Origin of the sequence: Microbacterium sp. LMC-P-041 (assembly GCF_030209555.1) — a bacterium.
Taxonomy (GTDB): Bacteria; Actinomycetota; Actinomycetes; order Actinomycetales; family Microbacteriaceae; genus Microbacterium.
On sequence record NZ_JARVRV010000001.1, the window covers coordinates 506,549 to 564,219 of the forward strand.

Genomic DNA, 57,671 nt, shown 5'->3' on the forward strand with positions numbered 1-57,671 from the left:
GATGGGCCAGTAGATCTGGCTTCCGGGGGGACGCACGACCTGCAGGAGGACCACGCCGACGGCGGCGTAGGCGACGAGCAGGCCGATCGCGATCACCCGCGGGCGTCCGGGAGCCCTCATCTGATGCAGAAGCCTGGCGAGGACGAAGGGCACCGTGAGAGCGACGACCGCCATGAGAGCCCCGGGGTGCGCGACACCCAGGCCCGGCACGACGAGCACCAACAGCAGGGCCCAGTCCTGGCGACGTGACACTTGCCCGGGCCTGAGAAGCCACCAGGCGACGACGATCGCGGCCGGAGCCACGGCCAGGCCGAGGAACAGCGGATAGAGCACCCCGTAGTGCAGGAGCAGGAAGGGGAACGCCGGGAAGGCGGCAGCCAGAGCGCCCGCGATCACCGTCATGATCTGGTTTCGTCCCAGAAGCTCGCGCACGAGGAACACCGCGCCGATCGGCCAGACGACCGCCGCGACGACGATGATCATCGCATTGGTGGCGAGGGGCACGGATGCCCCGCTCAGGGCGACGACGATGGAGACGAGCGCGTGCCATCCGGACGGGTAGAAGGGGACGCCGGCCGGCGACGTCATGCTTCCCAGCCACAGCGGCGATGCGTTCCCGGTGTCCAGGACGTACTGCACAGCGTTCAGATGGAAGAAGTTGTCGTAACGCTGTGAGAAGAACTCTGGGTCGTGCATGCTCCGCACGAGCACGAACGCGATCAGCGCAGCGGGCACTGCGATGGAGACGATGATCGCGACCAGCTGCCTCGCGCTCACGTGCGTGCGTGGTCGCGCCGGGACTCCGACGTGCTTCGACCAGAAGAAGGCGGCGAGCGACGCCACCGCGGTGAGTACGAGGACGGGCAGGATGCTCCATCGGATTCCCACGAAAGGCGCTGCGATGGCGGCGACCGCGACGAGGGAGACGCTCAGCGCCGGTGCCAGCGCGAGGAGTCTCATTCCGCGCAGGCGGAGGAGGAAGCCGAGCAGGAGTCCCGGGAGGAAGAGAAGAGCTCCGGTGACGATCAGTGCGGGCAGGATCGAGACCCAGCTCACGCCGCCTCAGCCTCCGGGTAGCGGACCTTCGGATTGAAGGTGATGCCCTTCAGCCACTTGCCGAGCAGCTTCGCGCGCAGATCCAGCGGGACGCGACCGCGGTGCAGGCTCACGAAGAGCCGTGCGCCGAACTCGATGAAGTACAGGAATCCGCGATGGTGCAGCTGCCAGGAGGCCTCGTTGCGCACGCCGTACGAGAACTTCCAGAGGCTCTTGCGGTCGACCATCGCGAAGTTCACTCCGCGGTTGTCGCCCATGTCGTGGACCACGACGCTGTCGAGCACCTGCACGCCGGGGCAACGAGCGGTGAGGCGAAGGGTGTACTCGCGGTCGTCGAACCAGATGAAGTACTCGGAGTAGGGAAGCCCGTACTCCGCGATCGCCCAGCGTGGAATGAGCACGGAGACGAACGAGCACGCTGTGACCATGACATTGTTCTGGCCCTTGACGAGCAGACGACCCCAGTCCCACGTCGTCACGGGGTTGTTCATCTCGCAGATGCTGCCGTCGGTGAACTCGACGACGGAACATGCGAAGGGGACGTCGCCGCCGAGTTCCTGGACGGCCCCGTCGAATCCGGCGATGAGGCTCTCGAGCGCTTCCGGCTTCGGATAGCAGTCATCGTCCATGATCCACACGTGGTCCGCGCCGGAGGCGTATCCGCGCAGCATCCCCTCGGAGAAGCCACCCGCTCCCCCGGAGTTGGTCGACATGGTCACGACTTCAAGGGGGACGGACGTCTCGAGGGATGCCAGGTACTCCGCCGTGCCGTCGGTCGAGGCGTTGTCGATGACGAACAGCGTCTCGACGGCGTGCGTCTGCGCCTCGATCGATGCGATCACCGTCTTCAGCTTCTCGAGCCGATTGAACGTGACGACCACTCCAGCGACACTCACCATGAGCCCACCTCTTCCTTGAACCATGAACTCGCGGACTGCTGGGACAGCAACTTCTTCTCCGCCTTGCGCTCCTTCCGCCACAGCGCTTCCCTCGACTCCTCGTCGTCGACGAGCGGGGCCACCGCCTCGGCGAGTCGACGGGCGGCGACACGTGCGTGACGCGGAACCAGAGCGGATTCGGGGATGATGTCGCTCTGTGCCCCGACATCCGTCGAGATCACGGGCACACCGTGTGCGATCGCCTCGAGCGTCGTGAGCGTGAGTCCCTCATTGTGCGACGCGACGACGAGCACATGCGCTTCATCGAGCGTCTCGGAGACAGGGGTGTCCGAGCTGCGTCGGACGATGTCCTCCCCCAGCCCCTCGGCACGGATGATGTCATCGACCCAGCTCGACAGCTCGCCGCCGCCGTGAAGGATGAAACGCAGCGAGTATCCCTGGCGCTTCAACCGCCTCGCCATGGTGATGTACACCTCGGGCGCCTTCTGCCGGGCCATCCGGCCGATGAACGCGACGGTGAACGGCTCACCCGCGGTCCGCGGACGGAACACGGCATCCTTCGGCTTCACGGTGAGTCCGCCGAGCGGTGCCATGACCACACGGTCAGCAGGGATGCGCTGCACATCGGTCATCCAGCGGGCGAGGCTCGGCGAGATGACGTGATGCGTCGTGATCGATCGGGACGCGATCGCACTGCTCAGCGGATACCCGCCGCCGGTGTACTCGACGATGTGAGTGCTGTCGATGATGGGGATGCCGGGACGCGATGCGGCGATCCAGGCGACCCGGTCGTACAGCCACTGGTTGTGGTGGATGACGACACCGCGCACGTCGAAGGTGCGGAGCAGCGAGCGGAGCAGCGGTTCGACGCCGGCGGTCTGCGAGGTGACGGTGGGCTCGGAGAACGGGATGAGCAGCGCTCCGTCGAGCTCGGGCCGCGTGACCCATGGCTGGTGAGAGTCCCGATTGGTCAGCACGATGGGAAGGAAGCCGGCCTCGCGCACCAGACGCACCGTCTCGAACGCCCAGAGTTCGGCGCCACCGAGCTCGAACCAGTGGAGTCCGATGATCACGGCCTTCGGCGCCCCGTCGAGAACCGGGCCGGCCGGCACGATCACGTCGTCTTCGTGTGCGCCCCCCGGACGGAACTCCGCCTCGTAATCGCGAGGCTCGATGGCCGTCGTGAGCTTGCGGCGGAATCTGAGCAGCGAGAGGTCCCGGGCGTCGTCGTAGAGCAGCGGCGCGCGCGACTTGACGCTCCGTGCGATCCGGCCGACCAGACCGGGACGCTGCGGGCGGTAAGGGTCCGAGTCGAGCACATCGTCGGATGACACGTGCAGATGCCTGGCGGGCGACGCCACGAGACGGGCCGAGGCCGCTTCCGCACGCTCGGGCTCACGCTCTTCGACGGAGACGGAGCTGACGATGTCGAAGCTCCCGATGCGGTGTCGGTTGTTCCTCGAGAGTCCGTCGAACGTGCTGTCGTCGGTCAGTCGAGGCGTCGTCTCCACCGAGCCGTCGTAGAGATGGATCCGCAGCTTTCGCTGAGGTGCCATGAGCGCGTGGAAGTTCAACGCGCCGACGAGAAGGCGGCGTTCGCGCTCCGAGAGATCGGCGCCCGTCTGCGGGTCCTCGAAGCGGAAGAGTGCAGGCTGATCGAGAGCTTGAAGAGGTGTCACGGATACAGTTTGCTTTCGGATCGACGGACGCACGAGACCTCCGCGATCCTACCAGCGGCCCAGCCTCTGACCCTGGGTTGCGCCTGTGCCGCGCGTTCGGACGCATCCCCATCGATCTGCCAGGGACACCGCGCGGAGGATCGTATGATTGCTCTCGGTGCGCCCGAGACCGTCGGCGCCTCGGAAGGTGGAATCGCGGTGCAACAGGCTCGCACAGCCGACGACCAGAGAATGACGACTCCTGGCGCGAATCGAGGGCTCCTCGAGGTCTTCCGGCAACGGCATCTCCTCTCGCTCATCGTGCGCAAGGAAGTCCAGATCCGGTATCGGGGTTCCATCTTCGGCTGGCTGTGGTCGTACGTGAAGCCACTCGTGCAGTTCGTGGTGTTCTTCGTCGCGATCGGCGTGTTCCTCGGCCTGAACGACCGCGTCGACTACTTCCCGATCTATCTGCTCTCGGGCATCACCGTCGTCACCTTCTTCAACGAGGCGTTCTCCAACGGCACCCGGTCCCTGGTCGACAACGCGGCGCTCATCAAGAAGATCTACCTGCCTCGCGAGATGTTCCCGATCGCCAGCATGATGATCGCCGCCGTGAACACGGTGCCGCAGATCATCGTCGTGATCGCCATCTCGCTGTTCTTCGGGTGGGCGCCCACCTTCGCCTCGCTCGGCGCCATCCTTCTCGCACTCGTCATCATCGCCGTGCTCGCCAGTGGCCTCGGGCTCTTCTTCGGGTCGATCAACGTGACGTTCCGCGATGCGCAGAGCTTCGTCGAGATCATCGTGATGGTCGCGATCTGGGCCTCCCCCGTGATGTACGAGTGGACGCAGGTCGCCAATGTCGTACCCGACTGGCTCTTCGTCCTCTATCGACTGAACCCCATCACCGCCGCCGTGGAGCTCTTCCACTACGGCGTCTGGTTCCCGCTCGGGCCTGACGCGTCCCCGCTCCCCGACCTGTGGATGTACGGGCTCATCGCCCTCGTGACGTCTCTCATCGCGCTGGTCATCGGCCAGCTCGTCTTCCGCCGACTGGAGGGCCGCTTTGCCCAAGATCTCTGATGCGCAGCCACTTCCGCGGATCATCATCGACGACGTCCACAAGACCTTCAAGCTCCGGCACACGCATTCGATCAAGGAGACGGCTCTCGCCGCGATCCGTCGCAAGCCGCTGACGACCGACTTCCACGCCCTGGACGGCGTGTCGTTCGACATCCAGCAGGGCGAGTCCGTCGCCCTCCTCGGTTTCAACGGATCGGGCAAGTCGACGATGCTCAAGCTGATCTCGGGTGTTCTCGAGCCCGATGCCGGCACCGTGCTCACTCGCGGCCGCATCGCCGGCCTGATCGAGGTCGGCGCGGGGTTCCACCCCGATCTGTCCGGACGCGAGAACATCTTCCTCAACGCCGCGATCCTCGGCATGAGCAAGAAGGAGACCGAGGCTCGGTACGACGAGATCGTCGCGTTCAGCGAGATCGAGCAGTTCATCGACACCGAGGTGAAGCACTATTCGTCCGGCATGTTCCTCAGACTCGCGTTCTCCGTGGCGATCCACACCGAGATGGACGTCCTGCTGATCGACGAGATCCTCTCGGTCGGCGACGAGCCGTTCCAGAAGAAGTGCCTCGCTCGTGTGCGCGAACTGCACGCTGAGGGGAAGACGCTCGTCGTGGTCAGCCACGACCTCAACATGGTCTCGAACCTGTGCGACCGCGGCATCCTGCTCCAGAAGGGCAAAGTGCGCTTCGATGGACCGAGCGCGGAAGCCGTCGAGGTCATGCGCTCCTGAGAGCCCGCTGACGCTGTCGGCGAGCTCGACGACAGCGGTGCCGGTCGTCTCAGAGATCCGCGTGGAGTCCCCACACACGCTCGGCCGCGCCGAGCCAGGAGAACGACCTCGATCGATCCGCGCCGAGCACGCTCAGACGCCGTGCGCCGTCTCCGACCGCATCGACGACGGCCTCGGCCATCTCGGTCGACGGCACGATCGCGCCCCCGTCAGCGATCACATCCCGATGGACTCCGCTGTCGACGGCGACCACCGGCACACCGAGGGTCATGGCCTCGACCGCACGCCATGGCCACGCAGCGCGTGGGCTGGTCGCGACCAGCGCCGACGCCCCGGCGAAGACGGCCGCCCGATCCTCCGTCGACAGTGCGCCGCGGATGTGGGCCCGCGCTTCAGGCAGCCCTGCGGCCACTGCGACCTCGACGAGTCGCGGTTCTGCCCCTTCCGGAGCGTCGAGCACGACGGCATCCCTGCCGGATGCGACAGCTGCCCGGAAGCCGTGCTCGAGCGACTGCGCCGATCCGGTGAGCAGCACATACCCTTCCGTCAGGGACAGAGCGGCTCGTCGTTCTCGCGCGTCGAGGGGCATCACCAGAGCAGTTGGGGCGGCCCCAGGGATGACGCGGATCCGTCCGCTCAGCTTCGCGATCTCCGCCAGTCGCTCACCGACCGAGTGGGAGGGCACCACGACGGCATCCGCGTGCTTGACGGCTCGCTTCAGCATCGCCCGCTGCCAGGCGACCACGGACTTGGTGAGCGAATCCGGCTCGTCCCACGCCTGCAGATCCCACAGCGTGACTGTCGTCTGATCGAGGTCGTGCAGGCGGTCGTGACGCACCAGCGGAGCCATCAGGGTCGGCGAGTGGATGAGCCCCCCGCCCACCCCGGGGACGATGCCCAACTGCCAGGACGCCGCGAGCTCGCGCCGCGCGAGTGACAGTCTGCGCACGTCGACCAGACCCGGGATCTGCACGTCGACGCCCGACGGGACGATGGCCTCGACCTCGCACCCGGAGGGGGCGGTCGAGATGAGCGCAGCGGTGAGGTCCGACGCCGCTGAGGCGTGGTCCGCGTGCACGACATGCGTCAGCTGATCCAGAACAACACGCAGCCGAGCACCCATGCGACAACAGTAATCGCCCACCCGCCCCGAACCTGGGAGCAGCACCGGGTGCGCGGAGGATTGCGGGGCCGTCCGCCGCCGATATCTCGCTTCGTGCTTGAATGCAGGGGTGAGTGACGGACGTCTGCCTGTGCGTCGTCGATGGTTGCGGTGGACCATCGGCGTGATCGTGACCCTCATCGTGCTCGCGATCGGCTGGGTCGGCATCCGTGGGATCGGTGCTGTGAACGATCTGCAGCAGGTCTCCGCGGCGTCGTCGAAGCTCAAGCAGGCGATCGGGCAGGGCGACCTCGACACGGCCGCGGCGCTCTCTGCGCGCATCGCTCACCACGCGGGGTCCGCGCACGACCTGACATCAGATCCGATCTGGTCAGGCTTCGGTCTGCTGCCCTGGCTCGGACCGAACTTCTCAGCGGTGAGCGACGTCGCCGAGATCGCCGACGACGTCGCGTCGGACGCGCTCGTTCCGGTGCTGGCCGCCGCTGAGGAACTCGATCTGGCGAGTCTGGGCCTCTCGGGCGGCGTCGTGGACCTCACGCCTTTCGCGCAGATCGAGCCCCCGTTGGCTGAGGCGAGTGCCACGCTGACCTCTGCGGAGACGCGAGCGCTCGACATCGACGCGGGCGCGACGATTCCTCCGCTCGCTGATGCCGTGCGAGAGATGCGATCGGCCGTCACGCAGGCTGCCACCGTCGTGGGAGCGCTGCATGGAGCGTCCGCGCTGCTGCCGAGCATGCTCGGCGGAGAGGGTCCCCGCAATTATGTGCTCGCGATGCAGAACAATGCCGAGCTGCGATCGTCCGGCGGAATCATCGGGGCGATCGCCCTGCTGCACGCCGAGAACGGCCGGATCACGCTCGTCCAGCAGGCCTCCACGCAGGACTTCCCGGCCCTCGACACGCCGATCCCGCTCAGCGAATCGACCGTGGCCCTCTTCGAGGACCGCCCCGGTCGATACCTGCAGAACCTGACGAGCATCCCCGACTTCACCGAGGCCGGGCCGGCGATCGCGACGCGCTGGCAGAACCGCTTCGGGCAATCTGTCGACGGCGTCATCGCGGTCGACGCGGTGATGACGGAAGACCTGATCGCAGCCACGGGTCCGCTCGCGTTCGGGCCGTTCAACGCCACGGAGGACACCGTCGTGAACCTGCTGCTCTCAGAGATCTACGCGAGCGTGCCCGACCCGTCCGCGCAGGACGAGGTCTTCTCGCAGGCCGCGGGAGCGCTTCTGTCCGCCGCGCTCACGGAAGCCGCCCCGAAGGATCTCGTCGCCGCCCTCGCGGAGTCTGCCGATGAGCGACGCATCCGCATCTGGAGCGCGCATGAGGATGAGGAGGCGATCCTGTCGGCGTCGACGCTCGGCGGGGCGCTGCCCGAGGACGGCCCCCAGACCCACGTCGGCGTGCTCTTCAACGACACGACCGGCGGGAAGATGGACTTCTACGCGGACGCGGCCATCACGACGTCGATCGGCACGTGCGACGGCGAACCGACCACGCAGGTGACGGTGACCTGGAAGAACGACGCGCCCGCGGACGCCGGGACGGCGCTGCCGCCATACGTGACCGCTAACGGGTTCTACGGAGTACCCGCCGGGTCGACCAGGACCCTGGTCACGGTGTACGGGCCCGAGGGTGCCACCCCCTCCCACATCGACGGCGACGGGGAAGAGATCAGCGTGCAGACGGCTCTGCTCGGCTCCCGCTCCGCCGTTCAGCACGAGGTGCTGCTGGCTCCGGGCGAATCGTCGACGATCACCCTCGAATATCAGGGAACCGGCGCCGGAGAACGACTGACGGTGGTCGATCACACGCCCATGGTCACCACGCCTGACGTGTCCCGCGAACAACTGCGTTGCGCGTCGTGACTTTCCTGTTTCGATGATGTAGGGTCATTCTCACTGGGGAATATCTGAGTTCTGCAATTCTGTCGTGGGGACAGGAAGAGCTCACGCAGTCGGATGCAGGGGTGTATCCGAAGGCGATTCCGCGTGTATTTCTGGGGAGAATCATGCTGAAAAAACTGGCTGCCATCAGCCTTACCGCTGGCGTACTCGTGCTCATGGCACCTGCTGTCGCCTCCGCCTCGCCGGTCGTTCCGACCGAGTCCGACTCGTATGCCGGCACGCCGCGGGTGAGCGTCGATGATCCGATCATCGACATCTGCGAAGTGTCCACCGTCGTCTTCGGCGCAGGCTATTTCCTGCCGTCTGAGAACGTCGGAGTGTCGGTCTCGGGCCTCAACGCGGGCGACTCCGCTGTCTCGGGCAACACGGCCGCGGCGGACGGCAGTCTCGTCGTCACCTTCCGCCCGCCGTCCGACGGCGAGGGTTCCTACGCGCTCGCCTTCGACGGGTCGCGGTCGTACACGGCGACGATCACCGTCTCGCACGGCCACGATTCAGCGGTGAGCTGCGACCACGATCCCGGTGTCGCGGCCGCGGGCACGGAGCTTCCGCTCACCGGCGGCGGGCTCGAGCTCGCCCTCACGGGCGGCAGCGTCTCGCCGTGGGTTCTCGGAGGTGGGGCAGCTGCTCTGGTGGCTGGTGGAGTTCTCGTCGCCACAGGCGTCACGCGCCGTAAGCGCGCCTAGGTCAGGTCCCCGCTTTCAGCGGGAACCGACTGGACGACGGTGATCCCTCCCCCTCCGATCACCGTCGTCTGGTGAATCCGGTCCTGAACCGGAGGCCCACGGCCGCCACCTTCACTCTCAGGTGGCGGCCGTGGGCTCACTCATGTGCACCGGCCGTTCGAGGGAGAACATCCCGATCGACGTCGCCGATCACGGAGTCGGCGTCGGCGTCTCCGTCGGCGGGTGCAGCGTCTGCCGGACCAGCTCGTGGATGTACCCGTAGTCAGGGGTGTGCTCGTCCACCCCGTTGTCAGGAGTGAGCTCGATCGTGGCGACGGTCTGCTCCCGGGCCTTCGTCATCAGGTCGAAGAACTCGGGCAGCTTGTCCTGAGGCAGATCGGTGCTGATCAGCGCGGTACCTGCGGCGGCCACCTCGTTGAAGCGCGTGAGCACCGTCTGCGGGGTGAACTGCGCGAGGATCGCCTCCTGCAGTTCGCGCTGGCGCTTCATCCGATCCCAGTCGCTCGTCGTGTACCGCGATCGCGCATACCACTGCGCCGTGTCACCGTCCATGTGCTGCTCGCCGACCTCGATCCACCCGATCGCCCATGCGTCGACGTCATACGGGTCGGTGCCCTCGGGTGGGCCCCCCTTGGGCAGCCGCTCCGTCACAGTGATGTCCACACCGCCGAGCGCGTCGACGAGCGCAGCGAAGCCGTGCATGTCGACGAAGACGTAGTACGGGATCTCGATGCCGAGAACGCCCTCCGCCGCATCCTTGGTCGCCTCGATGCCGGGATCGGAACCGTGCGATGCGGCGTCCGGGTACAGGCCGGTGCCGTTGTCGTCACGGCAGATCTCTGCGGCATTGCGCACGTGGTTCATCCAGCCGTTCCAGCCGCACGCGCTGGAGCTGTGACCCTCGAAGCCGTTCGGATACAGAGCCTGCATCGGGCTTCCCTCGCTGAAGGGTGCATTGGGCAGCTCGCGCGGGATCCCGGTGATCGTCACGGCGCCGGTGGTCGCGTTCACCGAGACCACCGAGATGCTGTCGAACCTCATCGAGTCTCGGCCCTCGCCGCTGTCCGCTCCGAGCAGCAGGATGTTGTAATACCCCTCGCTCGGCGGCAGGCTGGGCCCGCTCTGTCCGAAGATCGTGCTGATCGTTCCCCGGGCTGTGCCGACGTACGACGCCGCGTATGCCGTTCCGGTTCCGACGAGACCGAGCAGAAGCAGGGCGACGAGTGGGATCGCGAACTTGGACGGGCCCGGGACCCTGACCAGTCGGACGAGCCGCAGCACATCGAAGGTGAGCACCACCCACAGCACGAGGTAGGCGATCAGCAGCACCTGGACGAGAGTCAGGATGACCGCGGAGAACCAGCCTCCGCCGACCGTGAGCCACAGCAGCACAGGACGAGCGAACAGCGCCAGCCCTGCGCCCACGATCACGAGCAGCCATGCAGTCAGCGTCGCCCCGAGACCGAAGCGTCCGAGCCTGCGATTGCCGGCGAGAACCTGGGCAGAACCGGGCACCAGCAGGTTGAGCAGCACCAGCCACCACCCGCGTTTGGTCATCATCCCCGCATCGGCGGTGTTCGGATGCCGGATCGGGCGGCTCTCGATCAGTGGTCGCGCCGTACCTCGCGGCGGCGCAAGGGTCACAGGGACCCCTTCAGCCGATCGTTCTTCTCCTCGACCTGCGCTTCGAGGTCGAGCGCGTAGGCCTCGACACGATCCGCGAGGTCATCGTCGGAGGTGCCGAGGATCCGCGCCGCGAGGATGCCCGCGTTGCGCGCTCCCGCTATCGACACCGTCGCGACCGGGATTCCGGCGGGCATCTGCACGATGGAGAGAAGCGAGTCCATCCCGTCGAGGTACGCGAGCGGAACGGGGACTCCGATGACCGGCAACGCGGTCATCGAGGCCAGCATCCCGGGAAGATGAGCGGCCCCGCCGGCACCTGCGATGATCACACGGATGCCGCGACCGCGCGCTTCCCGCGCGTACTGCATGAGCTTGTCGGGGGTGCGGTGCGCCGAGACGACCTCCACCTCGTGCGGGATAGCGAAGTCGCTCAGCGACTGAGAGGCGTCGCTCATCACGCGCCAGTCGGAGTCGGAACCCATGACGACGCCGACGAGGGGCGCGGTGGAGGAGTGCAGTGGCTCAGTCACCCACTCAGGCTACGGTCTGGTGCTGGGAGAAACCCCGAACGGCACACCCCTGACCGCACGCTCAGTCGAAGTGCGCCGCCGCGGCGCGCGCGACGTACACCGCGTCGTCGAGGTCGTCGCCCGTCACATTGACGTGCCCGACCTTGCGACCCGGTCGCGGGCTCTTTCCGTAGGTGTGGATCTTCGCCGACGGATGCTCGGACATGGCTCCGGCGAAACGGTCGCCGAGCGTGCCGGTCTGCGGCCCTCCGAGGATGTTCACCATCACGGACCACGCCGCCTGAGGCGCGGTGTCGCCGAGGGGCAGGTCCGCGACAGCGCGCAGGTGCTGTTCGAACTGCCCGGTCACTGCGCCGTCCTGGCTCCAGTGGCCGCTGTTGTGCGGACGCATGGCGAGTTCGTTCACGAGGATGCGCTCATCGTCGGTCTCGAAGAGCTCGACCGCGAGCATCCCGGTGACCCCGAGTCCTTCCGCGATCGATCGACCGATCTCCTCGGCGACCCGGACGAGGCGCTCGGCCGCATGAGGCGCCGGCGCGATCACCTCTGCGCACACACCCCCGCGCTGCACCGTCTCGACCACCGGGTAGGCGACGATCTGGCCGCCCGGACGACGAGCCACCTGCTGCGCGAGCTCGCGCACGAATCCGACCAGCTCCTCGACCAGCAGCGCCTCGCCGTCGGCGAGCCCGTCGAACCAGTCCTGAGCCTCGCCGGCCTCTCGGACCACGCGGACTCCCTTGCCGTCGTATCCGCCGCGGGGGGTCTTCACGACACCCTGCCCGTCGTGCTCGTCGAGGAATGCCTGCAGCTCGGAGGAGTCGCGCACCGGCGCCCAGTCCGGCTGAGGAACCCCGAGCTCTTCGAGCCTCGCCCTCATCAGGAGCTTGTCCTGGGCGAACTGCAGGGCGTCCGGCCCCGGGTGCACGGCGACCCCGTCGGCGACCAGTGCCCGCAGCACCTCCTGCGGCACGTGCTCGTGGTCGAAGGTGACGACGTCCACGTCGCGGACGAACGCGCGGACGACCTCGAGGTCGTGGTAGTCGCCGACCGCCGTCGCGGCGAGCTGCGCGGACATCCCCTCGTCCTCAGCGAGCACCCTCAGCTCGAGTCCGAGTTCGACCGCCGGAGCGATCATCATCCGAGCCAGCTGGCCTCCACCGATCACACCAACGCGCAGCGCCATGGGCCGCCTCCATTTCGTCCTGACCATTCTCGCGCATCAGCGCGAGCGCTGTTCACGCGTCCCGCCCGACCCGCCGACGCGGTACCGCGCTCAGAATCCGGCAGTGCCGTCGTGACCTGACTGCGCATCGCGGTGCGCCAGGATCTGGCTCACCTCGATCTGATCGGCCAGTGTCTCGTGCACGAGCGTCACGTTCGGAACATTGGGCAGACGCAACGGCGCATCGACCCCGTTCGAGAGCGTGATCGTTCCGACGCCCCACATCCGCTGGATCATGCCGCGGCGGACGCCGATCGTGTATCCCCGAGCGTGCGACATCTCCCGCCGGTTGCGGGCGCCGACGCCGTGATTGACGATGACCCTCCGCGTGGTGAGAGTCACGGAGCGCGAGTACCAGATGACCCAGGGCACGACGACCAACAGGAGGACGATCGCTCCGGCTGCACTCAGCAGCATCCAGTTCTCGAACGGCGCCGGGAGGTTGTCGTAGAAGAAGGACGTCGCACCGAAGACGGCGATGAGCACGAGCGCCGACCAGAAGAGCCTCCGGGCGTGAGTGCGGAACCGGGCGATGAGCAGCTCTTCCGCGGGCGCACCCGGCGGTGGCATCGTCGGCCTTCCGCCGAGAGTCACGGGCTGAGTCACCCCTCCATTGTGCCCGCAACCGCCGACATCGCGGCTCGCGCGCCGGGCGTGTCAGACTCACGCCGGACGGACGTGCACCACATCTCCGGCAGAGATCGACGTGTCGCCGCCCTCCGCCTGCACGACGAGCCGACCGTCCACGTCGAGTCCGGTGGCTCTTCCGACGAGGACGGAGTCGCCGGGAAGGGAGACCCTGACGTCGAGACCGATCGTGGCGCACCGCTCGGTCGCGGCGTCGTGGAGACCGCTCGAGACGGCGTCGCCCGCTCCCGCGAGCTCGGAGACCAGCTGCTCGAGTGCGCGGAGGTAGGTGGCGAGAAGCCTGTCGGCGTCGGCCTCGACGCCGAGGATCGCGAAGGACGTCGCGGTCGGCACGGGAAGCTCCGACTCTGTCATCGCCGTGTTCACACCGGTTCCGACGACGACGGCATCCTGAGTCGCCTGCGCCAGGATTCCGCAGATCTTGCGACCGTCGACCAAGATGTCGTTCGGCCATTTGACCGCCACGTCGTGGTCGGGAAGCTGTTCGGCGATCGCATCCGCCATCGCCACTCCGGCCGCGAGCGGGATCCAGCCTCGCGAATCCGCCGCCGAGGGCAGCCTCCGCAGCAGCACGGAGACGGCGAGCGATGCGCCAGGTGCGGATGTCCAGGAGCGGCCGAGTCTGCCGCGCCCCGCTGTCTGGTTGTCGGTGAGGACAACGGACAGGTGCGGCGTCGACGGCGAATCGCGCGCTCGCTCGCTCAAGATGTCGTTCGTCGAGCCCGCTTCGGTCAGCACCTCGAGACATGAGGCGACCGCGGCAGTGAGTGGAAGGTCCACGTCAGACCTCCTCTTCGTCGGCCTCTTCGTCGTCATCGTCCTCATCGGTGCGCACTGCCCCGATCTCGTTCGCCTGCCAACGATCCCACTTCTGCATGAGCTGCGCGATCGCGGCGTGGAACTTCTCTGTGGCCACTCCGGGGGTCGTGTCTCCGAAGTAGTGCTGCACCCACATGCGCAGCCTCGCGATGGCGACCTCGTCGGCACGCACGCGTTCCACCTCGGCGACGATGTCACCCGCAGCGCCTGCGTCGAGCCATTCACAGTCCGACAGGTAGCCGTTGGTGTCGATCGATGCCCTCTCGTCGGCCGGCCGTGTGATCATCAGCGGCTTGCCTACTGCGAGGCGGTCGTAGACCATCGCCGAGATGTCGACGATCGCGACATCGGCGGCGGCCAGCTGCCATCCGAGCTCCGCGCCGTCGTCGTAGACGTGCTGTGCGGACGGATCCGCGGCGTTGGCGGCCGCGATGGCGGCGATGATGCGTCGGTGCGCGGCACCGTACGCGTCGTCGATCACGCCGCTTCGCGGGTGCGGGCGGTAGATCACGCGGTGCCTCTCCGCGGCGAGCAGCGTCGTGACGAGGGTCTCGCCGTGGGTGGCGATCGACCCGTAGTGCGCGCTCGGGCGGTCGCCCTCCCACGTCGGGGCGTAGAGCACCACGGTGCGCTCGTCCGGAACGTACGGCAGCGTGCCCGAGTAGTGGTCGGCCTGCGGCCGGCCGATCTCGATCGTCCGTCGATCGATGTCCCAGTCCCAGAGAGTCCGTGACAGGCGGTCACGGGCAGCCTGTCCTGCGACCAGGGCGTAGTCGTACGCCTTGTACTGATTGGTCGTCATGTACATCTTGTCCGACTCGCCGTGATTGATGAACACGTGCCAGCGCCTGCCGTAGCGGAACATCTGGAAGTTGCGGGTGTTCTGATTCACGTAGAGGACGACACGGATGTCCTGCGTGCTGAGGAAGCGTTCGAGATCACGGATCGTCGGGACGAAGGCGACGGGAGGACCGTCCTCGTCGAGCAGCTTGTCGGCGCCCGTCGCCGACCGGGACAGCACGACGACGGGCCAGTGCTTCGACAGCTCCACGAGAGGGCGATACCACTGCCGCATCTGGTACATGTTCACGTCGCCGTCGGCGAAGTACACCGCCACCTGGTAGTGCTCCGGCGGGTGCGGTTCGCGCTCGGCGAGGCGCCGCCGCACTCGCTGCACAGCCTTGCGCGAGGCGAGCGCCCGCTTCAGCAGACGGTAGGCCTTCTTCGCATCGGACACAGCACCCATCCCTCCAGGATACCGAGTGCGGCGGCTCGCCCCGCCTGACGCCTTCCGAGATCACCGGTGCCGGGAATCAGCGAACGCGCGAGAAGCGCATGCCATGATCGTCATGTGCCTGACAACGACATCGCCGCCCCGGAGAACGGAGTGTCTTTCGTCATGCCCGTGCTCAACGAGCGCGCCTATCTGGAGCACGCAGTCGCCTCCGTGCTCCAGCAGGAGCTCACTGTCCCGGCCGAGCTGGTGCTCGCGCTCGGGCCTTCCACCGACGGCACGACGGAGCTCGCCCAACGCCTGGCCGCCGGGGACGCGCGGATCCGGCTCGTCGACAACCCCGCAGCTCACATCCCGGTCGGATTGAACGCCGCGATCCGGGCAAGCCGCTTCGCGACGATCGTCCGCGTCGACGCCCATTCCGAACTCGCTCCGGGCTATGCGGCCCTCGCCCTCGCGACTCTCGAACGCACGGGTGCCGCGAACGTCGGCGGTGTGATGCGCGCTGACGGGCGCACGCCGTTCCAGACCTCCGTCGCGCGCCTCTACAACTCCCCCGTCGGCCTCGGCGGGGGGGCTTACCACGGCGGCACCCACGAGGGCGAGGCCGAATCCGCCTACCTCGGCGTCATGCGTCGGTCGGTGCTCGACGAGGTCGGGCTCTTCGACGAGTCGATCCGCCGCGGAGAGGACTGGGAGCTCAACCTCCGCATCCGCCAGGCAGGACATCTCGTCTGGTTCGATCCCGATCTCTCGGTGACCTACTGGCCTCGCGAGAGCTGGCTGCGGCTCGCCCGTCAGTTCCGGGCCACGGGCGCGTGGCGCGGCGAACTCGTGCGACGATACGGACGCCGCAACGGCATCCGGTACTTCGCTCCCCCGGCGCTCGTCGTCCTCGTCTCGGCCGCTCTCCTCACCGGCGTCCTGCAACTGACCGGCATCCTCTCCGGCGCTCTCTCGCTCGCCGTCGGGGCCGTGGTCTATCTGCCGCTGGTGGCGTATCTGCTGCTCGTGGTGGGCGTCGCCTGCCTCCCCGGCGGTGGCGGGCTGCGCCAGAGACTGTGGACACTGCTGGTTCTGCCCACCATGCACCTCTCCTGGGGCCTCGGCTTCATCGAGGGCGTGCTGCGCGGCGCTCGCGACACGGTCGACGCGTCCCGACTCGGCACCCGCAACACGCCACTCCCCTGACGCGCCGCACCGCCGACCGGCTCACCGTGTGACGTACCCCTGGTCCAGGATCCGCGCGACGACCCGCTCGGCGGAGCGACCGTCATCCCGCGGGTTGAACTGCGCCCGCCAGGCACGATATCGCTCGGCATAGACGTTCCCGTGCTCGCCGTCGGCGAGTGCCGCGACCAGTTCATCCTGCGTGCGGACCAGAGGGCCGGGGGCGCGGGTCTCGAGATCGAAGTAGAACCCACGGAGCTCTCCGCGATAGTGGTCGAGGTCGGGCACGAGGAAGAACATCGGCTTGCCCGTGACACTGAAATCGAACATCACCGAGGAATAGTCGGTGATCAACACGTCGGCGGCGAGCAGAAGCTGCGAGGTCTCGGGGTATCCGGTGACGTCGATCACGCGAGCGCCCGCTCGGTCCCGTCCCGTGTCGATCGTGCGCGAGTGGCCGCGCACGAGCACGACGGAGTCCGTCTGCCTCGCGAGCTCCTCCGCGTCGATGAAGTCGACCATCTCGGGTCGGTCGTCGCGCCAGGTGGGCGCATACAGCAGCACTCGCTCGCCGTCGGCGATGCCCAGGTCCGCGCGGATCGCTGCGGCATCCCCGGTGACCAGAGCGTCGTTCCGCGGATACCCCTCGACCCAGATGGGCCGTCCGAAGAATGCGTACGCCTTGCGGAGAATGCGCTCGGAGTAGGTGTTCTGTGCCAGGAGCACGTCCCAGCGTCGAGACTCCTTGATGACCGCCGCCATCCGTCGAGGAGCGAACCCCGGACGGTGCAGCGCCAGCCGCTTCAGGGGTGTGCCGTGCCAGGTCTGCAGCACCTTCTGGCCGGGCTTGCGGGCGAAGCGACGGCGCAGCCAGTCGTTGACCACGAGCAGGCGGGATGCCGCGCGGGCACGCCACCACTCCGGGCTGCCTTCGACCACCGCGATCGCCCCGTCGGGAACCGCCACCGACAGGTCGACCACACTCCAGTAGCGCGTGACGTCCGGCGCCTGCGCGAACAAGGCGCGGTCGATCGCCTGCGGGTTGCAGCCGACGGCACGTCCGTAGAAGCTCTCGAAGAAGACGGCGTTCTCGGTCGCCCCGGGATGCGCGAGGTAGCGGCCCTCGAGCGTCGCCTGCCCCTCGCTCGTCTCATAGGCGGGATCGATCGGGGCCGCGATGCGCACGGTCGTCCCGTCGACGGCGACGCGCACGCCGGTCAGCACCTCCGCTGCGACGAGGAGATCACCGAGCTCCACGTCGGCAATGTGCAGCTCGTAGTCGCCAGTCGGCAGGGGAAGCTCAGGGCCGCCCCACCGTGCTGCGCGCAGCGGGAACGTCGCCTTCCAGGTCTTGCCTCCGCCGGTGATGCGCGCGGCGACCCGGGCGCGCGGCCCGATCAGCTCGGCGGTGGTGGGGCGCTGGCCGGCGCCTGCGATGACCAGCGTCTCTGCCGCCTCATCGATCCGGGCCGTGGTCATGCTGCTCCCTTCGGCGCGGGGATCCCCCGCGCACGGATTGTCTCGTAGACGCGCCGGGTGTTGCCGCCGTCGCGGAAGGCGTGCATCTCCGCGCTGAGCGTATCCGAACGCTCGGCGCGTGCAGAGAAGAGGTCCTCGTCGTCCAGAAGTGCAGACAGCTGCGGCAAGAGCGAGTCCCAGCCGGTCGCGGCGTCGTCGCCGGCGACGTCCTGGAACCGACCGTAGAAGCCTCTCGTCCGCGCGTAGTCCTCGGCGTCGGGAGCGAGGAACAGCACCGGCATTCTCAAGAGTCCCACGTCGTACGCCATCGAGGAGTAGTCCGTGATGAGCACATCGATCGCCGGCAGCACCGGCGTGACGTCGGTCAGCAGGCCGGAGCCGAGCATCCGCACCCTTCTGCTGGGCAGCGGAGGCGCATACCCGCCCTCTCCGAGCGGGTGGGAGCGAACGAGCAGCACGGCATCCCGCTGCTCGAGCATCTGGATGATCCGCACCCACTGAGTCGCCGACGGGACTGCCGGATCATCGGCTCCGTCGCGCCAGGTCGGGGCGTAGAGGATCGTCCGAGATGCGGTCGGCAATTCGCCGACGACGCGCGCCAGCGCATCGGACGCGGCGGCCCGACGCTCGGTCGGGTCGCCTGCGGACAGCACGTCGACGCGCGGCTCGCCCGTGACGACGACGCGGCCGTCGCCGAGCGCGAAGGCCGACTCGAGCCGACCCCTCGACCGGTGGGATGCGGCCGGGAAGACTCGGATCCGCTGAGCGGCTCGGCGGTACAGGAAGCCGACGAGACGACGCAGCAGCGCCGCACCGGGGACGTCCGGGACCTGCGTGGTCGCGGGTGAGTCCAATCCGATCCGCTTGAGGGGGATGCCGTGCCAGAGCTGCACGACGAAGGCACCGGACACCGCATAGCGGTTGACGTCGCCGAGGCCGTGCGTGACGACGACGACGCGGGCACGCGCCGTCGCCCACCACCCTCGTAGGCTGCCCTTGCGCATCGTGCGGAGGCCGAGCGCCGCGGCATCGCGGTCTTCCCGATCGGAGGACGTGAGCCACACGGTGTCGTGCCCCTCAGCTGCGGCGACACGGTGCAGGGCGAGAGCCCCATCCCCGACGCCTGCACCGCACCCGAACACCCATCGGGCGCCTCGCGGAATCACGAGGGTGCCGGCGCGTCCGGCGAGATAGAGCGGTATCCGAAGCAGCTTGGCCGCATTGCCGGAGCCGAAAGAGAAGGACGCCACCCCGCGAGCCTATCGCGGGGTGGCGTCCTTCTCGGTGAGCACGGTTGCCGGAGTCAGCCGGCGAGGTCGCCCAGGGTCACATCGGCCTCGTATTCCTTGCCGCCACGGATGTACGTGACCTTCGCGTCGCTGCCCCCGGCTGCCGCCCGCACCTGCGCCGTGAGGTCGCTGGCGCTCGTGATGGGCACGCCGTTGAACGCGGTCACGATGTCATCGGCCTTCAGCCCGCCGGCCGCGGCGGCGCCGCCACCGGTGACATCCGCGATGTAGGCACCCGACACGTCGGCATCCTTGACGCTGGCCGCATCCTGCACCGACGCCCCGAGCAGGCCATGGGTGGCTGCGCCGTCGGCGATGATCTCCTCCGACACCCGCTGAGCGATGTTCGCGGGGATGGCGAAGCCGATCCCGATGGATCCCGACTCCTCCGAGCTCCCGGAGCTCGCGATCGCGACGTTGATGCCGATGAGCTCGCCCTTGCTGTTCACGAGCGCGCCGCCGGAGTTGCCGTGGTTGATGGCGGCATCCGTCTGGATCACGGCGATCGAGATCGACTCCGACGTCTGCTGCGAGGTGTTGCCGGGCAGATCGAACTGGAACGGGCCCTCGCCCTCCTCAGGGTCCTGCTGCTCGTTCTGCGGAGCATCTTCCGAGGACGAGTCCGGAAGCGCCGACGACGCGATCTGGATGCTGCGGTTCAGAGCACTGACGATTCCGGTCGTGACCGAGTTCGACAGGCCGAGCGGCGCGCCCAGAGCCACCGCGGTGTCCCCCACGTTGAGCTTGGAGGAGTCTGCGAAGTCGATCGGGGTGAGATCTGTCGCGTCCTCGAGCTTGATGACGGCGAGGTCGTAGATCGGGTCGGTCCCGACGACGGTCGCCGAGAAGATGCGGCCGTCCGACGTGGTGACGCGGATCGTGGGATCGGCGACTGCGCCGCCGAGCGTCACCACGTGAGTGTTCGTGAGCACGTAGCCGTCGTCGCTGATGATGACGCCCGATCCGCTGCCGCCCTGATCGGAGCCGGCCACCTCGATGGTGACGACCGACGGGAGCGCCGCGGTCGCGACGGCCGTCGTCTCGTTGACGGAGCCGGGGTTGTTGACGGTGATGGTCTCGGGACCCTGGGCGACGCCCGTCGAACTCTGGTCGGAGATCCCGTTGAGGATCGCTCCGCCGCCGAAGCCCGCGACACCGCCGACGAGCGCAGCCGCCACGACGATCGCGGCGAACTTCACTCCGGCGCGCGGCTTCTGCTCTTTGACCTTGACGGAGCCGTCGACCGGCTGCCCGGGCTGCGCTCCGGTGTGCAGACCGAACGCCGCACCGGGAGAGGCCGCGGCCGGTCCGCCGACCGGTCCCGATGCGTGGCCAGGGTGGTGTCCCGGCGCTCCGAGGTACTGCTGCGGGACGGTCTGGGCGTCCGGCGCCACCGGGGCGGCCGGCGCCTCGAATGCCGGCGCGGGTGACGATGTGAACGTCGCGGGAACGTGGTGTCCCTGATATGGCCCCGGGGCGGCGACGATGCCGGGGGTCTGAGCGGCGGCATCCGTCGTCGAACGGTCGACGACCTCTGCTGCCTCGGTGGACGGCGCTGCGTCATTCGACGCAGGTGCCGTGTGGTCCTGGGTGCTGTCTTCGTTCATGGTGTGTGCTCCTTCAACAACGCCCTCTCAGAGTGACGCCTGTATCTGTGCGTTTCGTATGGCGAAGATGAGTTTCACCTATGGCCTTAGCCTGTTCTTCATGAGTGTCATCCCCGGCGCATGGCGGCGCACGGCAGCGGGAGCCGGTCTGCTCGCACCAGACGGAACCGTCGCGCCCACCATCTTCGCAGAGATGTCCGCTGCTGCGGCCCGTACCGGTGCGATCAATCTCGGCCAGGGCTTCCCCGACGAGGACGGTCCTGCAGAGGTGCTCGACGCTGCCAGGGACGCGATCTCCCGCGGGGTGAACCAGTACCCGCCCGGAAGAGGGAACCCCGACCTGCTCGCCGCGATCAGCGAACACCAGCGGCGCTTCTACGGGCTCGAGGTCGACCCCTCCACAGAGGTGATCGTGACGGCCGGTGCCACCGAGGCGCTGACCGCGACGCTGCTCGCCCTCATCGAGGGTCCTGACGACGAGGTCGTCGTCTTCGAGCCGTACTACGACTCCTACGCGGCGGCGGTCGCTCTCGCCGGCGCGCGACTGCGCACGGTGCCGTTGCGCGCTCCGGACTTCCAGCCCGATCTCGAGCAGCTGGCGGACGTGGTGTCCGACCGCACGCGCATCATCCTGGTCAATGACCCCCACAACCCCACCGGAGCCGTCTTCGGTCGCGAGGTGCTCTCGGAGGTCGTCCGTCTCGCCGACCTGCACGATGCGATCATCGTCACCGACGAGGTCTACGAGCATCTCGCGTTCGAGATCCCGCACACCCCCGTCGCCACCCTGCCGGGTGCCGCCGAGCGCACGCTCACGATCTCGTCGGCGGGCAAGACGTTCTCCGCGACCGGCTGGAAGATCGGCTGGGTGCACGGCCCCGCCGATCTCATCACCGCTGTGCTGACCGTGAAGCAGTATCTGACATACGTGAACGGCTCGCCGTTCCAGCCGGCGATCGCCGTGGGTCTGCGCCTCGGAGATGCGTTCTTCGCGGGTGCCGCGTCGACGCTGGCGCGCAAGCACGAGATACTCGGCGCCGGCCTGCGCGCCGCCGGGTTCACCGTGCATCCGCCCCAGGGCGGCTATTTCACGGTGGCCGACGCGTCAGCGCTCGGCGGAGCGGATGCCGCGGAGTTCTGCCGCGCACTTCCCGAACGCGCAGGAGTGGTCGCGATCCCGCTGACCGCCTTCGTGTCGCAGTCACGCCGACGCGAGTACGCCGGGCTCGTCCGCTTCGCGGCGTGCAAACGCGTCGAGATCCTGGAGGACGCGGCGACGAGGCTCGCGACGAGCTTCTGAACGCTCTCGTTCAGCGCGGACCGACGGCGTATCGGCGCCCGCGCAGGGACGGGTTCACTGCCCGCACGCGATCGATCGTGCTCCGCTCGACTGTCGCGACCGCGATGCCCTCGTTCGTTCCCACCCCGGCGAGCACGACGCCCTGCGGATCGACGATCTGCGAGTGCCCGACGCCGATCGGGGTCGGGTGGTCGGCGGCGATCACGTACGCGGTGTTCTCGATGGCGCGTGCCGCCAGCAGCGTGGTCCAGTGGTGCTCCTTGAGCGGACCGCGGACCCACTCGGCCGGCACCACCAGGGCGTCGGCGCCGGCATCCATCAGAGTGCGCGACACCTCGGGGAATCGCAGGTCGTAACAGGTCATCAGTCCGAATCGGATGCCCGCGAGCTCGAACGTCGCCGCTCCCCCGACCTCCCCCGCCTCGACCCAGTCGGACTCGGTCTGGCCGAAGGCGTCATACAGGTGCTGCTTGCGATAGGTCGCGAGGATGCCGTCGCCGCGCACCGCGACCACCGTGTTCCTCACATGAGCGGCGTCCGAGGCCTGCTCGGCCAGCCCCGCCACGATCACCACCGCGTAGTCGGAGGCCAGCGCAGTCAGTGTCGACACGAACTCACCATCGAGTGGCTCCGCGTTCTCGGCGAGAGTGGCGTCCATCGGATCCACGAAGTAGCTCGAGTACTCGGGGAACACGACCAGCCTGGCACCGCGTGCGGCGGCCTCCGCCGTCAGCTCCGCGATCCGATCCCGGTTGGCCGCACGGGAGGCGGTGGGGGCGAACTGACAGACGGCGACGGGCACAGCGACGGGCACGGCGGGGGTCTCTGGCATGCTCCCATCCTCTCGCACACGCGTCCTCGCGGCTCGATTCGCGCACTCCTGATTCGCGTGTTAGGCTATTGATCGTGCCGCGGGGTGGAGCAGTTCGGTAGCTCGCCGGGCTCATAACCCGGAGGTCGCAGGTTCAAATCCTGTCCCCGCAACGAGAATGCGACACACGAAAGGCCCCTGATCGGGAGATATTCCGATCAGGGGCCTTTCGCATGTGTACCTCACGCCGGCCTCGCAGCCGAGCGACATCGAGATCGCTCGGCTGCGAAGGATCAGCGGTAGCTGAGTGTGAGCTCAGGACCGGTCGGCTCGACGAACTTGACTCGGACGCTGCCCAGCGCCGCCGCGCCGGCCGCGACGTAGCTCATCACGACGCGGTCCCTGTTCGCGGTTCCGCCGTCCGGCAGGATGAGAACGCGCGCGACCGAGAGCGCGTCCACGAAGTCACCCGCCGAGGCGCCCCCGACCCGGCCCTGTTCCCAGGTGCGGAAGACACTCGCCGCGGGTGAGCTGTCGCGCTGCACTCCCTCGGAGATGGTGGTGCGCGCCATCTCGTCGAGGAAGGCGAGATTGTCGAGAACCATATCGACGTCGTTGAGGACGGACTCGTCGAAGCGGTCCGGATAGTCGATCTCGATGCGCACCTGCACATCGTCTCCGTCGAACGGCACCGAGCCGTTCATCGCGCCTCCTCCGGTTCCGCCGTCGAGGGTGATCTGTCCGAGATGACGGCTTTCCATCAGCTCACACCCCCAGATTCGCGCTGAGGATCTCTTCGGCAAGGAGGCGCGAGACCTCCTGCGAAGCCGCGGAATCCGACGAGAAGAAGTCCTCGACAGTCGCGTCGAACAGCTGATGCCCTCGGGCATACTCGGCCACGGTGAGGGCCAGGCAGCGCGCCGTCAGCGCGTAGAGGTCGCTCGCCGCGTAATGCGTGCCGTTCGACGAGCGCCCGACACCGGCGCCGCGGGGAGTCGGGTTCGACGCCGGCGCGCTCCCGAGCGCCGCTGCGGCACTGGCGAGCTCCGTATCGATCCGGCCCATGCTGTTCGACACCACGGTCGCATTGCTCCTGTCCATGCTCATCGTGCCGTCACCGACCGGGTACGGGCCGAGAGCGAACGCGTCCAGATTGTAGGTGGCGTTGTCGGAGCGGATGATGCTCGCGGCTTCGGTCATCGCGTCGTTGAGCTCGTTCTCCTGCTTCTCGAGCGCCTTATCGAGATTGCCGAGCGCCTCGTCGAGAGACGACAGGATGTCGGAATAGGTGTTGCCCTCGATGACGACGTTGCGGGCGATCCCCTGCACGGCGCTGCTGGCCGCGCCGGCGATTCCCGAGAGCACGGCTGCTGCGGCCACCGTGCCCGTGCCGGCCGTCACGATCGCGGATACGACGCCCGCCACCGCTCCGACGACGGTCAGCACGAGCGTCCCGTTGGCCGCAGCGGCGTTCCCCGCCTTCTGGTCCCAGGCGGCGCGAGCGCTGTCGCAGATCGACACGACGTCCTGTCGCGCGGCGGGCCACATGGCGGCCTGAGCGCTGTAGTTGAGCTGGAGGATCACGCATGCGTCCCCCAGGCCGTGGGTGACGGACTGGAACTGGATGTAGTACTTGTCGATGAACGCGGGCTTGAAGCTGCCCTCGATCTTGTTCGCCATCATCTCGTGCACCGAGTCATTGGCTGTGCCGATCGCACCGGTGTTCTGCACCGACGCACCCGCGCCCGAGGTGCCGAGGATCGCGGCTGCCGCCGAGGTCGCACTCGCCGGCGCCTCGCAGGCGTCCCCGCCGTCCGGCAGATCAAGCCACTTCGACACGCGGGCATCGATCGCGGCCCGGATGTCGTCGAAAGCCGGTGCGACCGAGTGGTTCACGCCGTTGCCGTCGCCCCCACCCTCGCCTGCGGCATTCGGCCGGTTGTAGAAGTTGAGCATGAAGCCCCACTTCGCGTAGATCTGGTCATTTCCCCAGTTCGGGTGAAAGCCCTGGTCCGCCATGAAACAGTCGATCGCGGCGCGCTTCATCTTGCCGATGATGTCCGGCAACTCCGAATAGTCAGGCATATCTCGATCCCCTCCAGTCTCGATTTCCGTCAAGTGCCGCCCGGACATCTCTCGACGCGTCGGGACGGCTCCACCGAGAGACTAATCGATTCCCGGACTCCTTCGCTCGCGACAGGACGACACCCGCATCGCCCGCGGATCCACTCGTTAGACTGTCCCACCGAACGGCGCGACCGTCGACGGCGGCGCGGTCGGTGGAAACAATGACCCGGAGGTCCATCATGACGCAGACTCCCGACAGCGCCGCGCGGAAACGTCCCGCGCTCGCATCAGGCTCATCGCGGCGCGCGATCGTCAGCCTCTGGATCGGCGCCGTGGCTCTGCTGATCTCCGTCGCATTGATCGTGCTCCTCGTGCCCGTACCGGCCCTGCTCCCGGTCGCAGCAGCCGCCGCGCTGCTGGCGATCGTCGCTCTCCTGCTGGGCGGTCGAGCGAGACGCTCCGCGGTCGCTCGCACGGGAACGGCGGCCGTCGTCGTCGCAGCGGTCGCCCTCATGGTCGATCTCATTCTCGTCGTCGTGATGGCAGTCGGCGTCCTCGCCGGCAACGGCCTCAACCACGTCGAGGTGCGCGCCACGGGCGGACCCACATTCACGGTCTCCTTCGCCGATGACACACAGGCGTACGACGAGGAGTGGGCTTCCAGCGGCTGGAAGCAGTACACGACGACCGGCGATTCGGCGGAGATCGTCGTCACCGCCCCGGACGACGACACGGACTCGACCGTGAGCTGTCAGATTCTGTGGAACGACGAGCTGGTCGTCGAGCAGAGCGGCACGGGCTCCGTGACCTGCCGCTACGACGCGGACTGACCGACCGGACTGATCGGCGCGGACGGATCGCGGCGGCGTCAGCGGACTGCTCGTCGCGCCCGGCACCTGCCTCCGCGGGCGTCGGCAGAAACGGACGATGCCGCCCCTCGCGAACGAGGGACGGCATCGTGTGCAGACGGGGCCGGGGCTGTCACTCCCCCGAGGCGGCTTCCAGTCCGAGCAGCGTGTTCACGGCATCCGTGAGGCGCTTGTCGGCCTCGGCGAACTTGGTCAGGTCGCCTGCCTTCAATGCGGCCTCTCGGTCGGTCAGCGCCTGCTGCGCGGCTGCAAGAGCCTCGGCCTCGGCGTCGGTCGGCACCGTCGGCTCGGTCGGGACCTCACCGGTGTCCGGGTCGGGCTCGGTCGGCTCGACCTCATCGTCTCCACCGGTCGCACCGGCATCACCGCCGAAGAGGGTGTCGAGCGCGGCGGTCAGCGTGTCTTCGAACGCGACCTTGTCGCCGAAGGCCACGAGGACCTTCTGCAGACGCGGCAGCTTGGTGCCCTCCGAGGACTGCACGTACACCGGCTGCACGTAGAGCAGACCGCCACCCACGGGCAGAGTGAGGAGGTTTCCGTACAGCACCTCGGACTCGCCCTGCTGCAGCAGGTTGAGCTGCGGCACCACGGCCGTGTCCGAGTTGTAGGTGTTCTGCACCTGGCCGGGGCCTGGGACGGTCGTATCGGTGTCGATCTCGAGCATCCGAAGCTGGCCGTAGCCCTCCGCCTTCACGCCGGCCTCCGATCCGGCATCCGAGTCGACCGCGAGATAGCCCATCAGCACGTCACGGTTGCTGCCGCCCTGCGCCGAAGGAATGAAGGTCGAGAACATCGAGAAGCGCGGGGAATCCTGACCCGGCATCTGCATCGTCAGGTAGTACGGCGGCTGCAGGACCTGCTCGCTGCGCGGGTCGTTCGGTGTCTGCCAGCGGTTGTCCTGCTGCGCGAAGGAGCCGGCGGTGTCGATGTGGTAGGTGCCGAGGATGTCGCGCTGCACCTTGAACAGGTCTGTCGGGTAGCGGACGTGGCTCATCAGATCGGCCGACATGTCGCTCACCGGCTTGAGCGTCGACGGGTAGATGTTCTGCCAGGTCTGCAGCACGGGATCCTGGTCGTCCCATGCGTACAGGGTGACCGAACCGTCGTAGGCGTCGACCGTGGCCTTGACCGAGTTGCGGATGTAGTTGATCTCGTCGATCGCGAGCGTCGGCGACGGGAGGTTCGAGTCGGCGATCGCATCCGACAGGCTCACGTTCGTCGAGTAGGGGTAGGTCGAGCTCGTGGTGTATCCGTCGACGATCCAGACGATCCTGCCGTCCACGACGCTCGGGTACGGGTCGCTGTCGAGCTCGAGGTACGGGGCGACCTTCTGCACGCGCGTCTTGGGATCGCGGTCGTACAGGATCTGCGAGTCGTCGTTCACGAGGTTCGAGAACAGGATCTGCTCCGACTGGAACTTCAGCGCGTACAGCAGCTTCGTGAAGCTGCTCCCGATCTTCGGTCCGCCGTCGCCCTCGAACGTCGTCTTGGTCTCGCTGGCGCCGTCCTTGCCTCGCGGATAGTCGATCTCGACAGGATCGGTTCCGTCGGGAGAGCCGACGATCGAGTACTCCGGCGAGTTCTCGCCGAAGTACACGCGCGGCTCGAACTCCTCCTGCTGGGTGAGGAAGCCGTCGGACGGGATGCCACGCTCGAGGAAGACCGGCTCGCCGTCGGGCGTGCGCTGGTTGCCCGCTGCGACGACCAAGCCGTAGCCGTGCGTGTAGACAGCGGCGCGGTTGTTCCAGTTCGTGACGTCGACGCCGTTCATGTCGAGGTCGCGGACGGAGACGACCGTGTCCTGCATCTCCCCGCCGATCTCGTAGCGGTCGACGTCGAGCTTCTCCTGGAACTGGTAGTAGCCGCGGTACTGCTCGAGCTGTCGCACGGCGGGGCTGATCACGTTGGGGTCGACGATGCGGATCGATGCGGTGGTCTCGGCGTCTTCACGCAGCTGGCCGGCCTCGGCGTCGGTCTCGGCTTCGAACGGGGTGGTCTCGAGGTCGGCGACCCCGTACGCCTCCTTGGTGCCGTCGATGTTCCGCTGGTAGAACTCCGCCTGGTAGGCGTTCTGGTTCGGGCGGACCTGGAACGTGGTGACGGCCCACGGGAATCCGACGCCGACGACGAGCGAGGCGACGATGAGCAGCGCGGTCGCGGCGAGAGGGAACCGCCAGCGGCCGATGACGGCCGTGACGAAGAAGAGGATGGCGACGAGCGCGGCGATGATCGCGAGGATCGCGAGGCCGGGGATCGTGGCGTTGACGCCCGTGTAGGCCGGGCCGACGATGCGGTCGTCCTGTGCGACGAGGGTCTTGTAGCGGTCGAGCCACAGGCTCGCCGCCTGAACCAGAAGGTACAGACCCGCGATCACAGCGAGCTGGATGCGTGCGGGCTTCGAGATGCGCAGCTCGCCCTGACCGATGCGGACCGACCCGTAGAGGTACGACACCAGCGCGGTGACGATGAGGGTGAGCAGCAGGACCGCAGACACGAAAGCAAGCAGGATCGAGTAGAACGGCATCGCGAACATGTAGAAGCCGGTGTCGACGCCGAACTGCGGGTCGGTGGCGTCGGTCGCGACGCCGTTGGCCCAGAGCCAGACGGTCTTCCACTGGCTGGCCGCCGAGAAGCCGGCGAAGAGGCCGAAGAAGATCGGCATGCCCCACATCGCGAGGCGGCGGAGCGGCTCGATGACCTCCTGGTACCTGTCGAGCTGCGAGCTGAGCCGCACGTAGACGGGGCGCAGTCGGTACGCGAGCTGGATGGCGACGAACAGCGGCACGGCCATGCCGAGGAATCCGACGACGAACATCACCGCCGTGGCGAACCATTGGGTGGTGAGCACTCCCGCGAAGCCCACCTGGTCGAACCAGAGGAATTCGGTGTAGAGCGACGCGAAGACGAAGAAGGCGGCGATCAGCGCGGCGATGATCGCCAGCGAGATACCGAAGATTCTTCGCGAGGTTCGGGGAGTGGCCGGGTTCGGTGCAGAAGTCGAGGTCACCCTCCCATCCTAGGCACGCCTTACTGTGCTGCGGCTGTCATACCTGTCACGGGGAGGTCACGACGTCGCAGGTCGGGAGCGATCCCACGTCGCCGCCGTTCGCGATCACCTCGAGCGCGTCGAGCGATTCCTCCAGCGTCGAGGTGCTGATCACGGACAGTCCGTCCGGCACGTGGCCGGTGACCTCGTCGCAGTTCGTCGAAGGAGCGAGGAAGTACTCCGCCCCCGCATCACGGGCACCGTAGAGCTTCTGACGGATGCCGCCGATCGGCCCGACCGTCCCATCGGCCTCGATCGTGCCGGTGCCGGCGACGTTCTCGCCGCCGTTCAACTCCCCTTCGGTGAGGGTGTCGATGATGCCGAGCGCGAACATCATCCCGGCGCTGGGTCCACCGACATTGTCGAGCTGGAGCGTCACATCGATCTCGAAATCGTAGTCCGTGCGCAACGTGACACCGATCAGCCACGTCGTCACGTCACCGTCGGTCTGCTCGACGGGCGTCACCTTGACCACCTGTTCCTCGCCGGAGCGCTGCACGGTGAGCGCGACCGGCGCGCCCTCCCCATCCTGGATCGCCTGACGCAGCTGCTTCGCGGAGGTCACCGCGGCGCCGTCCACGGCGGTGATGACGTCCTCCGCCTCGAGCGCTCCCTCGGCCGGTGCATCCTCGACGACCTCCTGGACGACGACCTCGGCTCCGGTGTCGTAGCCCAGCTCGTTGAGCGCTGCCGCGGTCGCCTCGTGCTGCGAGTCCACCATGAGTGTCGCGTTGCGTTCGTCACGCTGCTCCGTCGTGACCCCCTCGGGGAACACGGAGTCGAGAGGCACCACCGCTCGTGAGGAGTCCATCCACGCGAGAGCGAGCTCGAACCAGCTCGGGGTGCGCTCACGGTTTCCGACGACCTGCACGGTCGTGAGGTCGAGAGTGCCTCCGGTCTCGAACGTCTCGGCGCCGTCGACCTGGATGAGCGGAACCTGCTCGCCGTCGGCTCCTGCCGCGGTGCCGAGGGTGTCGTAGACCGGGCCCGGGCGCTGGATCACGTAAGGCGTCGGGAGGAAGGTCAGCACGACGAGCGCGATCAACGCGACGACCAGCGCCCAGACTCCCAGTCCGAGCTTGACAGACCGGGTTCGATCCACAGGGTTCCTCCGTCGTTCGCGGGCGGCGTACAGCGATCTGCCCGCTTCGGGGTCTCGCGGCCGATCCTGTGACTAGCGTAGATGCCACGGCTTTAGGCGTGCTGAGAGGCGAGCGACATGTCAGACAACGACCCCACCCCCGAGGACTTCCAAGAGTTCCTCCGACGCATGATGTCCGGCCAGGGTGCCGGAGACATCGACCCCGAGGCGCTGCAGAACGCCTTCGCGGGCATGGATGGGATCCAGATCGACCCGGCGATGATGCAGACGATCATGTCGCAGCTGCAGGGTGCGTTCGGCGGCGATCCCTGGGAGAACGCGCTGCGGCAGGCGCTGCACATCGCCAACCGCGATGGTCTCGGCATCACCGACGGCTCGCGGACCTCGCTCGTCGACTCCTTCGCCCTCGCGGACCTCTGGCTCGGCGAGGCGACCACGATCTCCGAACTCGGCGAGTCGCCGAAGGCCATGACGCGCGGCGAATGGGTCGAAGCGACCCTGCCCGTGTGGAAGGAGATCGCCGGCCCCGTGTCGACGAGCATCGCCGATGCGCTCACCAGCGCGCTCGACACGCAGGTGCCCGAAGAGATGCGCGACGTCGTGCAGGGCGCGGGCAAGCTCATGCGCGGTCTCGGCGGCTCGGTCTTCGCGGCGCAGTTCGGCCAGGTCCTCGGCAACCTCGCACTCGAAGTGGTGTCGGGCGGAGACGTCGGCATCCCGGTGCTTCCGGCCGGCACTGCCGCTGTCATCCCCCAGAACCTGACAGCGTTCGGCGAGGGTCTCGAGATCCCCGAAGACCAGATCACCCTCTATCTCGCGACCCGCGAACTCGCATACGCCCGGCTGTATCGCCACTCGAAGTGGCTGCACCTGCACGTCATGGCGCAGATCACCGATTTCGCCCGCGGGGTCACGGTCGACGTGGATGCACTCGAGGACGTCGCAAGCCGCCTCGACCCGTCCAACCCCGAAGAGCTCCGCGCGGCCATCGAAGGCGGAGCGCTGCTTCCCACGCAGACCGACGCGCAGCGCGAGGCGCTGGCCCGACTCGAGAACCTCGTCGCGACGATCGACGGCTGGGTCGACGTCGTGACCGCGCAGGCCACCTCGCGTCTTCCCGACGGTGCCCGCATCGCCGAAGCCGCTCGCCGCCGCCGCGCGGTGGGCGGTCCCGCCGAGGACGCACTCGGCGCTCTCGTCGGACTCAAGCTGCGGCCCCGTCGTCTGCGCGAGGCATCGGCCATGTGGCAGGCGGTGACAGACGCCGTGGGCATCGCCGGGCGCGACTCCCTGTGGGACTACCCCGACCTCATGCCGACGTCGGACGACATCGACGACCCGTCGGCGCTCGTGGCGCGACTGCAGGCGAGCGCGCGGGGAGAGCAGCCGGTCGCCGATGAGTTCGACGAGGCGCTGGCGCGTCTGCTGGATGGCGACGACTTCTCGCGAGAGCAGCCGGAGACGCCCGAAGGCCAGCAGGACACCGACGGTGACGACGGCCCAGGAGGAGACCGACCCGTGTGACCGACGGGGTGGCAGAGTCTCGAGGACTTTTCCACGGATGCCCGCGACTCCCCCACCGGGAGCTCGGCTTTGCGCAGAATCGAGGGATGTCTCCTCTGACACCCAAGACCATCACTCGCCTGGACCCCGCGGTTCCGCTGCTCTGGCGGGACGGTGAGACACTGCAGATCGGCATCGAGGGGACGCTGCGCATCGCCGCCTCGGAACCGTGGGTCGAGCGTCTGATCGCGCGGATGGCCGCCGGATTCCGGCGCGGGGGCTTCGATGTCGTGGCACATGCCGCCGGCGCCCCGCGCGCAGAGGCGCGGATGCTCCTGGCGCGGCTCGAGCCGCTGCTCGTCGACGATTCTCCCGCTCCCCCGGCTGCGTGGGTGGAGAGCATCGACGTCGCCGACGCGCGATGCGAGTTCCGCATGCGCGAGGCGCTCCTCGACGAGGGCATCGCCGTCGGCGAGCGGGAGAATCCCCGCGACATCGGCATCGTGCTGGTCGAAGGTGCGGCGGCCGCGCTGCACTTCGCACGCTACCTTCGCGACGACACCTCGCACCTGCCGGTCGCGCTCGAGCGAGGACGGATCACGGTCGGACCCCTGGTGGTGCCCGGCGAATCGGCCTGCCTGACCTGCCGCGACGAGCATGAACGCGAGCGCGACGATGCCTGGCCCCGCATGCACGCCCAACTCATCGGGCGCGGCGCGGGTCCGATCAGTGCCGCGCGGATCACGGAGGCGGCGATGCTCGTCGCGCGGCTGCTCGCAGAGAGCGCGGCCCCGGGCTCGTTCGTGGAGGTCAGCGGCGAGGGGCGCCGCGACTGGCGCTCGGTGACGTTTCACGAAGAATGCCGGTGCCGCGAGCAGTCGTTCCCATCTCTGCCAGGAACCGCGACGGGGCGCGTTCCCCGCGTCCCGCTGAGCGCGACCACGACAGCGAGAGAGTACGCGCGGCCCGCGTGACGCCGACGTAAGCGAGGCGGCGCTCTTCGTCGATCGCCTCGAAGCCGGTGGCGTAGGAGATCGGAAGTGCGCCCTCCGCCCACCCCGCGAGGTAGACATGCGGCCATTCGAGACCCTTGGCGGCGTGCAACGTCGACAGAGTCACGGTGCGCATGGTGGGCTCGTGCTGGTCCTTCGCGCGCGCCATGAGCGCGTCGCTGAAGGTGCGCAGGGTCTCATCGGGTCCGGCGTCTTCGGCGAGACGCAGAATCGCCCGCCGAGCCTCCCAGCCGTCGCGCTGAGCTCCCCCGGCCGCAGGTGGCTCGTCGGAGAGACCGAGCTCGCGGAGGACCCTCTGGACCCCGGGCAGGAAACCGTGCTCGGTCGGCGCGACCGCGGCGGCCCGCAGGGCCAGGATCGCCTGTCGCACCTCGGGCATCGCGAAGAACCGGGTTCCACCCAGCACCGATGTCGCGATGCCCTCGGCGGCGAGCGCCTGCTGCAGCACCGCGGACTGCGCATGAGCCCGGTAGAGCACGGCGATCTCTGAGGGCGACGCCCCTGACTCGATCCGCGCCGCCACGGCGGCGGCGATCCCCTCTGCCTCGTCGCGCTCGGAGTCGTACGCCGTGACCGTGGGCGAATCCGCGTTGAACGTCTCTCTCGCCGGGACGAGTTCGAGGGCGCCCGGCCGCCCCTTCATCAGGGCGTTCGCCGCTTCGAGGATCGGGGCCTGCGAACGGTAGTTGGTCTCGAGACGCACGACCGTGGCATCGGGATGCCGCCGCTCGAACTCGAGGAGGAATCGCTGTTCGGCGCCGGCGAACGAGTAGATGGTCTGACTCGCGTCACCGACGACGCAGATGTCCTTGCGATCGCCCAACCAGAGTTCGAGCAGGCGGTTCTGGAGCGGAGAGACGTCCTGGTACTCGTCGACCGTGAAATGCCGATACTGCTCGTGCACGGACGCTGCGACGCGAGGTTCGGCCTCGAGCATCCCGGCGCAGGCCAGCAGCACGTCCTCGAAATCGAGTTGGCGCCGCTCGTCCTTCAGCGCCTCATAGCGCTGCTGCAGTTCGACGAACTGAGCGGAGTCGACGCCGCTCAACGTGCGGCCGAGCGACGCGTGCTGTTCGATCGACAACATCGACACCTTGCGCCATTCGATCTCCGAGGCGAGGTCGCGAAGCGTCGCGGTGCTCGGCCGCAGTCGCATCGCGTCGGCAGCCTGGCCGAGCAGCCTCACCTTGTTGTCGATGATCGACGGAGCGGGTGATCCGGCCAGTGTGGGCCAGAAGAAGTTCAGCTGGGCGAGGGCGGCGGCGTGGAATGTCCGCGCGGCCACGCCCTCGACGCCGAGCGCGCGCAGACGACCCCTGAGCTCGCCCGCCGCCTTGGCCGTGAAGGTCACCGCCATGACGCGCGACGGCGAGTATGCACCGGTGTCGACGCCATGGGCGATCCGGTGGGTGATCACTCGGGTCTTCCCGGTTCCCGCACCTGCGAGCACGGCGACAGGACCGCGCAGCACGGATGCCGCCTCCCGCTGTCGATCGTCGAGGGCTTCGAGCGCGCTCACGCGCGCTCCTCGAACCAGTCGAGAATCAGTGCGCGGGCGATGGACGCGGGTCCCGGGAGGCCGACGGGTCCGTCACCGGTGAGAGCGGACCCGATCTCGTCACGGGTGAACCAGCGGACGTCGATGATCTCCTCCCCGTCGGGCCGCAGCTCGTGCTCATCCAGAGCGACGGCACGGAAGCCGAGCATGAGCGAGCGAGGGAAGGGCCACGGCTGAGACGAGACGTAACGCAGCGAGGCCAGCCGAACGCCGGATTCCTCCTCGAGCTCACGATGCACGGTCGACTCCAACGACTCGCCCGCCTCGGTGAATCCGGCGAAGCAGGAGTACATCCGGCCGCCCCAGTTGGCGTTCGCCCCGAGCAGGAGCCGTTCGCCGTCAGAGCTCTCCACCGCGACGATGACGGCAGGGTCCGTCCGAGGGAAGTGCTCACGACCGCAGACGAGGCAGCGGCGCGACCATCCGGCCTGGCGCAGCTCCGTCCCTCCGCCGCATCGGGGGCAGAACGGTGCGTCCCGCAGCCAGCCTCCCAGCGCGAGCGCCTCGATGAGCAGCTCCGTGTCACCCGAGCCGAGACGCGCGCCGAGGTCGCGGAGTCCCAGCCACACCTCGTCGGGTGCGGTGTCGACGGTGTCGCCCTCGGGCTGCAGAACGGCGAGAAGCACGGCGGTACCGTCACCTTCGCGCCCGAGGAGCGCCCAGGTCGCATCGACGATCTCGGTGGCGGGAACCCGCAGCAGCGTGGCCGATTCGAGGTCGGCGCCCGAGATGCGCACGCGGCCGTCTCGTACGGCGATGACCCGCGTCGCCTCGTCGGCGCGCAGACGATCGAGGACTCCGGGTTCGACCCGCAGATCCGCTGCGCGATCGAGGGATGTGCTGCTGCCGGCGATCATCGTCTCCCTCTCTCACGGGCGTGGCGGAAGCTGGACCACCCCCACGTCCGCCTACCCTGGAGGCATGGGACGCTCTCCATTCACTCTAGCCGCGGCGGTGACTGCCGCACTGCCCGGCGCCGAGGTGATCGGGGCGCGCACGCTCAGCGCCGACGGTGACGGACGCTTCGACTCCGCGGTCGCCACTCTCGCAGACGGGCGCGAGCTCGCGATCCGTGTCGCCGATGACGATGAGACCTCACGCGAGCTGGCCGCCGAGGCCCTCGCGCTGCGCGCTCTGACAGCCGGCGCGCGGGCGATGCTCCCCTTCCGAGCCCCCGAATACATCGGCGAGACCCGACTCGCAGACGCACACGCGCTCGTGACGGAGCTGCTGCCCGGATTCCAGATCGAGGCGGCGATGGTGCCGGCCGGCCGTGGCGCCGCCGAATCGATGGGTGCGGCGATCGCGGCAGTGCACTCCCTGCCCACCTCGGTCGTGAGAGGCGCCGGGTTGACGACGCGGTCTGCGCAGGAGAGCCGCGACGAACTCGCTCGACTGATCGACTCCGCGGCATCGACCGGGCGCGTACCCGCGCGGCTCACCGTGCGATGGCGCGACGCCGTCGCCGATGACGATCTCTGGCGGTTCGAATCGACGGTCGTGCTGGGCGGCGTGCAGTCGACCTCCTTCATCTTCCGGGACGACCCGGATCTCGGTCCCGAGGTCACCGGACTCATCGGGTGGCATTCGCTCTCCGTCGGAGATCCGGCGATCGATCTGTCGTGGCTGTCCACCGCCCCTGATGCGGCGCACGACGTCCATGCCGCGTACGCTCGGGCCGCCGACCGCGGGCCGGACGGCGCTCTCGAGGTGCGCGCACGCCTGCTCGCCGAGCTCGAATTCGCCCGATGGCTCGTCCACGGCGACTCCTTGCACCGACCCGACATCGTCGACGACGCCGCCGCCCTTCTCGAGGCACTCGCCGAAGGATTGCACAGCGACGATCTCGGCGTGATCGCGTCGCGCAACGAGGGCGTCGAGTCCGCCCTGGACGCGCTCGACAGAGTGCCGGCACGCGCCTCGGCGGGGGCCGACACGTCGATGCAGACCGACGCGTACAACCCGAACGAGCTGTGGCGCGACGACGACGCCGACGGTCCTGATGGCGATGCCGACGATCAGGCGACGAGCGATCTCAGCGACGCCGCCGCGGACGCCGCTCGTCGTCTCGAGGTCGGTGGTCTCGAGACGGAAGATCTTTCAGGCGTGCGCAGGCACACCGCGCAGGAGCCCACCGCGGAGCGACGCCCGGTCGATGACCCGGCGCGGACTGAGCGAGCGGACGGCTCAGACGAGGGATCGCCGGAGGACGAGGCTCAGCGGGCTGCCCGAGCAGCGCTCCAGCGCTGGAAGAGCTCCGACTCGGAGTAGACGCGGTCACCGCGGATGACGAGGTCGTCCGCGACGTAGTACAGCGCCACGTCGATCTCCTCCAGGGGCACTCCGAAACGACGGTGGTAGGCGAGACGGTAGAGCGCGAGCTGCAGCATCCGCTCCTCCCGTTCCCGAGGTGTGCGTGGGGCCTTGCCCGTCTTCCAGTCGACGATCTCGATGCGCCCGCCGCGATCCTCGCGTCGATAGACCGCGTCGAGTTTGCAGATGACGATATGGCGTTCGTCACCCGGCACAGCGCCACCCAGCGCGAAGTCGATCTCGATCTCGACCGCGATGGGCTTGAGCGCTCCCCACTCGCTGGCCTCGAAGATCGACTGCAGGGTCTCGAGGTCGGCGGCGTCGGCGGACGAGACCTCCGCTCCGCCGACGGTCTCGACGAACGAGAGATCATCCTCGTCGACCTCCCACAGCGCCTCGTCGACGCGCTGACCGACGCCGACGAGTTCGCTCCGCCGCTCGACCCATGCGTGGAACAGCGTGCCCAGCCGGGTCTGCCGATACGGCCGCTCAGGCATCGGACGGACGATGGAAGACACGGTGCCGGTGAAATCGGTGACGTAGTCCTTGAAGCGGGAGGCCGGCACCCGGGTGGGCGGTGATGCGTCGGTGCCACGCAATCGGGCGGCGCGCTCGGCGAGCAGACGCGCCAGTTCGGGAGCGGCCTCCGGCTCCCCGTCGGCTGCCGCGCGCACGGCGGCGGCGGCTGCCTCGACGACCCCACGCCGAGCGCCGAGCGGGTCGAGAGGCCAGGTGAGCGTTGCGCCGGGGCCGTCGTAGGGGTTCTCGTCCGGATCCACGGGCTCGATCGGAGCGATTCCGAGAATCTCCATCGCCTCGGTCAGATAGGGGCTCGGGTTCTTCGGCTGCTTCTGCCCCGCCCAGTGGGCCCCGGTCAGAAGCAGATGACTGCGCGCCCTGGTGACGGCGACGTAGGCGAGTCGACGCTCCTCCTCCTGCTGATACTCGCGGTAGGCGTCCTTGAAGACCGTGATCGCGCCCGGCGCTGTCTTGCTCCTGCTGGTCAGCGATGCGATACCTGCCTTCAGCCGCTTCGCCGCATCGAGCTCTTCGTCCGAGGGCGCTATCCAACTGAAGGTCGGCAGGGCCGCGCTGTCGCCTCGCAGAGCGAACGGCAGCACTCCGAAGCCGAACCATCCTGAGGTGTCCGTCGGGCGCGACGGCAGTTCGCCCTCGACCATACGGACGACGGCGACCGCATCCCACTCCAGCCCCTTGGATCCGTGGATCGTCAGAAGCTGGACGACCCCGGGTTCGGGCGGCTCGGGCCGCGGCACCAGCTCGTCCGTGCTCTCGGCCTTCTCCAACCAGGCGAGGAGACTCGAGATGGTCCCCCGTTCGTCTGCGGCGAGGAACGACCGGACCTCGTCGGTGAACGCGCGCAGCTGCGTCGCCGCGATACGCGCCGGCCCTCTGGTCTCGTTCGCGGCGAGCTCGATGTCCAGACGCAGCTCGAGCTCGATCAGCCTCAGCAGATCGGGAAGCGGAAGCGACGACGCCCGTCGGAGGCGTTCGAGCATCTCGCCCGCGGCACGGATGCGAGAACGCCCGTCCGGCGTGATCCCGGCGAGAAGGCGGTAGTCGTCGCTGAGACCGCGGAGCACGTCGACGGCGTCGATGATCGACAGCGCCTCGTCGGCCCCCCGTGACGCGCGGATGCGTTTGCGGAGCTCGTCGTCCAGCGGCAGCAGCCCGCTGTCCCGACGGGAGAGCTCCGCCGCGAGCTGCTGCAACGCCGCCATGTCGGCGACACCGACGGAGAATCGAGGACCGACGAGGAGCCTGATCAACGCAGAGCCCGCCGTCGGATCGTGCAGCACGCGCAGCGTCGACACGACATCGACGACCTCGGGGGTCGCCAGGAGTCCCCCGAGCCCCAGGATGCGGTGCGGAATCCCTTCTGCGGCAAGGGCCGCCGCGAACGTCTGCATGTGCCGCTTCGACCGGAACAGCACCGCTCCGGTATGCGGCTTCGCGAGGTCGTCGTGCTCCGCGCGACGCGCCGCGAACCATTCGGCGACCGCGCGAGCCTCGTCATCGACGGTGAGCGGGAAGCTCATCTCGACCGCTCCGGGGCCGGCGCCGGGACGAGACTCGAGCGGTGGCACATCCAATCCGGGCCTGCGCAGCGGACCGAGGATGCGATTGGCGACACCGAGGATGCTCCGGTCGTTGCGCCAGCTCGTCATCAGACTGTAGTTGCCGACGCTCTCGTGTTCGGAGAAGGTGCGCGCGAAGGCATGCAGATTGTCCGCGCTGGCGCCTCGCCATCCGTAGATCGACTGGTGCGGATCCCCGACCGCCATCACCGCGGTGTCGCGGAAGAGTCGGGCGAGGAACTGCGTCTGGATCACCGAGGTGTCCTGGTATTCGTCCAGCAGCACCACCTGATGCTGCTGCCGCAGGTCCTCGCGCACGTCGGGAGACGACTCCACGATGTCGTAGGCGCCGCTGACCTGGTCGGCGAAGTCCAGCACTCCGCGGCGCTCCTTCTCGGCGATGTAATCGCGCACCAGGACGGACAGAGCGGGAAGAGCGCGCAGGTTCGCAGCCGCGGTCGCGACCTCCGCGTTGCTGAGGTACGGCTCGAACGCCTCGGCCTGGCGCAGCGCGATGCGATCGGCGCGGTCGAGATCGACCCGGTGATCGAGCGAGTCGCCGGCCAATCTCTGAACCGCGTCGACCACCCCCGCCACCGACCGGTCGATCTCCTCCAGCGCCGGCAGGTCGGCGCGCAGCACCACGTCGCGCACGAGCATCCAGGATGCGGCCTGGCTGAGCATGGCGACGTCGGAGTCGCGGCCGATGCGCGCCGCGTGCTCGCGCACGATGCCATCCGCGAACGCGTTGTATGTCGAGACCTTCGGACGGATCAACAGATCCTCGGCCGAACGGGGGGTCGAGACCGCCCCGGTGCCGAAACGTGCGGCGAGCTCGTCGAGCACCTGCGATCGGACGACCTCGCGCTGTCTGGCGTTCGCGGCTCTCGACACCCGATCGAGGGCACCGCTCGCCACGATCTCGGGCAGGTGCGGCAGCAGTCCTCGTCTCCCGTATTCGTCGATGAGCGCCAGACGGACGCCGATGCGTTCCGCGAGCTCACCCGCGGCCTTCCGCGTGAAGGTCAGGCCGAGGATCTGATCGCGTCGCACATGCCCGTTCGCGACCAGCCAGACGACGCGGCCGGCCATCGTCTCGGTCTTTCCGCTGCCCGCGCCCGCGACCACCAAAGCCGGCGCCGGTGGCGACTCGATCACCCGCTGCTGAGCCTCCGTCGGTGCGGGGAGACCGAGCGCGGCGGCGACGTCCAGAGCAGAGATCCCGTTCCCCGCTCCCGTCCACGCCGTCACGCGCTCACCGCGGCGACGGTGTGGATGCGGCACGGCTGGACTCGCCATTGCGTATCCGCGCAGTGAGCCTCGACATGGGCCGTGAAGCTCGCCGCCGACATCCCTCGGGCGGCTTCCGCGATCCGCCCGAGGAACTGGACACGCTCTTCACCGGCGAGGGTGTGCTGGTGCGCGACGCGGAAATCGCTGCCGGCCAGGGTCTTGGCGACCAGGACGAGGCGCGCGCCGGCGAGGGCCGCAGGATCCGCTCCCGCCACGAGTCCTTCCTGCACCGCCACCTGGTATGCGGCGAGCTGGGCGTGGTCCGCCACCTTCTGCTCGCTCTCCGGCTCGTACTTGCCGGTCTTCAAGTCCACGACCACGACGCGCTCCCCGCTCTGCGCATCGGCCATGCGCGTCCACTTCTGTCCCCGCGCCTTCGCATGCTCTCCACCACCCGCGGTGTACGCCTCGACCCGGTCGATGAAGCCGTGCACGATCGCATGGTGCGGATGGGGGTCGCCGTCGACGCTCGCCGCACGCACGCCCGGCGCGATGCCCTCCTGCTCGGGCACCTCGACCGCGAACCGGAACTCCACCTCGCCGGCGATCACTCGACCGCCTTCGTCCGACACGTCCGACAGGTAGCTGTGCAGTCGATCGATGTACAGATCGGCGCGGCGCCTCTCCTTGCGACCTATCCAGGCCGTCTCGAAATCGAGCTCCGGCCAATGCTCGGCCAGGACGTCACGCAGACGGTCCAGTTCGCCGTCGGGCACCTGCTCCATCGCCTCGTGGATGATCGTGCCGATTCCGGCCGACGGCGGCATCACGGTGTCGCCGCCCAGGGCGGACACCGCCCAGTTCAGCTCGCACTCCTCGAAGGACTCCATCCGCGACGGCGAGACCCTGGCGGCGTCGACGGCGAGGTCGTGCAGCGGTGCATCGGTCGTCGGCGGCGTCACTCCGTACCACTCGTCCGGATCGGCACCCGGCACTCCCTCCCGCGCGAGCACCGCCAGCTGGGCGGAGGCGTGGTCTCGGGCGGCACGGACGCTCGAGGTCGTCAGTACCCGACGATGACGCGCGACGAGACCGCGCAGCGTGAGCGGGTGCTCGGCCGAGGCATGCAGCTCGGGCAGGTCGGGCGGCGGGAGGAAGCCGAAGAACGCACTGGGTGTCATGTCGTCGTCATCGACCGCGGTGATGAGGAGTCTGCTCCGCGAACGAGAGATGGCGCGGACGAACAGCCGCAGCTCATCGTGCAGAGCGGCGCGGCGCCTGTCGAGTGCCTCGGGCGGGTGCTCGGCGGTTCCGGTGCGGGATGCGAGCAGTGCGTCGGCGAGACGCCAGGACTGGAGCATCCCGCCGCGCAGCCGCACATTCGGCCAGATTCCGTCCTGCACTCCGGCCACCACGACCGCGTCGAACTCCGTTCCGAGTGCGGTCGCCGGTGTGAGCAGGGTCACACGGCCCGGCCGGTCGGGACTCGAGAGGGAGTCTTCGGGCACCTCGCTGTCGAGGATGTCGCGCACGAAGACCTCCGGCTTCTCGTTCGGGGTGCGCTCGACGAATCGCTTGGCCGCACCGAACAGGGAGACGAGCGCATCGAGGGCTCGCGCCGTCTCCGCGCCGCTGGTCTGCAACGACATCTCACGCCAGGCGATCTGGAGCTTGCGCCCGTCGACCGCTCTGGCCTGGTCCCAGACCCGCCACAGGAGATCGTGGACCGTCTCGCCGTCGGCAGCCGCGGCGGCCACATCTGCGATCGTCGCGGCGAAGCGCGCGGCCAGGCGCGATTCCTGGGCGTCGATGAGCGTGAAGTGGTCGGGCGATGCCAGCGCCTGGCGCAGCAGTTCCCGTGCGGGCGTCGAGCCCCCCAGGTCGAGCTCGATATGGCGCAGACGAGCGCGAAGGCGTCGGAGCCCGATCGCATCCATGCCTCCGAAGGGAGTGCGGAGCGCCTCCTCCCAGTCCTGGGGAGTCCGCTCCTCGGCCGGCGTGAGGGCCAGGCGCACGATGCCGACGATGTCGCGCACGATCGGCTCGGAGCCGAGAGGACGTTGCACGCCCGCGGCTCTCGTCGGGATCTCCCGCGCGGCGAGCTCTGCGTCGAGCTGCGTGACCTGCCTGGTGTCGTGTGCGATGACCGCGATGCGATCCCACGGGACGTCATCCACGAGATGCCATTCGCGCATGACACCCGCGATGCGGTCGAGCTCTTCATGCGGTGACGGGGCGATGAAGGTGCTCACGTCGCCGGGGGCGCCCGGGCTGTGCGCGGCGACGGGCTCGGGCGCGCGCCTGTGGTCGACGCGACCCGACACGCCGATCGCCTGCGTGACGGTGCGGGTCAGCGCGGTGAGCGCCGGCGCCTGACGATGAGGGACATCGAGCACGTGGACCTCGCCCAGCGCCGTGGCGAGCTGCGCGAACAACTCGGGGCTCGCGCCGCGGAAAGCTCCGGAGGAGATGTCAGGATCGCCGAAGGCGAGCACTGCCGTGCCTCGCGCACGGAGCGCCTCGACCACCGCGATGCCACCGCGCGTCAGCTCCTGCGCGTCGTCGATGAGCACCACCCTGAGGTCGGCGAGAGGGCCGAGGGCACTCGGCTCGGCGGTGCGCAGGATCGTGCACGCCTCGGCGAGCAGGTCTGCCGCGTCGCGGTGGGATGCCCGTGCCAGGTCGAGCACGGCGCGGTATTCGACGAGGAACTCGGCGACGGACGACCAGGCGGGGACATCGGACGTGCGCAGCTCGTCGGGCTGCGCCCCCAGTTCGACGCATTCCGCGAGGAAGGCACGGAGCTCGGAGCGGAACCCCTTGGAGGCGCGTACGGCGGGGCTCAGCGCCTGCGGCCAGTCGATGCGCTCGTCCTCCGCATCGCCGGCGAGGAGCTCGGCGATCAGGCGGTCCTGGTCTGCGCCGGTCAGCAGAGCCGGTGGCTCCGCCCCTTCGCGGACCATCGCTCCGCGCACCACCTGGAATGCGAACGACCCGAGCGACCTGGCCAGCGGCCCGGGAGTGGCCTGACCGATCCTGACCCCGATGCGGTCCCGCAGCGCGGTCGCCGCCTGCCTGCTGGGAGTGAGGACGAGGACCTGCTCCGGACGCATCCCCGCTGTGTCGAGCAGATGGACGACGCGCTCGGTGAGAGTGCGGGTCTTGCCCGTGCCGGGCGCCCCGATGATGACGCCGGATGCCGAGGCGTCTGCACCGATCACGGCGTTCTGCGCGGCATCCTCTGTCATGTCCTCCACGCTACTGCGGCGCGCCGACATCGCCGGGCGTCGGCGTCTCGCGACGGTGTGCGCTCAGGGCGAAACCGGCCCGATCCGCGGATCCCGTCACCTCGCCGCCCGGTAGAGTTGGGCTCAGTCGTCGACCTCCGAGGTCGACTCGACCACAGCATCGTCGACTGGAAAACAGGAGTACGCGTGGAAATCCGCATCGGCATCATCAACACCGGCCGCGAGCTCAGCTTCGAGACCGCATCGAGCGCGGACGAGGTCCGCACGCAGGTCTCCTCGGCTCTCGAGCAGAACACTTCTCACCTGAGCTTCGCCGATGTCAAGGGCAACTCCTACCTGGTTCCGACCGCGAACCTCGCGTACATCGAGCTCGGCACCGAGGAGTCTCGTCGCGTCGGCTTCTTCGCCTGACCCCACGATGTACATCCTCCTCGCTCTCGTCGGGGCGTGCGCGCTCGGCATCGCGGCCCACTACATGATCGGTGGGCGGGAGTTGCGCGGGGTCGCTCTCACCCCCGCTGTCGCCACGGCCCTCGCGGCCGTCGTCTACACCGGCCTGCAGTGGCTCGGCGTGGGCGAGGACAGCATCTGGCTATGGCTCGCGAGCGTCGTGGGCTCCGTCGGCATCGCGGCAGTCGCCACCGTCGCGATCGTCGCGTCGCGCCGACGCAGCGATGCCGCGGCCAAGGCGGCGCTCGGCATCTGATGCCGTCGGCCGGGTCCGTCGGCTAGGAGGCGAGACCCATCGCATCCATGCGGCGTGCGTGCGCGCCCATCAGCTCGGTGTAGACCAATTCGACGCGGTCCTCGCTCATAGCGGCGAGCTCGGGCTGACGCAGCGCGGACCGGCACACCAGGATCGTGTCCCCCACGAGCCGGCGCGCCCACATCGAGAGCAGCGACCGCCACTCGCCGTCGCCGTCGATCGTCTCCTGGATGATGGCGACGATCTCGTGTCGCGCGTCGTCCTCGGAGAGGATCTCCGCGACCCTCTCCCCCGTGTCGCCGTAGCTCGAGGCGAGTGCGAAGTAGAAGTCGTCGAGCATCCCTGCCGTGATGTAGACGGCGAGGAGAGTCTCCCGCGGACGCGCGCCGATGGTCTTGCGCCGGAAGGCGTCGAGGTTCTCCCGGAACGGGAGCATGAGCTGCGTCGGATCGTCTCCGCGCTCCGCGATGAGTTCGACGATCGCCCGATGCTTGGTGAGCGCAGCACCGGCTGCCCGGGAGAGCGCCTCCTTCTCGGAGAGCTCCGGAGTCGCCCTGATCAGCCGCGTGAGCGTCTCGAAGTACCCCAGCTGGAGGTACGCCGCCTGTCCCAGGAATCGCGGCAGCTCCGGCGCGAGTTCGGCGAAGTCGACCCGCGTCGCCGCTCCTTGATCGCCCCGACTGCGCAACGTCATCGTGCGCCGGGGCGTCCTACGCTTCCAGAACCAGTTCACCACGGGGTTCACACTACCCGGGGGACGCGATATTCCCGGGCGTCGCCACCCCCTCGGGTAGGCTGTCCCTGTCCCCGCCGTCGGAGCGGGGCCCGCGCCTGTGGCACAAGAGACGGCGTGGATCCGTGAACATGGCGATCCTCGCAGGTCGCCGGACAGGCATCTGAACATTGACAACCTTCGCTGATCTCGGAATCGATCAGGACATCATCGACGCTCTCGCCTCCAAGGGCATCGTCGACGCATTCCCGATCCAGGAGCAGACCATCCCCCTCGGCCTTCCGGGCCAGGACATCATCGGCCAGGCCAAGACCGGAACAGGCAAGACGTTCGGCTTCGGCATCCCCGTGGTGCAGCGGCTCGGCCTCGACCCCGAGCACGGCGTCAAGGCGCTCATCGTGGTGCCGACGCGCGAGCTCGCGGTGCAGGTGTACGAGGACATCGACCTGTTGACGAGCAACCGCTCCACCAGCGTCGTCGCGATCTACGGCGGCAAGGCATACGAGGGCCAGATCGACCAGCTCAAGGCGGGCGCCCAGATCGTCGTCGGCACGCCCGGTCGCCTGATCGACCTCGCCGGCCAGCGTCTGCTCGACCTCTCCAACGCGACCGAGGTCGTGCTCGACGAGGCCGACAAGATGCTCGACCTCGGATTCCTCGCGGACATCGAGAAGATCTTCCAGAAGGTCCCGGCCGTCCGTCACACCCAGCTGTTCTCCGCGACCATGCCCGGACCGATCGTCGCGCTGGCTCGTCGGTTCATGACGAACCCGATCCACATCCGCGCGACCGACCCCGACGAGGGTCTCACGCAGGCGAACATCAAGCACCTGGTGTACCGCGCCCACTCGCTCGACAAGGACGAGATCATCGCCCGCATCCTCCAGGCGGAGGGTCGCGGCAAGACGGTGATCTTCACCCGTACCAAGCGCGCCGCGCAGCGCCTCGTCGACGAGCTCAGCGACCGCGGCTTCAACGTCGGCGGCGTGCACGGCGACATGGGACAGGACCAGCGCGAGCGGTCGATGGCCGCGTTCAAGGCCGGCAAGCGCGACGTCCTCGTCGCGACCGATGTCGCCGCCCGCGGCATCGACGTCGACGATGTCACGCACGTCATCAACCACACCATCCCCGACGAGGACAAGACGTACCTGCACCGCGCCGGTCGCACCGGCCGTGCGGGCAAGACCGGCATCGCCGTGACCTTCGTCGACTGGGAGGACCTGCACAAGTGGGCGCTGATCAACCGCGCCCTCGAATTCGGGCAGCCCGACCCGGTCGAGACCTACTCCTCGAGCCCGCACCTGTTCAGTGACCTCGACATCCCCGCAGGCACCAAGGGCCGTCTCGTCTCGGCTCCCAAGACCCAGTCGGTGAAGACCGAGCGCGCACCGCGCCCCGAGCGTGCGGCCGATGCCGCGGCCGAGGGCACGGATGAGGGCGGCACCCGCCGTCGTCGGCGTCGTCGGGGCGGCTCGACCCCGGTGGGCTCGACGTTCGCCGAGGGCGCTGCCGACGCATCACCCGGAGACTCTCAGTCCTCGCCGTCAGCGGACCGCGGCGCCGAGGGCGCCGGCACCCACGACGGCGCAGGCAAGGAGCACCACGACGGCAAGCCGGCCCCGGCCCGTCGTCGCCGTCGTCGCCGCGGGGGTTCGGGCGGCGCGGGAGCGGCTCCGGTCGTCGGAGCCTGATCGACTCCACCTCAGGGACTCACAGAGGGGCGGATGCTGCAGCTGCGGCATCCGCCCCTCTGCCGTCCCGGCGTCAGGCGTAGCGGGGCGCGGAGCCGGTCGCGCGCTCGATCAGTCGCTCCACCATCTCGTCTGATGTGGTGTTCTCGCCCGGCAGATTGGGTTTCCCGGTGCCGTGATAGTCGCTCGAGCCGGTGACGATGAGATCGTGCTTCGCGGCGATCGCGTGCAGCGTCTTCCGGCCTGCCGCGGTGTTCTCCCGATGATCGATCTCGAAACCGCCCAGGCCTGCGGCGATGAGCTGCTCGATGAACGGCACGGGCATCATGTGGTCGCGGCCGATCGTGGCAGGGTGCGCGATGATCGCCACCCCTCCGGCCTCGGTGATCAGACGCACTGCCGTGAGCGGGTCGGGCGCGTAGTGGGGCTCGTAGTAACCCTCTCTGGGGTGCAGAATCCCGTCGAACGCCTCGGTGCGGTCGCGCACGATTCCCCGGGCCACAAGGGCATCGGCGATGTGCGGACGGCCGACCGTCGCGTCGAGAGTGGTCTGGGCGAGGACATCGTCCCAGTCGAGGTCGTAGTCACGACCGATGCTGCGGACGATCCGCTCGGCACGACCGATCCGGTCGCCTCTGATGCGATCGGTCTCGGATCCGAGCGCCTCGTCGAGCGGATCGAAGAGGTAGCCCAGCACGTGCACACTGCGCCACTCGTGTTTCGCGGAGAGTTCCATGCCGGGGATGAACGTCATCCCGAGCTCGGCCGTCGCCGCCGCCGCCTCGTCCCACCCCGTCGTGCGATCGTGATCGGTCAGCGCCATCGTGCGCACCCCGAACCGGTGTGCCTGGCGCACGACATCGCCGGGCGACTCCGTTCCGTCCGAGTGGTTCGAGTGCATGTGCAGGTCGGACGGACCGGCGAAACGGCGGGATCGAGCGGTGGCCATGCTCCGAGCGTACCGACGACCGTGGACGTCGGCCGCGCACGCCTGTCGCTCTAGGGACTTCACAGAGAGGACTTCTAGGCTGAAGAGGATGTTTCGACTACTGGGGATCCTCGTCACCGTGCTGCTCGCGATCGCGACGGCCGTCGTCGTCTGGCCGCAGTTCTTCCATCTCGAGCAGACCTATCCGTTCGCGCAGATCGTCGCCGCCCGCGGCGTGGTCCTGGCGGCATTCCTCCTCGTCGCGGCCGTTTCGCTGCTGCTCCTGCTCGCGAAGCCGTTGCGCGGCTTCGCGGCATCCGTGCTGATCGTCGCCCTGCTCGGCGCCGGTGCGACGGGAGTCATCGGCTTCATGCGCGGGTTCGGCGCGGACACGCTCCCCGCCGCCACCGATTCGAGCATCCGGGTGCTCACCTGGAACACGGCCGGCGACGAGGTGTCCGCCGAGGAGATCGCGCGGGAGATCCTCGAGCGTGGCGCTGACGTCGTCGCATTGCCCGAGACCACCGAAGAGGTGGGCGAGCAGATCGCCGTGCTGCTGCGCGATCAGGATCACCCCATGTGGGTGCACCATGTGCAGTTCAAGCCCGACGTCGTCGACGGCCCCAAGTCCTGGCACACGACCGTCCTCGTCTCCCCCGACCTCGGCGAGTACTCCGTGATCGAGTCGTCCGAGGACGGCTCCAACAACACCGGCTCGGTGCCCAGCGCGGTGCTGATGCCGGTCGATGGCGAGGGTCCGACGATCGTCGCGGTGCACGCCGTCGCGCCCCGGATGGAGGACATGGCGCAGTGGCAGAGCGACCTGCGCTGGATCGCCGACCAGTGCCCCGAGGGGAACTTCATCCTCGCGGGTGACTTCAACGCGACGATCGACCACATGGCGGGGCTCGGCGTCGACGGCGGCGACATGGGGTACTGCCGCGACGGCGCGAGCCGCTCCGGCAACGGATTCAGCGGCACATGGCCGAGCTCGCTGCCGGCGCTGCTGAGCACCCCGATCGACCACGTCATGGCGTCGCCGAGCTGGTCCACGACGGGTTCCGTCGTGATCGGCGGCTCGGGAAGCGACCACCGCGGTCTCGTGGTGCAGCTCGAACCCGCAGGCTGACATGCCGTGGCCGTCGCTCAGGTGACAGACTGGAGGGATGAGCACCGCTGAGCGCGACACGATCGCAGAGCCCACGACCGAGACTCCCGCCGAGACGACCACCACGAATCGGAAGCAGCCCTTCCCCCGCGGATTCCTCGACACGATCTCGACCGGATGGGCGGAGCGCCCCGAGTCGATCCCCGCGCCGCGAGCGCAGGCGCCGTTCGCCGCCGTGCGCCGCGCCGCCCTGTCCGCTGCCTTCCCCGGCAAGCGACTCGTCATCCCTGCCGGTTCGCTCAAGCAGCGCAGCAACGACACCGACTACCCGTACCGTGCGCATTCGGCCTTCGCACACCTCACGGGATGGGCTTCGGATGCCGAGCCCGACTCGATCCTCGTGTTCGAGCCGGCCGAGTCCGGCCACGATGTGACGCTGTACTTCCGGGAGCGCGCCGATCGCACCACCACGGAGTTCTATGCGGACGCCACGGTCGGTGAATTCTGGATCGGCCCTCGCCCGTCTCTCGCCGGCGTCGCGGCAGACCTCGACATCGCGACCGACCACCTCGAGAGGTTCTCGGCCGCCGAGGGAGAGCTCGTGCTCGACGAGGACGACGACCTCACCCGCTTCGTCTCGGAGCTGCGGCTCGTGAAGGACGAGTACGAGATCGCCGAGATGCGCCGAGCGGTGGACATCACCGCGCAGGGATTCGAGGACGTCATCCGTTCACTGCCCGACGCGATCGCTCATGCTCGCGGCGAGCGCGTCGTCGAGGGCGTCTTCCACCGCCGCGCGCGCGAAGACGGCAACGGCGAGGGGTACGACACGATCGCCGCATCGGGTCCCCATGCCTGCTACCTGCACTGGACCCGCAACGATGGCACGGTCGTGCCGGGAGACCTCATCCTCGTCGACGCGGGCGTCGAAGCGGACAGCCTGTACACCGCGGACATCACCCGCACGCTCCCCGTCTCCGGAACCTTCACCGAGGTGCAGCGCCGGGTGTACGAGACGGTGCGCGAGGCCGCTGATGCCGCGTTCGCCGCGGCTCGAATCGGGGTGCGCTTCCGCGAGGTCCACGAGGCGGCCATGCGCGTCATCGCCGCGCGCGTCGCCGAATGGGGAATGCTCCCCGTGAGCGCACAGGAGGCGCTGGACGGCGACACCGGCGGGCAGCACCGCCGCTACATGGTGCACGGCACGTCGCACCACCTCGGCATCGACGTCCATGACTGCGCTCAGGCCCGGCGTGAGATGTACTACGACGGCATCCTCGCCCCGGGAATGGTCTTCACGATCGAACCCGGCCTCTACTTCCAGATCGACGACCTCACCGTTCCCGAGGAGTACCGGGGTATCGGTGTGCGAATCGAGGACGACATCCTGATGACCGAGGACGGCCCGGTGAACCTCTCGGCGGACATCCCGCGCACGGCGGACGAGGTCGAAGCCTGGATCGCACGAGTCCAGCACTGACCTCACGGATGCACGAGGGCGAGCTCGCACTCACGGACGATCGCGCTGCGCGGCTGATCGCGCAGACGTTCCCCGAGCTCGCCCACCTGCCGATCGAGCGCGTCCGCTCGACGGGCACGGTGAACACGATCTTCCGGATCGGCGACGACCTCGCGGCACGGTTCCCGCTCGTCGCAGAATCGCGCGATGTCCTCGGCGCCGAGGCCGCGGCGATGGCTGAGCTCGCCGACGTCTGCGCCGTGCCGGCGACGCGGCCTGTCGGACTCGCCGCGGCGACCGAGGAGCATCCGTCTGCCTGGTCGATCCAGACCTGGTTGGCGGGTGTCGCCGCGACCCCCGCCGGCCACGCATCGTCGGAGTCGCTCGTCTCGGACGTCTCCGGGCTGATCGCTGCGCTGCGGTCGACCGAGACCCGCGGACGGAACTTCGACGGGCGCGGCCGCGGTGGTGTTCTCCGCGACCACGACGAGTGGGTCGCGCTCTGCATCGAGCGCAGCGCGCACCAGGTCGATCCTGATCGCGTGGATCGACTCTGGAGCTCGCTGCGCGACGCGCCCCGCGAGGGTGCGGACGTCATGAGCCACCGGGACCTCACGCCGTTCAACCTGCTGGTGGCCGACGATCGTCTCGTCGGTGTCCTCGACGGCGGGGGCTTCGGCCCTGCCGACCCTGCGCTCGATCTCGTCGCCGCGTGGCATCTGTTCGACGCTCGGGGGCGGTCCGTCGTGCGTGACCGTCTGCGCGTCTCCGACAGCGAGTGGCAGCGAGGAGCAGCCTGGGCGCTGCAGCAGGCGATGGGCCTCGTCTGGTACTACGAGTCCTCGAACCCTGCCATGAGCGGTCTGGGACGGTCGACGATGAGGCGTCTGCTCGACGATCCGGACCTCGCGAACCTCTGAGCGATCATGGCGTCGCCGTCTGCGATGCCTGCCGCCCTCGATATACGGCGGTGCGGAGCTCGACGGCCCAGACATCGGCGGTCGGCATGTCGAGCGATTCGGCGACGGCGATCTCGGCCTCGACGTCGTAGGGCACGCGCACGAACTGGATCCCGAAGGGATCGTCCGCCGACTGTCCTCCTTCGAGGATCACGTAGGACGGAACGGGTGTGTCGAGCGGGTTCCCGACGCTTCCGACGTTGAACAGCGTACGTCCGTCGTTCGATTCGATGTAGGCGTCGTGGATGTCGGCGTAGCCCACCACATCGGGCAGCGGGCCGTCGCCGGTCATCTCCGTCGCCTCGAACATCGCGGAGAACTGCTCGGGCGTGTGGGCGAAGTGCACGCGGACGTGCGGGCTCTGCGCCGACGCGTGGAACAGGCGGATCCGATGACCGCTGAGGACCAGATCGACACTCAGCGGAAGCGACCGGAGCCACGCCCTGCTCGGCGCCGACAGCTCATCTCGCCACCACAGCATCTCGGACGGCCCGTCGTCGGGGATGGTCGGCAGGAAGTCGTCCCAGTTGCCGCGGACGTTCACCTCGCACACGTCGCGGCAGCGCCGCACGGCGTCCTCGCCTCGTGGCCCCTTGCCCGCCGTGTCTCCGAGGTTGACGATGCGGGCGATGCCCCTGCGATGGATGTCGGCGAGCACCGCCTCGAGAGCGGTCAGGTTTCCGTGGACATCGGAGATCAGGGCGACGCGTTCGAGACTCACCCTGCCATGCTGTCAGGGCCGGACGAACTCCGCGACGATCGGCGCGAGCGACGCGCCGATGTCGGATGCCGCACGCTTGCGCCCCTTCACCTCGAAGGTGTGACCGCCACCCTCGATCCAGACGACGCGGGCGTCCTGACACGTGGAGACGACGTCATCGAACTGTGTCAGAGGTTGGATGAAGGGGTCGTTCGTGCCCTCGATGAACAGCTGCGGCGCAGCGACCGCCGGCAGGTGCTCAGCTCTCGGCTTCTCCGGTCTGCCCGGAGCGTGCAGCGGGTAGCCGAGGTAGACGAGACCGTCGACCGCCAGTCCCTCGGCCACGGCCATCGATGCCATGCGTCCGCCGTAGGACTTGCCTGTGGCCCAGATGGCGGCCTCCGCGTCGAGATCGCGCGCGAAGGCCACCGCCGCGTTCCACGTCGCGATCGCGTGCGCCGGAGGCCCCGGCATCCTGCGCCCCTGCTCCACGTAGGGGAAGTTGAACCGCAGGGTGGAGAATCCCCGGTCCGAGAGCGCATCCGAGAATCCCACGAGGAATGGATGGTCCTTGCCCGCACCGGCGCCGTGGGCGATCAGGACTGTCGCGCCGTTGTCTCCGGGCGCCCAGTCGGCAGAGACCGTCGTCACCCCGGAGGGCAGCTCGACAGGGATCTCGATCATCAGGCCCGCAGGTACGGGATGGCGAACGGCACGCGCATGACCTTGCCGCTCGACGCACGCACCATGCCCACGATCACGAGCACGACGTGCAGCACCGAGAGCGCGAAATAGAGCGTGATGGGGATGCCGAGCGGGTAGAAGCCGGTGGTCGGCGAATCGGAGGTCAGCGCGAAGAGCAGCACGAAGTGCGTGACCAGGAGCACCGTGGAGACCAGAAGGTACGTCAGCCCCCAGTTCAGCGCAGCGCGAGCGTTCTCACGCGCGACCCCGCCGTATCGACGGGACGCCCCGCCGCTCACGGCCATGGCGAGTCCGGACGCGAGTCCGCCGACGAACGGGAACGGGATGAGGATCAGCAGGCCCAGTGCCCACGGAAGCAGACCCCGCGGGGGGACGGCCGCAGGGTAGGCGCCGACGGGGTACCCCTGTACGGGGTAGGCCGGCGGCGCGTAGCCCGGTGCCGATTGCTGCGGCGCGTAGCCCGGCGCCTGAGGCGGCGCATACCCCGGGGCCTGGGGTGCCGCATACCCCGGGGCCTGCGGCGGTGCGTACCCGGAGCCCTGCGGCGGTGCGTACGCGGAGCCCTGGGGCGGTGCGTAGCCGTGCGACTGCTGCGGGGCTGAGCCGGGCGCCGGCGGCGGGGCGTACGGGTTCAGCGGACGGGCCGGCGCCGCGGGCTGCTGCCCGTCAGGGAAGGGCGGAACGGGAGGCACGGGCGGCGGTGCGGGCTGCGCCGATCGCTCGGACGGGGTCGACGGATCGCGGGGTGCGTCTGACATCAGGCGGGCTCCGCAGACTTCGGAGGAACCCCCGCGCCACCGGTCCCGGGCGCCGCGGGAGACGGCGGCTCCGGATCCGCGGGCCTCGGCGGGACGGCCGGCTCTGCAGGCGGAGTCTCACCGCCGCCCAGCGGCGGTGTCGGCTCGCTGCCGGGAGTCGGATCGGCTCCGGGCGTCGGCTCTTCGGGCGTCGGCTGTGTCGTTGTCGTCGGCTGTCCGGCCGGTTCGTGCGCGCCGGGGGTGATGCGCTCGCCGTACCGCGGCGGCTCGTCGAGGTTCACCGGTGCCCGCGCCGGTGCCGGCGTGGCCGCACCCAGGGCGAGACGGGCCTTCGCGAGCGAAGCGGCCTGGACGCGGACCTCGTAGTGATCGGCCGCGAACTGCGTGACGCTCGCGAAGTCGCGGCGTCGCCGCACGATCGCATACGTGACGAGGCTCAGAAGCATCCCGAGTGCGACGCCGATGAAGACGAATCCGACGAACAGCTGGATCGGAACCTCCGGGTTGCCGATCACGAGGATCGCAGAGAGGAAGAGACCGATGAGCACGCCGTTGATCGCTCCCGATCGGGCGGCTGCCGCATAGCCCAGACGCCCGGTGATGCGCTCGACCGTCCGGACGCTCTGTCCGATGATCGCGATGTCCCGGGCAGGCACCTCCTGGGCGATCAGTTTCGACACCGTCTTCTGGGCGCCTTCGTAATCGCGTGTGGAGGCGACGATCTCGCCCTCATCGCGGCTGTCGGCTGGACGGTTCAGCATGCTCATCCCGCCATTGTTCCATGCCTTGTGGTGACAGGGCCGGGAGTGTGTCGTGCAGCGGTGCCGCCGGGGGCCACCCCTGCGACACCGGCGACTACGCTGGACGAGTGAGCACACAACGGGTATTCGCCGCGCGCCTTGCTGGCTGCGCCGTCTTCGACCCCGTGGGCGACCGGCTCGGCAAAGTCCGTGATGTCGTCATCGTGTACCGAAGTACGGGTGCTCCCCGCGTCATCGGCCTCGTCGTCGAGATCCCCGGGCGCAGACAGGTCTTCCTCTCCATCGGACGGGTGACGTCGATCCGCGCGGGCCAGGTGATCAGCACCGGTCTCATCAATGTGCGCCGATTCTCACCGCGCGCCGGCGAGGTGCGCGTTCTCGCCGAGCTCCTCGGGCGTCGGGTGAGCCTCGTCGACGGCAGCGGCACCGCCGTGATCGAAGACGTCGCCATCGAGCCGAACCGCATCGGGGAATGGGCGATCAGTCAGCTCTTCCTGCGTCGACCGAAGACCAGCGCCTCTCCGTTCGCGAAGGGACCGACCACGTTCGCAGCCTGGAGCGAGGTCGCCGAGCAGCACTCCCCCGGCGAGTCCCAGTCGGCCGAGCAGCTCGTCGCGTCGTACTCGGAGCTCCACGCAGCCGACCTCGCGAACACCCTGCTCGACCTCCCCCAGCAGCGCATGATCGAGGTGGCCGAGGAGCTCTCGGACGACCGCCTGGCCGATGCCCTGGAGGAGATGCCCGAAGACGAGCAGGTGCATATCCTCGATCGACTCGGCGACGAGCGCGCCGCCGACATCCTCGACCAGATGGAACCGGACGACGCCGCGGACCTCCTCGCGCAGCTTCCGCCGAATCGTCTCGAGCAGCTGCTCGAGCTGATGGAGCCCGAAGAGGCCGAGGACGTCAGGATGCTGCTCCGTTACGGCCCCGACACGGCCGGTGGACTCATGACGCCCGAGCCGATCATCCTGTCGGCCGACGCGACAGTGGCCGAGGCGCTCGCCCTCATCCGGCGCCACGAGCTGCACCCCGCCCTTGCAGCCGCGGTCTTCGTGACCCTGCCGCCGTTCGAGACGCCGACCGGTCGGCTGCTCGGCATGGTGCACTTCCAGCGGATGCTGCGCTACCCGCCGCACGAACGTCTCGGGGCCATCATGGACGACAGCCTCGAGCCGGTGCGGGTCACCGCGTCCGCCGCTGAGGTCGCCAGGATGCTGGCGAGCTACGACCTCGTCTCGCTCCCCGTGATCGATGCCGCCCACCGACTGGTCGGCGCGATCAGCATCGACGACGTCCTCGACTACCTGCTGCCCGATGACTGGCGCACGCACGACAGCGACGAGCCGACGGTCTCCAAGGAGGTGCGCTGATGCCCCGCTCCCGCTCGCGCTCGCCTCGGCTCGACGCACCCCTGGGCCGCGGCACCTCCCGCCAGCGCTCGACGTCGCGTGATCGCTTCGGCCGTTTCACCGAGTGGGTCGCCCGCGCCATGGGCACCCCCGCGTTCCTGCTGATCCTCACTCTGTTCTGTGTGCTCTGGATCTGCTGGAACACACTGCTGCCCGACCACCTGCGCTTCGATGACGCGGCGCTCGGTTTCACGGCCCTCACCCTCATGCTCTCGCTGCAGGCGTCGTACGCGGCCCCTCTGATCCTTCTCGCGCAGAACCGCCAGGACGACCGTGACCGAGTGCAGATCGAACAGGATCGTCAGCGGGCCGAGCGCAACCTCGCCGACACCGAGTACCTCGCCCGTGAGATCGTCGCGCTGCGGATGTCGCTCGAGGAGCGCAACAACCAGGTCGTGACCCGCGATGTGCTGCGGCAGGAGCTCAAGTCGCTGCTCGCCGAGCTCGGAGACCATGACGACGAGCCGGTCGAGCGACGCCCCCGCGGCCGCGCCGCATCATCATGAGCACCGCTGATTCCGTGCAGGCGGCCGTAGCCGCGGTCACAGATCCCGAGCTGCGACGCCCCATCGGCGATCTCGACATGGTCAGGGAGATCGACGTCGATGGTCCGCGCGCGCACGTCGCGATCGTCCTCACGATCGTCGGCTGCCCGGCTGCCGCCCGCATCGAATCGGACGTCCGCGCGGCCGCCGCCTCCGTGCCGGGGATCACCGAGGTGGACGTCGAGGTCGGTGTCATGACGCCCACCGAGCGCAAGGCGCTCACCGAGAAGCTGCGCGACGGCCGGCCGCCGCGCCAGATGCCCTTCGGCCCGGACTCGCTCACGCGGGTGATCCTCGTCTCCAGCGGCAAGGGCGGGGTCGGCAAGTCCACGGTGACGGCGAACCTCGCGGTCGCACTCGCCGCGCAGGGTCTCGCAGTCGGTCTCGTCGACGCCGATGTGCACGGCTTCTCGATCCCCGGGCTCCTCGGCATCCCCGCGGGGACACAGCCCACGCGCATCGATGACCTCATGCTCCCGCCCGTCGCCCACGGAGTGAAGACGATCTCCATCGGCATGTTCCTGCGCGACGGCGAGGCCGTGGTGGCCTGGCGCGGTCCGATGCTGCACCGCACAGTGCAGCAGTTCCTGACGGACGTGTTCTTCGGCGACCTCGACATCCTGCTGATCGACATGCCCCCCGGCACCGGCGACATCGCGATCTCGATCGGGCAGCTGTTGCCGCACGCCGAGGTGCTCGTCGTGACGACCCCGCAGGCGGCCGCATCCGACGTGGCGATCCGCAGCGGGCTGGTGGCGCGTCAGACCGGTCAGCGGGTGATCGGCGTGGTCGAGAACATGGGCGCGCTCACCCTGCCGGACGGCACCGTGATAGACCTGTTCGGCTCGGGTGGAGGTGCCGCCGTCGCAGAGGCGCTGTCCGAGACGCAGTCCGTCCCACTGCTGGCGTCGATCCCGCTCAGCCCCGCGCTGCGCTCCGGAGGCGACGACGGTGTGCCGGTCGTCCTGAGCGACGGCGCCGATGCGGCGGCGACGGCGATCCGTGATCTGGCCCGCACTCTCGCCGGACAGGGGCGCGGACTCGCCGGCCGGTCGCTTCCCATGAATGTCGGATAGGCCCGACCATGACTGTCACCGTCGATGAGCGGTTGCTTCGGGGAATGGCTCGAGATGCGGCGGTCTACGCGCTCACTCGTCCTGCGGCGATCGTGATGTGGATCGCCCTCGCTGCAGCGCTCGCGCTGAGCATCCTGAATCTGAGCGCGACCGGAGGCAACCCGGGGCTGTCGGGTCTGCTCCCCGTCGCGAGCATCGGTCTGATGGTCTATGCCGTCGTGATGACGATCGTCGGAGCACGGCGTGCCGTGCATTCGGCGACCCCGCCAGGCACCGTCGTCTGGGTGCGACTGGGCGACACTGCCCTGCACATCGGCGCGGGGCATCGCTCGTCCGACATCGACTACAGCACCTTCCAGAGCGTGCGAGCAGGCGCTGACGCGGTACTGCTCAAGCTGCGTGGCGCGTCGGCGATCACCGCCATCCCCCGGTCACTGGTGACGGACGACGACCTCGCCACGCTGCGCGCGCGCATCGGCTGAGCCTTCGCAGCGGAGCTCCGCCGGGCGGAGACTCGGGCTATGTCGCTTCGGAATCGTACGGCGGAGGACTCGCGACCGAGAACTCCGGTCGCACCCTCGCCGTCCGCACCGGTTTCACCGTCGGCTCCGCAACGACTGCCTCCGCACGGGCGGGACCGGGCGCAGCGTCGTCTTCGAAGAGCGCGTCGCGGATGATGCGCCGGGGGTCGTACTGCCGTGGATCGAGTTTGCGCCAGTCGACGTCGTCGATCTCGGGACCCATCTCGTCGCGGACACGCGATTTGGTGTCGCGGAGGAACTCGCCGGCGCGCCGAGCGAGCTTGGCGACGCTCTCGGCGTAGCGGGGCAGCCGCTCCGGTCCGATGAGAAGCACAGCGATCAGACCGATGAGCAGCAGCTTCTCGAAGGTGATCCCGAACTGCATCTGTCCAGGCTACCGCCGCGCCTGCCGTTGTGCCGCGCACCGAGCGCATACCCTGGGAGAACACATATCTCAGTCGGGAGAATCAGGCAATGAGCGAGAACGATGCGAATGCACGTTTCATCCGCGAGTCCATCGCGGAGCCGTCGCCGATCGCCCGCGCGCGTGCGCACGCCATCGAACTCGGCGCGTCGCCGATCAGCGCGGCCGTCGGCTCGCAGATCGCCGTGCTGGCCGCCGCGACCGGTGCCAGATCGATCGTCGAGATCGGCACGGGCGCCGGAGTCTCGG

Annotated in this window: 49 protein-coding genes and 1 tRNA gene (2 of these 50 running past the window's edge); 21 read left to right on the forward strand and 29 right to left on the reverse strand. The window is 68.7% G+C overall.

The genetic code is table 11. From position 1 onward, the window contains the following. The 3 genes in view from QRN21_RS02470 to QRN21_RS02480 are tightly spaced (each overlapping or abutting the next) and all read right to left on the reverse strand, a layout consistent with a single transcriptional unit that may run on beyond the window. Positions 1-1,056 carry the 5' portion of a DUF6541 family protein gene (locus QRN21_RS02470; protein ID WP_285363053.1) on the reverse strand. Its footprint begins 885 nt before the window's first position, so the window shows 1,056 of its 1,941 coding nt (coding positions 1-1,056); its start codon is at positions 1,054-1,056; its stop codon lies off the left edge, out of view. After that, a complete protein-coding gene (locus QRN21_RS02475) occupies positions 1,053-1,955 on the reverse strand; it encodes a glycosyltransferase family 2 protein (protein WP_056278153.1) in 903 nt (300 codons plus the stop codon). The genes QRN21_RS02470 and QRN21_RS02475 overlap by 4 nt, the downstream gene beginning before the upstream one ends. Then, entirely contained in the window at positions 1,949-3,634 is a 1,686-nt protein-coding gene (locus QRN21_RS02480; protein ID WP_285363054.1) for a glycosyltransferase, read from the reverse strand. Before QRN21_RS02480 ends, QRN21_RS02475 begins: the two co-directional genes overlap by 7 nt. A 144-nt stretch (positions 3,635-3,778) precedes the next feature. On the opposite strand from QRN21_RS02480, the gene QRN21_RS02485 reads away from it, so the two are divergent. Next, positions 3,779-4,699: an ABC transporter permease gene (locus tag QRN21_RS02485; protein ID WP_502883080.1), complete on the forward strand. Its 921-nt coding sequence runs from the start codon at positions 3,779-3,781 to the stop codon at positions 4,697-4,699. Continuing rightward, on the forward strand, positions 4,683-5,426 hold the full coding sequence (locus QRN21_RS02490) for an ABC transporter ATP-binding protein (protein WP_053095621.1): 744 nt from the start codon (positions 4,683-4,685) through the stop codon (positions 5,424-5,426). The genes QRN21_RS02485 and QRN21_RS02490 overlap by 17 nt, the downstream gene beginning before the upstream one ends. A gap of 49 nt (positions 5,427-5,475) precedes the next feature. On the opposite strand, the gene QRN21_RS02495 is transcribed toward QRN21_RS02490, so the two are convergent. Beyond that, entirely contained in the window at positions 5,476-6,549 is a 1,074-nt protein-coding gene (locus tag QRN21_RS02495; protein ID WP_285363055.1) for a glycosyltransferase, read from the reverse strand. 109 nt (positions 6,550-6,658) lie between these two features. Between QRN21_RS02495 and QRN21_RS02500 the strand changes: the two genes are divergently transcribed. Continuing rightward, positions 6,659-8,419, forward strand: a complete 1,761-nt coding sequence (locus QRN21_RS02500; protein ID WP_285363056.1) for a DUF4012 domain-containing protein — start codon at positions 6,659-6,661, stop codon at positions 8,417-8,419. A 194-nt stretch (positions 8,420-8,613) separates the two neighbouring features. Further along, on the forward strand, positions 8,614-9,144 hold the full coding sequence (locus tag QRN21_RS02505) for an LAVTG motif-containing sortase-dependent surface protein (protein WP_285363057.1): 531 nt from the start codon (positions 8,614-8,616) through the stop codon (positions 9,142-9,144). Positions 9,145-9,333: 189 nt separating this feature from the next. Here the strand turns inward: QRN21_RS02505 and QRN21_RS02510 are convergent, their stop codons facing one another. The 6 genes from QRN21_RS02510 to QRN21_RS02535 all read right to left on the reverse strand — a co-directional run bounded on the left by QRN21_RS02510 (position 9,334) and on the right by QRN21_RS02535 (position 15,238). Then, entirely contained in the window at positions 9,334-10,704 is a 1,371-nt protein-coding gene (locus QRN21_RS02510) for an LCP family glycopolymer transferase (protein ID WP_222839157.1), read from the reverse strand. A gap of 80 nt (positions 10,705-10,784) precedes the next feature. After that, positions 10,785-11,252, reverse strand: coding sequence for a 5-(carboxyamino)imidazole ribonucleotide mutase (purE, locus tag QRN21_RS02515; protein WP_053099056.1), 468 nt, complete (start codon positions 11,250-11,252; stop codon positions 10,785-10,787). A 109-nt stretch (positions 11,253-11,361) separates the two neighbouring features. Continuing rightward, entirely contained in the window at positions 11,362-12,486 is a 1,125-nt protein-coding gene (locus QRN21_RS02520; protein ID WP_053095616.1) for a 5-(carboxyamino)imidazole ribonucleotide synthase, read from the reverse strand. A gap of 90 nt (positions 12,487-12,576) precedes the next feature. Then, a complete protein-coding gene (locus QRN21_RS02525) occupies positions 12,577-13,131 on the reverse strand; it encodes a PH domain-containing protein (protein WP_053095615.1) in 555 nt (184 codons plus the stop codon). A 57-nt stretch (positions 13,132-13,188) separates the two neighbouring features. Beyond that, positions 13,189-13,953 (reverse strand): biotin--[acetyl-CoA-carboxylase] ligase, encoded by a 765-nt coding sequence (locus QRN21_RS02530; RefSeq protein ID WP_285363058.1) that lies wholly within the window; start codon positions 13,951-13,953, stop codon positions 13,189-13,191. Between the two features lies 1 nt (position 13,954). Next, positions 13,955-15,238: a CDP-glycerol glycerophosphotransferase family protein gene (locus QRN21_RS02535; RefSeq protein WP_285363059.1), complete on the reverse strand. Its 1,284-nt coding sequence runs from the start codon at positions 15,236-15,238 to the stop codon at positions 13,955-13,957. Positions 15,239-15,391: 153 nt separating this feature from the next. On the opposite strand from QRN21_RS02535, the gene QRN21_RS02540 reads away from it, so the two are divergent. After that, positions 15,392-16,417, forward strand: coding sequence for a glycosyltransferase family 2 protein (locus QRN21_RS02540; RefSeq protein ID WP_285363179.1), 1,026 nt, complete (start codon positions 15,392-15,394; stop codon positions 16,415-16,417). Between the two features lie 21 nt (positions 16,418-16,438). On the opposite strand, the gene QRN21_RS02545 is transcribed toward QRN21_RS02540, so the two are convergent. The 3 genes from QRN21_RS02545 to QRN21_RS02555 are packed head-to-tail and all read right to left on the reverse strand — an operon-like array spanning position 16,439 to position 20,771. After that, positions 16,439-17,875 (reverse strand): CDP-glycerol glycerophosphotransferase family protein, encoded by a 1,437-nt coding sequence (locus tag QRN21_RS02545; protein WP_285363060.1) that lies wholly within the window; start codon positions 17,873-17,875, stop codon positions 16,439-16,441. Next, positions 17,872-19,125, reverse strand: coding sequence for a CDP-glycerol glycerophosphotransferase family protein (locus tag QRN21_RS02550; protein ID WP_285363061.1), 1,254 nt, complete (start codon positions 19,123-19,125; stop codon positions 17,872-17,874). The genes QRN21_RS02545 and QRN21_RS02550 overlap by 4 nt, the downstream gene beginning before the upstream one ends. Positions 19,126-19,178: 53 nt before the next feature. After that, positions 19,179-20,771: a S1C family serine protease gene (locus QRN21_RS02555; RefSeq protein ID WP_285363062.1), complete on the reverse strand. Its 1,593-nt coding sequence runs from the start codon at positions 20,769-20,771 to the stop codon at positions 19,179-19,181. A 100-nt stretch (positions 20,772-20,871) separates the two neighbouring features. Between QRN21_RS02555 and QRN21_RS02560 the strand changes: the two genes are divergently transcribed. Then, a complete protein-coding gene (locus QRN21_RS02560) occupies positions 20,872-22,071 on the forward strand; it encodes an aminotransferase class I/II-fold pyridoxal phosphate-dependent enzyme (protein ID WP_285363063.1) in 1,200 nt (399 codons plus the stop codon). Between the two features lie 10 nt (positions 22,072-22,081). Here QRN21_RS02560 and QRN21_RS02565 read toward each other — a convergent pair whose 3' ends face one another. Then, positions 22,082-22,903, reverse strand: a complete 822-nt coding sequence (locus tag QRN21_RS02565; RefSeq protein ID WP_056278131.1) for a carbon-nitrogen hydrolase family protein — start codon at positions 22,901-22,903, stop codon at positions 22,082-22,084. Positions 22,904-22,981: 78 nt separating this feature from the next. Between QRN21_RS02565 and QRN21_RS02570 the strand changes: the two genes are divergently transcribed. Next, positions 22,982-23,055, forward strand: a tRNA-Met gene (locus tag QRN21_RS02570). A gap of 120 nt (positions 23,056-23,175) precedes the next feature. Here QRN21_RS02570 and QRN21_RS02575 read toward each other — a convergent pair. Both QRN21_RS02575 and QRN21_RS02580 read right to left on the reverse strand, forming a co-directional pair. Continuing rightward, positions 23,176-23,643 carry a hypothetical protein gene (locus tag QRN21_RS02575; RefSeq protein ID WP_053095607.1) on the reverse strand — a complete coding sequence of 156 codons (468 nt, stop codon included), beginning with the start codon at positions 23,641-23,643 and terminating at the stop codon, positions 23,176-23,178. Between the two features lie 4 nt (positions 23,644-23,647). Then, positions 23,648-24,967: a hypothetical protein gene (locus QRN21_RS02580; RefSeq protein WP_053095606.1), complete on the reverse strand. Its 1,320-nt coding sequence runs from the start codon at positions 24,965-24,967 to the stop codon at positions 23,648-23,650. A 221-nt stretch (positions 24,968-25,188) separates the two neighbouring features. Between QRN21_RS02580 and QRN21_RS02585 the strand changes: the two genes are divergently transcribed. After that, positions 25,189-25,779 carry a hypothetical protein gene (locus QRN21_RS02585; RefSeq protein WP_056278129.1) on the forward strand — a complete coding sequence of 197 codons (591 nt, stop codon included), beginning with the start codon at positions 25,189-25,191 and terminating at the stop codon, positions 25,777-25,779. Between the two features lie 151 nt (positions 25,780-25,930). On the opposite strand, the gene QRN21_RS02590 is transcribed toward QRN21_RS02585, so the two are convergent. Further along, complete coding sequence (locus QRN21_RS02590) at positions 25,931-28,825, reverse strand: UPF0182 family membrane protein (RefSeq protein ID WP_053095604.1); 2,895 nt, start codon at positions 28,823-28,825, stop codon at positions 25,931-25,933. 46 nt (positions 28,826-28,871) lie between these two features. Continuing rightward, the gene (locus QRN21_RS02595) at positions 28,872-29,966 is read right to left on the reverse strand and encodes a YlbL family protein (RefSeq protein ID WP_285363064.1); all 1,095 of its coding nucleotides are present in this window, start codon (positions 29,964-29,966) and stop codon (positions 28,872-28,874) included. A gap of 117 nt (positions 29,967-30,083) precedes the next feature. Between QRN21_RS02595 and QRN21_RS02600 the strand changes: the two genes are divergently transcribed. Continuing rightward, positions 30,084-31,490, forward strand: a complete 1,407-nt coding sequence (locus QRN21_RS02600) for a zinc-dependent metalloprotease (protein WP_285363065.1) — start codon at positions 30,084-30,086, stop codon at positions 31,488-31,490. Positions 31,491-32,279: 789 nt separating this feature from the next. Here the strand turns inward: QRN21_RS02600 and QRN21_RS02605 are convergent. Then, positions 32,280-34,001 (reverse strand): ATP-dependent helicase, encoded by a 1,722-nt coding sequence (locus QRN21_RS02605; RefSeq protein WP_053095601.1) that lies wholly within the window; start codon positions 33,999-34,001, stop codon positions 32,280-32,282. Then, on the reverse strand, positions 33,998-34,897 hold the full coding sequence (nudC, locus tag QRN21_RS02610; protein ID WP_285363066.1) for an NAD(+) diphosphatase: 900 nt from the start codon (positions 34,895-34,897) through the stop codon (positions 33,998-34,000). Before nudC ends, QRN21_RS02605 begins: the two co-directional genes overlap by 4 nt. 64 nt (positions 34,898-34,961) lie before the next feature. On the opposite strand from nudC, the gene QRN21_RS02615 reads away from it, so the two are divergent. Further along, positions 34,962-36,311 carry a phosphotransferase gene (locus tag QRN21_RS02615; RefSeq protein WP_285363067.1) on the forward strand — a complete coding sequence of 450 codons (1,350 nt, stop codon included), beginning with the start codon at positions 34,962-34,964 and terminating at the stop codon, positions 36,309-36,311. On the opposite strand, the gene QRN21_RS02620 is transcribed toward QRN21_RS02615, so the two are convergent. Continuing rightward, a complete protein-coding gene (locus tag QRN21_RS02620; RefSeq protein ID WP_285363068.1) occupies positions 36,257-39,751 on the reverse strand; it encodes an ATP-dependent helicase in 3,495 nt (1,164 codons plus the stop codon). The two genes, QRN21_RS02615 and QRN21_RS02620, sit on opposite strands and share 55 nt — an antisense overlap. Next, on the reverse strand, positions 39,700-42,933 hold the full coding sequence (locus QRN21_RS02625; protein ID WP_285363069.1) for an ATP-dependent helicase: 3,234 nt from the start codon (positions 42,931-42,933) through the stop codon (positions 39,700-39,702). The genes QRN21_RS02620 and QRN21_RS02625 overlap by 52 nt, the downstream gene beginning before the upstream one ends. Positions 42,934-43,119: 186 nt before the next feature. Here QRN21_RS02625 and QRN21_RS02630 point away from each other — a divergent pair, with 186 nt between their 5' ends. Both QRN21_RS02630 and QRN21_RS02635 read left to right on the forward strand, forming a co-directional pair. Continuing rightward, positions 43,120-43,344: a DUF3107 domain-containing protein gene (locus QRN21_RS02630; RefSeq protein WP_053095596.1), complete on the forward strand. Its 225-nt coding sequence runs from the start codon at positions 43,120-43,122 to the stop codon at positions 43,342-43,344. 7 nt (positions 43,345-43,351) lie between these two features. Next, a complete protein-coding gene (locus QRN21_RS02635) occupies positions 43,352-43,639 on the forward strand; it encodes a hypothetical protein (RefSeq protein WP_056278108.1) in 288 nt (95 codons plus the stop codon). A gap of 22 nt (positions 43,640-43,661) precedes the next feature. On the opposite strand, the gene QRN21_RS02640 is transcribed toward QRN21_RS02635, so the two are convergent. Next, positions 43,662-44,375 (reverse strand): ferritin-like fold-containing protein, encoded by a 714-nt coding sequence (locus QRN21_RS02640; RefSeq protein WP_053095594.1) that lies wholly within the window; start codon positions 44,373-44,375, stop codon positions 43,662-43,664. 167 nt (positions 44,376-44,542) lie between these two features. Here QRN21_RS02640 and QRN21_RS02645 point away from each other — a divergent pair, with 167 nt between their 5' ends. Then, positions 44,543-46,066, forward strand: a complete 1,524-nt coding sequence (locus QRN21_RS02645) for a DEAD/DEAH box helicase (protein ID WP_053095593.1) — start codon at positions 44,543-44,545, stop codon at positions 46,064-46,066. Positions 46,067-46,139: 73 nt separating this feature from the next. Here QRN21_RS02645 and QRN21_RS02650 read toward each other — a convergent pair whose 3' ends face one another. After that, the gene (locus tag QRN21_RS02650; RefSeq protein ID WP_187249398.1) at positions 46,140-47,015 is read right to left on the reverse strand and encodes a PHP domain-containing protein; all 876 of its coding nucleotides are present in this window, start codon (positions 47,013-47,015) and stop codon (positions 46,140-46,142) included. An 88-nt stretch (positions 47,016-47,103) separates the two neighbouring features. On the opposite strand from QRN21_RS02650, the gene QRN21_RS02655 reads away from it, so the two are divergent. The 3 genes from QRN21_RS02655 to QRN21_RS02665 are packed head-to-tail and all read left to right on the forward strand — an operon-like array spanning position 47,104 to position 50,481. Further along, positions 47,104-48,123, forward strand: coding sequence for an endonuclease/exonuclease/phosphatase family protein (locus QRN21_RS02655; protein WP_285363070.1), 1,020 nt, complete (start codon positions 47,104-47,106; stop codon positions 48,121-48,123). A gap of 37 nt (positions 48,124-48,160) precedes the next feature. Beyond that, complete coding sequence (locus tag QRN21_RS02660; RefSeq protein WP_230100661.1) at positions 48,161-49,582, forward strand: aminopeptidase P family protein; 1,422 nt, start codon at positions 48,161-48,163, stop codon at positions 49,580-49,582. Positions 49,583-49,590: 8 nt separating this feature from the next. Continuing rightward, positions 49,591-50,481: a phosphotransferase gene (locus QRN21_RS02665; RefSeq protein ID WP_285363071.1), complete on the forward strand. Its 891-nt coding sequence runs from the start codon at positions 49,591-49,593 to the stop codon at positions 50,479-50,481. Positions 50,482-50,485: 4 nt separating this feature from the next. Here the strand turns inward: QRN21_RS02665 and QRN21_RS02670 are convergent, their stop codons facing one another. From QRN21_RS02670 to QRN21_RS02685, 4 genes are read right to left on the reverse strand one after another with little or no spacing between them, the layout of a single operon-like run. Beyond that, entirely contained in the window at positions 50,486-51,241 is a 756-nt protein-coding gene (locus QRN21_RS02670) for a metallophosphoesterase family protein (protein ID WP_230100663.1), read from the reverse strand. A gap of 12 nt (positions 51,242-51,253) precedes the next feature. After that, entirely contained in the window at positions 51,254-51,904 is a 651-nt protein-coding gene (locus QRN21_RS02675) for an alpha/beta hydrolase family protein (protein WP_285363072.1), read from the reverse strand. Next, positions 51,904-52,683 (reverse strand): DUF4870 domain-containing protein, encoded by a 780-nt coding sequence (locus tag QRN21_RS02680; RefSeq protein WP_285363073.1) that lies wholly within the window; start codon positions 52,681-52,683, stop codon positions 51,904-51,906. Before QRN21_RS02680 ends, QRN21_RS02675 begins: the two co-directional genes overlap by 1 nt. Beyond that, positions 52,683-53,450 (reverse strand): YflT domain-containing protein, encoded by a 768-nt coding sequence (locus tag QRN21_RS02685; protein ID WP_230100666.1) that lies wholly within the window; start codon positions 53,448-53,450, stop codon positions 52,683-52,685. The genes QRN21_RS02680 and QRN21_RS02685 overlap by 1 nt, the downstream gene beginning before the upstream one ends. Before the next feature lie 101 nt (positions 53,451-53,551). Between QRN21_RS02685 and QRN21_RS02690 the strand changes: the two genes are divergently transcribed. Genes QRN21_RS02690 through QRN21_RS02705 form a run of 4 tightly spaced genes read left to right on the forward strand, consistent with a single transcriptional unit; the run spans position 53,552 to position 56,959 of the window. Continuing rightward, complete coding sequence (locus tag QRN21_RS02690; protein ID WP_053095585.1) at positions 53,552-54,817, forward strand: magnesium transporter MgtE N-terminal domain-containing protein; 1,266 nt, start codon at positions 53,552-53,554, stop codon at positions 54,815-54,817. Beyond that, a complete protein-coding gene (locus QRN21_RS02695) occupies positions 54,817-55,362 on the forward strand; it encodes a DUF1003 domain-containing protein (RefSeq protein WP_053095584.1) in 546 nt (181 codons plus the stop codon). Before QRN21_RS02690 ends, QRN21_RS02695 begins: the two co-directional genes overlap by 1 nt. Next, complete coding sequence (locus QRN21_RS02700) at positions 55,359-56,477, forward strand: Mrp/NBP35 family ATP-binding protein (protein WP_285363074.1); 1,119 nt, start codon at positions 55,359-55,361, stop codon at positions 56,475-56,477. The genes QRN21_RS02695 and QRN21_RS02700 overlap by 4 nt, the downstream gene beginning before the upstream one ends. A gap of 8 nt (positions 56,478-56,485) precedes the next feature. Next, the gene (locus tag QRN21_RS02705; RefSeq protein ID WP_082297768.1) at positions 56,486-56,959 is read left to right on the forward strand and encodes a hypothetical protein; all 474 of its coding nucleotides are present in this window, start codon (positions 56,486-56,488) and stop codon (positions 56,957-56,959) included. A gap of 37 nt (positions 56,960-56,996) precedes the next feature. Here QRN21_RS02705 and QRN21_RS02710 read toward each other — a convergent pair whose 3' ends face one another. Further along, positions 56,997-57,383 carry a twin-arginine translocase TatA/TatE family subunit gene (locus QRN21_RS02710; protein WP_053095581.1) on the reverse strand — a complete coding sequence of 129 codons (387 nt, stop codon included), beginning with the start codon at positions 57,381-57,383 and terminating at the stop codon, positions 56,997-56,999. 89 nt (positions 57,384-57,472) lie between these two features. On the opposite strand from QRN21_RS02710, the gene QRN21_RS02715 reads away from it, so the two are divergent. Further along, positions 57,473-57,671, forward strand: the 5' portion of a protein-coding gene (locus QRN21_RS02715) for an O-methyltransferase (protein ID WP_053095580.1). It continues 437 nt past the right edge of the window; only the first 199 of its 636 coding nucleotides appear in the window; its start codon is at positions 57,473-57,475; the stop codon falls past the right edge of the window.

What these genes read in the sequence shown, in the direction of transcription:
- QRN21_RS02680 (WP_285363073.1), bottom strand. Translation starts at nt 52,683, where the DNA reads ATGTCAGACGCACCCCGCGATCCGTCGACCCCGTCCGAGCGATCGGCG.
- QRN21_RS02705 (WP_082297768.1), top strand. Translation starts at nt 56,486, where the DNA reads ATGACTGTCACCGTCGATGAGCGGTTGCTTCGGGGAATGGCTCGAGAT.
- QRN21_RS02540 (WP_285363179.1), top strand. Translation starts at nt 15,392, where the DNA reads ATGCCCGTGCTCAACGAGCGCGCCTATCTGGAGCACGCAGTCGCCTCC.
- QRN21_RS02510 (WP_222839157.1), bottom strand. Translation starts at nt 10,704, where the DNA reads ATGATGACCAAACGCGGGTGGTGGCTGGTGCTGCTCAACCTGCTGGTG.
- QRN21_RS02565 (WP_056278131.1), bottom strand. Translation starts at nt 22,903, where the DNA reads ATGCCAGAGACCCCCGCCGTGCCCGTCGCTGTGCCCGTCGCCGTCTGT.
- nudC (WP_285363066.1), bottom strand. Translation starts at nt 34,897, where the DNA reads ATGATCGCCGGCAGCAGCACATCCCTCGATCGCGCAGCGGATCTGCGG.
- QRN21_RS02545 (WP_285363060.1), bottom strand. Translation starts at nt 17,875, where the DNA reads ATGACCACGGCCCGGATCGATGAGGCGGCAGAGACGCTGGTCATCGCA.
- QRN21_RS02685 (WP_230100666.1), bottom strand. Translation starts at nt 53,450, where the DNA reads ATGAGCATGCTGAACCGTCCAGCCGACAGCCGCGATGAGGGCGAGATC.
- QRN21_RS02580 (WP_053095606.1), bottom strand. Translation starts at nt 24,967, where the DNA reads ATGCCTGACTATTCGGAGTTGCCGGACATCATCGGCAAGATGAAGCGC.
- QRN21_RS02505 (WP_285363057.1), top strand. Translation starts at nt 8,614, where the DNA reads ATGGCACCTGCTGTCGCCTCCGCCTCGCCGGTCGTTCCGACCGAGTCC.
- purE (WP_053099056.1), bottom strand. Translation starts at nt 11,252, where the DNA reads ATGGGTTCCGACTCCGACTGGCGCGTGATGAGCGACGCCTCTCAGTCG.
- QRN21_RS02555 (WP_285363062.1), bottom strand. Translation starts at nt 20,771, where the DNA reads ATGAACGAAGACAGCACCCAGGACCACACGGCACCTGCGTCGAATGAC.
- QRN21_RS02655 (WP_285363070.1), top strand. Translation starts at nt 47,104, where the DNA reads ATGTTTCGACTACTGGGGATCCTCGTCACCGTGCTGCTCGCGATCGCG.
- QRN21_RS02710 (WP_053095581.1), bottom strand. Translation starts at nt 57,383, where the DNA reads ATGCAGTTCGGGATCACCTTCGAGAAGCTGCTGCTCATCGGTCTGATC.
- QRN21_RS02575 (WP_053095607.1), bottom strand. Translation starts at nt 23,643, where the DNA reads ATGGAAAGCCGTCATCTCGGACAGATCACCCTCGACGGCGGAACCGGA.
- QRN21_RS02625 (WP_285363069.1), bottom strand. Translation starts at nt 42,933, where the DNA reads ATGACAGAGGATGCCGCGCAGAACGCCGTGATCGGTGCAGACGCCTCG.
- QRN21_RS02695 (WP_053095584.1), top strand. Translation starts at nt 54,817, where the DNA reads ATGCCCCGCTCCCGCTCGCGCTCGCCTCGGCTCGACGCACCCCTGGGC.
- QRN21_RS02665 (WP_285363071.1), top strand. Translation starts at nt 49,591, where the DNA reads ATGCACGAGGGCGAGCTCGCACTCACGGACGATCGCGCTGCGCGGCTG.
- QRN21_RS02560 (WP_285363063.1), top strand. Translation starts at nt 20,872, where the DNA reads ATGAGTGTCATCCCCGGCGCATGGCGGCGCACGGCAGCGGGAGCCGGT.
- QRN21_RS02700 (WP_285363074.1), top strand. Translation starts at nt 55,359, where the DNA reads ATGAGCACCGCTGATTCCGTGCAGGCGGCCGTAGCCGCGGTCACAGAT.
- QRN21_RS02635 (WP_056278108.1), top strand. Translation starts at nt 43,352, where the DNA reads ATGTACATCCTCCTCGCTCTCGTCGGGGCGTGCGCGCTCGGCATCGCG.
- QRN21_RS02520 (WP_053095616.1), bottom strand. Translation starts at nt 12,486, where the DNA reads ATGGCGCTGCGCGTTGGTGTGATCGGTGGAGGCCAGCTGGCTCGGATG.
- QRN21_RS02620 (WP_285363068.1), bottom strand. Translation starts at nt 39,751, where the DNA reads ATGGCGAGTCCAGCCGTGCCGCATCCACACCGTCGCCGCGGTGAGCGC.
- QRN21_RS02615 (WP_285363067.1), top strand. Translation starts at nt 34,962, where the DNA reads ATGGGACGCTCTCCATTCACTCTAGCCGCGGCGGTGACTGCCGCACTG.
- QRN21_RS02585 (WP_056278129.1), top strand. Translation starts at nt 25,189, where the DNA reads ATGACGCAGACTCCCGACAGCGCCGCGCGGAAACGTCCCGCGCTCGCA.
- QRN21_RS02475 (WP_056278153.1), bottom strand. Translation starts at nt 1,955, where the DNA reads ATGGTGAGTGTCGCTGGAGTGGTCGTCACGTTCAATCGGCTCGAGAAG.
- QRN21_RS02485 (WP_502883080.1), top strand. Translation starts at nt 3,779, where the DNA reads ATGATTGCTCTCGGTGCGCCCGAGACCGTCGGCGCCTCGGAAGGTGGA.
- QRN21_RS02675 (WP_285363072.1), bottom strand. Translation starts at nt 51,904, where the DNA reads ATGATCGAGATCCCTGTCGAGCTGCCCTCCGGGGTGACGACGGTCTCT.
- QRN21_RS02535 (WP_285363059.1), bottom strand. Translation starts at nt 15,238, where the DNA reads ATGGGTGCTGTGTCCGATGCGAAGAAGGCCTACCGTCTGCTGAAGCGG.
- QRN21_RS02650 (WP_187249398.1), bottom strand. Translation starts at nt 47,015, where the DNA reads ATGGCCACCGCTCGATCCCGCCGTTTCGCCGGTCCGTCCGACCTGCAC.
- QRN21_RS02495 (WP_285363055.1), bottom strand. Translation starts at nt 6,549, where the DNA reads ATGGGTGCTCGGCTGCGTGTTGTTCTGGATCAGCTGACGCATGTCGTG.
- QRN21_RS02600 (WP_285363065.1), top strand. Translation starts at nt 30,084, where the DNA reads ATGTCAGACAACGACCCCACCCCCGAGGACTTCCAAGAGTTCCTCCGA.
- QRN21_RS02660 (WP_230100661.1), top strand. Translation starts at nt 48,161, where the DNA reads ATGAGCACCGCTGAGCGCGACACGATCGCAGAGCCCACGACCGAGACT.